At 34.6% G+C, this 57,671-nt stretch carries 54 protein-coding genes and 4 pseudogenes (2 of these 58 cut by a window edge); 23 read left to right on the top strand and 35 right to left on the bottom strand.

Annotated features, from left to right (window positions below; all coding sequences use genetic code 11):
• From BM211_RS06450 to BM211_RS06440, 3 genes are all read right to left on the bottom strand, one after another.
• Nucleotides 1–33: the 5' portion of a DUF3974 domain-containing protein gene (locus BM211_RS06450; RefSeq protein WP_090995866.1), read on the bottom strand. The gene continues 798 nt to the left of window position 1, outside the view; only the first 33 of its 831 coding nucleotides appear in the window; the start codon lies at nt 31–33; its stop codon lies off the left edge, out of view.
• Nucleotides 34–56: 23 nt separating this feature from the next.
• Nucleotides 57–1,163: a toxic anion resistance protein gene (locus BM211_RS06445; RefSeq protein ID WP_035430195.1), complete on the bottom strand. Its 1,107-nt coding sequence runs from the start codon at nt 1,161–1,163 to the stop codon at nt 57–59.
• A gap of 197 nt (nt 1,164–1,360) precedes the next feature.
• Entirely contained in the window at nt 1,361–1,948 is a 588-nt protein-coding gene (locus tag BM211_RS06440) for an O-methyltransferase (RefSeq protein ID WP_035430196.1), read from the bottom strand.
• A gap of 175 nt (nt 1,949–2,123) precedes the next feature.
• Here BM211_RS06440 and BM211_RS06435 point away from each other — a divergent pair, with 175 nt between their 5' ends.
• Nucleotides 2,124–3,527 (top strand): HD domain-containing protein, encoded by a 1,404-nt coding sequence (locus tag BM211_RS06435; protein ID WP_035430424.1) that lies wholly within the window; start codon nt 2,124–2,126, stop codon nt 3,525–3,527.
• A 137-nt stretch (nt 3,528–3,664) separates the two neighbouring features.
• Here BM211_RS06435 and BM211_RS06430 read toward each other — a convergent pair whose 3' ends face one another.
• From BM211_RS06430 to BM211_RS06420, 3 genes are read right to left on the bottom strand one after another with little or no spacing between them, the layout of a single operon-like run.
• Nucleotides 3,665–4,024: a hypothetical protein gene (locus tag BM211_RS06430; protein ID WP_035430197.1), complete on the bottom strand. Its 360-nt coding sequence runs from the start codon at nt 4,022–4,024 to the stop codon at nt 3,665–3,667.
• A gap of 35 nt (nt 4,025–4,059) precedes the next feature.
• Nucleotides 4,060–4,533 carry a GNAT family N-acetyltransferase gene (locus BM211_RS06425; protein WP_090995863.1) on the bottom strand — a complete coding sequence of 158 codons (474 nt, stop codon included), beginning with the start codon at nt 4,531–4,533 and terminating at the stop codon, nt 4,060–4,062.
• 19 nt (nt 4,534–4,552) lie between these two features.
• Nucleotides 4,553–4,933 carry a VOC family protein gene (locus BM211_RS06420; protein WP_035430201.1) on the bottom strand — a complete coding sequence of 127 codons (381 nt, stop codon included), beginning with the start codon at nt 4,931–4,933 and terminating at the stop codon, nt 4,553–4,555.
• A gap of 375 nt (nt 4,934–5,308) precedes the next feature.
• Between BM211_RS06420 and BM211_RS06415 the strand changes: the two genes are divergently transcribed.
• The 6 genes from BM211_RS06415 (at nt 5,309) to BM211_RS06390 (ending at nt 10,784) form a co-directional block, all read left to right on the top strand.
• Nucleotides 5,309–6,061: an alpha/beta hydrolase family protein gene (locus tag BM211_RS06415; protein ID WP_090995860.1), complete on the top strand. Its 753-nt coding sequence runs from the start codon at nt 5,309–5,311 to the stop codon at nt 6,059–6,061.
• Between the two features lie 440 nt (nt 6,062–6,501).
• A complete protein-coding gene (locus tag BM211_RS06410; RefSeq protein WP_090995857.1) occupies nt 6,502–7,254 on the top strand; it encodes a class I SAM-dependent methyltransferase in 753 nt (250 codons plus the stop codon).
• Between the two features lie 275 nt (nt 7,255–7,529).
• Nucleotides 7,530–7,733 (top strand): cold-shock protein CspD, encoded by a 204-nt coding sequence (cspD, locus tag BM211_RS06405; protein WP_000176366.1) that lies wholly within the window; start codon nt 7,530–7,532, stop codon nt 7,731–7,733.
• A gap of 87 nt (nt 7,734–7,820) precedes the next feature.
• Nucleotides 7,821–8,006 (top strand): cold-shock protein, encoded by a 186-nt coding sequence (locus tag BM211_RS06400; RefSeq protein ID WP_020061359.1) that lies wholly within the window; start codon nt 7,821–7,823, stop codon nt 8,004–8,006.
• A 248-nt stretch (nt 8,007–8,254) separates the two neighbouring features.
• A complete protein-coding gene (locus BM211_RS06395) occupies nt 8,255–9,001 on the top strand; it encodes a ZIP family metal transporter (RefSeq protein WP_090995854.1) in 747 nt (248 codons plus the stop codon).
• 82 nt (nt 9,002–9,083) lie between these two features.
• Nucleotides 9,084–10,784, top strand: coding sequence for a pyruvate oxidase (locus tag BM211_RS06390; RefSeq protein ID WP_090995851.1), 1,701 nt, complete (start codon nt 9,084–9,086; stop codon nt 10,782–10,784).
• A gap of 345 nt (nt 10,785–11,129) precedes the next feature.
• Here BM211_RS06390 and BM211_RS06385 read toward each other — a convergent pair whose 3' ends face one another.
• From BM211_RS06385 to BM211_RS06355, 7 genes are all read right to left on the bottom strand, one after another.
• Nucleotides 11,130–11,537, bottom strand: a complete 408-nt coding sequence (locus BM211_RS06385) for an NUDIX hydrolase (RefSeq protein WP_090995849.1) — start codon at nt 11,535–11,537, stop codon at nt 11,130–11,132.
• A 38-nt stretch (nt 11,538–11,575) separates the two neighbouring features.
• Nucleotides 11,576–12,208 carry a YdbC family protein gene (locus BM211_RS06380; protein ID WP_090995846.1) on the bottom strand — a complete coding sequence of 211 codons (633 nt, stop codon included), beginning with the start codon at nt 12,206–12,208 and terminating at the stop codon, nt 11,576–11,578.
• A gap of 634 nt (nt 12,209–12,842) precedes the next feature.
• Nucleotides 12,843–14,837, bottom strand: coding sequence for a serine hydrolase domain-containing protein (locus tag BM211_RS06375; protein ID WP_090995844.1), 1,995 nt, complete (start codon nt 14,835–14,837; stop codon nt 12,843–12,845).
• Between the two features lie 330 nt (nt 14,838–15,167).
• Nucleotides 15,168–15,464 (bottom strand): hypothetical protein, encoded by a 297-nt coding sequence (locus BM211_RS06370; protein WP_256216925.1) that lies wholly within the window; start codon nt 15,462–15,464, stop codon nt 15,168–15,170.
• Entirely contained in the window at nt 15,457–16,026 is a 570-nt protein-coding gene (locus BM211_RS06365; RefSeq protein ID WP_090995843.1) for a MarR family winged helix-turn-helix transcriptional regulator, read from the bottom strand. The genes BM211_RS06370 and BM211_RS06365 overlap by 8 nt, the downstream gene beginning before the upstream one ends.
• Nucleotides 16,027–16,169: 143 nt before the next feature.
• On the bottom strand, nt 16,170–17,222 hold the full coding sequence (locus BM211_RS06360) for a metallophosphoesterase (RefSeq protein ID WP_090996060.1): 1,053 nt from the start codon (nt 17,220–17,222) through the stop codon (nt 16,170–16,172).
• A 250-nt stretch (nt 17,223–17,472) separates the two neighbouring features.
• A complete protein-coding gene (locus BM211_RS06355; protein ID WP_090995840.1) occupies nt 17,473–18,009 on the bottom strand; it encodes a DinB family protein in 537 nt (178 codons plus the stop codon).
• Between the two features lie 738 nt (nt 18,010–18,747).
• On the opposite strand from BM211_RS06355, the gene BM211_RS06350 reads away from it, so the two are divergent.
• The 3 genes and pseudogenes from BM211_RS06350 to BM211_RS06340 all read left to right on the top strand — a co-directional run bounded on the left by BM211_RS06350 (nt 18,748) and on the right by BM211_RS06340 (nt 20,403).
• Nucleotides 18,748–19,212 (top strand): GNAT family N-acetyltransferase, encoded by a 465-nt coding sequence (locus tag BM211_RS06350; RefSeq protein WP_371261858.1) that lies wholly within the window; start codon nt 18,748–18,750, stop codon nt 19,210–19,212.
• A gap of 40 nt (nt 19,213–19,252) precedes the next feature.
• Nucleotides 19,253–19,775, top strand: a pseudogene (locus tag BM211_RS27470) (transposase).
• Nucleotides 19,776–20,100: 325 nt separating this feature from the next.
• Nucleotides 20,101–20,403, top strand: coding sequence for a contact-dependent growth inhibition system immunity protein (locus BM211_RS06340; RefSeq protein ID WP_035430237.1), 303 nt, complete (start codon nt 20,101–20,103; stop codon nt 20,401–20,403).
• Between the two features lie 127 nt (nt 20,404–20,530).
• On the opposite strand, the gene BM211_RS06335 is transcribed toward BM211_RS06340, so the two are convergent.
• Nucleotides 20,531–21,265 carry a MerR family transcriptional regulator gene (locus tag BM211_RS06335; protein WP_090995836.1) on the bottom strand — a complete coding sequence of 245 codons (735 nt, stop codon included), beginning with the start codon at nt 21,263–21,265 and terminating at the stop codon, nt 20,531–20,533.
• 24 nt (nt 21,266–21,289) lie between these two features.
• Between BM211_RS06335 and BM211_RS26680 the strand changes: the two genes are divergently transcribed.
• From BM211_RS26680 to BM211_RS06320, 4 genes are all read left to right on the top strand, one after another.
• Entirely contained in the window at nt 21,290–21,625 is a 336-nt protein-coding gene (locus BM211_RS26680; RefSeq protein ID WP_218160785.1) for a hypothetical protein, read from the top strand.
• Nucleotides 21,626–21,831: 206 nt separating this feature from the next.
• Nucleotides 21,832–22,128: a hypothetical protein gene (locus BM211_RS06330; RefSeq protein ID WP_035430426.1), complete on the top strand. Its 297-nt coding sequence runs from the start codon at nt 21,832–21,834 to the stop codon at nt 22,126–22,128.
• Nucleotides 22,129–22,414: 286 nt separating this feature from the next.
• The gene (locus tag BM211_RS06325; protein WP_035430239.1) at nt 22,415–22,762 is read left to right on the top strand and encodes a hypothetical protein; all 348 of its coding nucleotides are present in this window, start codon (nt 22,415–22,417) and stop codon (nt 22,760–22,762) included.
• Between the two features lie 318 nt (nt 22,763–23,080).
• Complete coding sequence (locus BM211_RS06320; protein WP_035430240.1) at nt 23,081–23,419, top strand: DUF5376 family protein; 339 nt, start codon at nt 23,081–23,083, stop codon at nt 23,417–23,419.
• A gap of 280 nt (nt 23,420–23,699) precedes the next feature.
• On the opposite strand, the gene BM211_RS06315 is transcribed toward BM211_RS06320, so the two are convergent.
• The 5 genes from BM211_RS06315 to BM211_RS06295 form a co-directional block, all read right to left on the bottom strand.
• Complete coding sequence (locus BM211_RS06315) at nt 23,700–24,005, bottom strand: hypothetical protein (RefSeq protein WP_035430243.1); 306 nt, start codon at nt 24,003–24,005, stop codon at nt 23,700–23,702.
• A 211-nt stretch (nt 24,006–24,216) separates the two neighbouring features.
• The gene (locus BM211_RS06310) at nt 24,217–27,306 is read right to left on the bottom strand and encodes an AAA family ATPase (protein ID WP_090995833.1); all 3,090 of its coding nucleotides are present in this window, start codon (nt 27,304–27,306) and stop codon (nt 24,217–24,219) included.
• Nucleotides 27,303–28,460, bottom strand: coding sequence for an exonuclease SbcCD subunit D (locus tag BM211_RS06305; protein WP_090995830.1), 1,158 nt, complete (start codon nt 28,458–28,460; stop codon nt 27,303–27,305). Before BM211_RS06305 ends, BM211_RS06310 begins: the two co-directional genes overlap by 4 nt.
• A 22-nt stretch (nt 28,461–28,482) precedes the next feature.
• Nucleotides 28,483–28,722: a DUF2584 family protein gene (locus tag BM211_RS06300; RefSeq protein WP_090995827.1), complete on the bottom strand. Its 240-nt coding sequence runs from the start codon at nt 28,720–28,722 to the stop codon at nt 28,483–28,485.
• A 278-nt stretch (nt 28,723–29,000) separates the two neighbouring features.
• The gene (locus tag BM211_RS06295) at nt 29,001–29,261 is read right to left on the bottom strand and encodes a hypothetical protein (RefSeq protein WP_035430258.1); all 261 of its coding nucleotides are present in this window, start codon (nt 29,259–29,261) and stop codon (nt 29,001–29,003) included.
• Nucleotides 29,262–29,706: 445 nt separating this feature from the next.
• Between BM211_RS06295 and BM211_RS06290 the strand changes: the two genes are divergently transcribed.
• Nucleotides 29,707–30,762 (top strand): enoyl-CoA hydratase/isomerase family protein, encoded by a 1,056-nt coding sequence (locus BM211_RS06290; protein ID WP_035430260.1) that lies wholly within the window; start codon nt 29,707–29,709, stop codon nt 30,760–30,762.
• Nucleotides 30,763–30,833: 71 nt separating this feature from the next.
• Here the strand turns inward: BM211_RS06290 and BM211_RS06285 are convergent, their stop codons facing one another.
• The 7 genes from BM211_RS06285 to BM211_RS06255 all read right to left on the bottom strand — a co-directional run bounded on the left by BM211_RS06285 (nt 30,834) and on the right by BM211_RS06255 (nt 39,708).
• On the bottom strand, nt 30,834–32,294 hold the full coding sequence (locus BM211_RS06285; protein ID WP_035430262.1) for a CoA-acylating methylmalonate-semialdehyde dehydrogenase: 1,461 nt from the start codon (nt 32,292–32,294) through the stop codon (nt 30,834–30,836).
• 80 nt (nt 32,295–32,374) lie between these two features.
• On the bottom strand, nt 32,375–33,265 hold the full coding sequence (locus tag BM211_RS06280) for an NAD(P)-dependent oxidoreductase (protein ID WP_090995824.1): 891 nt from the start codon (nt 33,263–33,265) through the stop codon (nt 32,375–32,377).
• Nucleotides 33,266–33,282: 17 nt separating this feature from the next.
• Complete coding sequence (locus tag BM211_RS06275; protein WP_035430266.1) at nt 33,283–35,001, bottom strand: acyl-CoA dehydrogenase family protein; 1,719 nt, start codon at nt 34,999–35,001, stop codon at nt 33,283–33,285.
• A 225-nt stretch (nt 35,002–35,226) separates the two neighbouring features.
• Nucleotides 35,227–36,135, bottom strand: coding sequence for a methylisocitrate lyase (gene prpB, locus BM211_RS06270; protein ID WP_090995821.1), 909 nt, complete (start codon nt 36,133–36,135; stop codon nt 35,227–35,229).
• 17 nt (nt 36,136–36,152) lie between these two features.
• Complete coding sequence (prpD, locus tag BM211_RS06265; RefSeq protein ID WP_035430271.1) at nt 36,153–37,589, bottom strand: 2-methylcitrate dehydratase; 1,437 nt, start codon at nt 37,587–37,589, stop codon at nt 36,153–36,155.
• Between the two features lie 98 nt (nt 37,590–37,687).
• The gene (gene mmgD, locus BM211_RS06260) at nt 37,688–38,806 is read right to left on the bottom strand and encodes a citrate synthase (RefSeq protein ID WP_035430272.1); all 1,119 of its coding nucleotides are present in this window, start codon (nt 38,804–38,806) and stop codon (nt 37,688–37,690) included.
• A gap of 593 nt (nt 38,807–39,399) precedes the next feature.
• Entirely contained in the window at nt 39,400–39,708 is a 309-nt protein-coding gene (locus BM211_RS06255; protein ID WP_090995817.1) for a DUF4870 domain-containing protein, read from the bottom strand.
• 273 nt (nt 39,709–39,981) lie between these two features.
• Between BM211_RS06255 and BM211_RS06250 the strand changes: the two are divergent.
• Nucleotides 39,982–40,359 (top strand): annotated as a pseudogene (locus tag BM211_RS06250) (hypothetical protein).
• A gap of 76 nt (nt 40,360–40,435) precedes the next feature.
• Here BM211_RS06250 and BM211_RS06245 read toward each other — a convergent pair.
• The gene (locus tag BM211_RS06245; RefSeq protein WP_090995814.1) at nt 40,436–41,251 is read right to left on the bottom strand and encodes an MBL fold metallo-hydrolase; all 816 of its coding nucleotides are present in this window, start codon (nt 41,249–41,251) and stop codon (nt 40,436–40,438) included.
• 649 nt (nt 41,252–41,900) lie between these two features.
• On the opposite strand from BM211_RS06245, the gene BM211_RS06240 reads away from it, so the two are divergent.
• The 7 genes and pseudogenes from BM211_RS06240 (at nt 41,901) to BM211_RS26950 (ending at nt 46,415) form a co-directional block, all read left to right on the top strand.
• Entirely contained in the window at nt 41,901–42,251 is a 351-nt protein-coding gene (locus BM211_RS06240; RefSeq protein WP_035430278.1) for a hypothetical protein, read from the top strand.
• A gap of 544 nt (nt 42,252–42,795) precedes the next feature.
• Nucleotides 42,796–43,032: pseudogene (locus BM211_RS26955) on the top strand (tyrosine-type recombinase/integrase); the annotation flags it as partial.
• 42 nt (nt 43,033–43,074) lie between these two features.
• On the top strand, nt 43,075–43,389 hold the full coding sequence (locus BM211_RS06230; protein WP_035430280.1) for a thioredoxin family protein: 315 nt from the start codon (nt 43,075–43,077) through the stop codon (nt 43,387–43,389).
• A 190-nt stretch (nt 43,390–43,579) separates the two neighbouring features.
• The gene (locus tag BM211_RS06225) at nt 43,580–44,488 is read left to right on the top strand and encodes a cation diffusion facilitator family transporter (protein WP_051957210.1); all 909 of its coding nucleotides are present in this window, start codon (nt 43,580–43,582) and stop codon (nt 44,486–44,488) included.
• 261 nt (nt 44,489–44,749) lie between these two features.
• A pseudogene (locus BM211_RS06220) lies at nt 44,750–45,238 on the top strand (aminotransferase class I/II-fold pyridoxal phosphate-dependent enzyme); the annotation flags it as partial.
• 541 nt (nt 45,239–45,779) lie between these two features.
• Nucleotides 45,780–46,187: a hypothetical protein gene (locus BM211_RS06215; protein WP_090995807.1), complete on the top strand. Its 408-nt coding sequence runs from the start codon at nt 45,780–45,782 to the stop codon at nt 46,185–46,187.
• A 102-nt stretch (nt 46,188–46,289) separates the two neighbouring features.
• Nucleotides 46,290–46,415, top strand: a complete 126-nt coding sequence (locus BM211_RS26950) for a hypothetical protein (RefSeq protein ID WP_256216903.1) — start codon at nt 46,290–46,292, stop codon at nt 46,413–46,415.
• A 71-nt stretch (nt 46,416–46,486) separates the two neighbouring features.
• Here BM211_RS26950 and BM211_RS06210 read toward each other — a convergent pair whose 3' ends face one another.
• From BM211_RS06210 to BM211_RS06165, 8 genes are all read right to left on the bottom strand, one after another.
• On the bottom strand, nt 46,487–46,879 hold the full coding sequence (locus BM211_RS06210; protein WP_090995804.1) for a RidA family protein: 393 nt from the start codon (nt 46,877–46,879) through the stop codon (nt 46,487–46,489).
• Nucleotides 46,880–47,136: 257 nt separating this feature from the next.
• The gene (locus BM211_RS26675) at nt 47,137–47,295 is read right to left on the bottom strand and encodes a hypothetical protein (RefSeq protein WP_218160784.1); all 159 of its coding nucleotides are present in this window, start codon (nt 47,293–47,295) and stop codon (nt 47,137–47,139) included.
• The gene (locus BM211_RS06205; RefSeq protein WP_218160783.1) at nt 47,292–47,591 is read right to left on the bottom strand and encodes a hypothetical protein; all 300 of its coding nucleotides are present in this window, start codon (nt 47,589–47,591) and stop codon (nt 47,292–47,294) included. The genes BM211_RS26675 and BM211_RS06205 overlap by 4 nt, the downstream gene beginning before the upstream one ends.
• 755 nt (nt 47,592–48,346) lie before the next feature.
• Complete coding sequence (locus tag BM211_RS06195) at nt 48,347–50,851, bottom strand: right-handed parallel beta-helix repeat-containing protein (protein WP_090995799.1); 2,505 nt, start codon at nt 50,849–50,851, stop codon at nt 48,347–48,349.
• Nucleotides 50,852–50,895: 44 nt separating this feature from the next.
• The gene (locus BM211_RS25805) at nt 50,896–51,096 is read right to left on the bottom strand and encodes a hypothetical protein (protein WP_141771596.1); all 201 of its coding nucleotides are present in this window, start codon (nt 51,094–51,096) and stop codon (nt 50,896–50,898) included.
• Nucleotides 51,097–52,842: 1,746 nt separating this feature from the next.
• A complete protein-coding gene (locus BM211_RS06180; RefSeq protein ID WP_177206888.1) occupies nt 52,843–55,161 on the bottom strand; it encodes an isopeptide-forming domain-containing fimbrial protein in 2,319 nt (772 codons plus the stop codon).
• 1,663 nt (nt 55,162–56,824) lie between these two features.
• Nucleotides 56,825–57,478, bottom strand: coding sequence for a phosphatase PAP2 family protein (locus BM211_RS06170; RefSeq protein WP_035430299.1), 654 nt, complete (start codon nt 57,476–57,478; stop codon nt 56,825–56,827).
• A 75-nt stretch (nt 57,479–57,553) separates the two neighbouring features.
• Nucleotides 57,554–57,671, bottom strand: the 3' end of a protein-coding gene (locus BM211_RS06165) for a sporulation protein (protein WP_035430301.1). It continues 638 nt past the right edge of the window; 118 of the gene's 756 nt are visible here — the last part of the coding sequence; its start codon lies off the right edge, out of view — the gene reads right to left on this strand; it ends in the stop codon at nt 57,554–57,556.

Genomic DNA, 57,671 nt, shown 5'->3' with positions numbered 1-57,671 from the left:
TATAATGAGCAAAATAAATTCAAAGAAACCCATATTTTCACCTCCTCTATTGCATTCTATTTAGTTGGACGCTGAATGAGCTTCTTTTTCATTTCATCGTTAAACGTATCTAGTTCTTTTACAAACATTTTACTCGATTCAATAATGCGTTCTGTTGATTTTTCAGACGCTTCAATTGCCGCAAAGACATTTTGGAATGATTCGCGAAGTTTCTCCATGCCAATCGCTGGATTTTCTAACAACTTTGTCGTTTCCTCTGTGTTTTGTTTTAACGCCTGTGAATTACTTAAAATCATCGATTCGATCGCTTCGTTTGTTGCATTTACAGCATCAATTGTCTTCCTTTGATTCGTTAACGCCAATTGAATAGCTGCTGATACTGTGACAACGTTTTGCGTCATTGTAATGGCGTTGCGAATCGCTTCTGTTAACTTTTCATTATTTTTCTTAATAATATCAACAGAGGCAATAGATTGTAGTAACACACTCTTCGCTTGCTGCATGTTACGTGTACGCACAAGAATCTTTTCTAGCGCATCGTTAATTAATGGAACATCTTTTTGACGCTCTGGATTTTGTTTTTCTACTTCTAACATATCCGCAAGCTTCTTTCCTAAATATACTTGTTTATCAAGCGCATGAATCTTTTGCTCGGATTGTTCTTTTAACATTTCTAAGCCGATGCTGTCTTCTCGTAAATTATCACGACCGACTAATAGTGCTTTTATTATCTCTTCAATTTGTTTATCAATGGATTGATATTTATGAACATACGTTTCCATCGGGTTTTTCTTAAATACTTTGAACATAATTCGTTTCATACCAGTTGCCTGCAATGAATTCGGATCTAATTCTGAAACAACTTTACGTAAATCAAGCAATGTTTTAGGAATATCTTCATTTTTCCCATTCATCATCGCCGTTACTGGACGTTTTAATGCCGTTAAGGTCTGTCCTGCATCACGTTGTTCTTTATCTCCTAAATCAGCTAGTTGCGCCAATACTTTCGAAAGGTCTGCATTATGTTCACTATTTAACTTTTGCACATATAGATCTGCTTCTTTATTTAGTTCAACTAATTCCTCATCTTTAATGACTGAATCTACGACCACTTCTATATTGTTCTCTACTGATAAATTTTCCTTCTTTTGCAATTCCGTCAACAAAATCGCTCCTTTATATACATACACTTATAATTATAGTTAGGTGACCATATCTCTAAACGGTCTATATTGCATTCATTCCCCGTTTCATATTATAAGTATACCTATTGTATTTTTAATTGTCCTCAGACTTAAGGCTGAGAAACATCCATTCTTAAGGCGGATTCTACTATTTATATTCTTCTTGTGTGTTCTTTTCAGCTATTTTTCCGCATTACATAGGCACCCATTTTAAAAGGTAATAACACTGTTTCAAAGTTTTTCTCCTCTTCAACTAAATCAAAAAAATTCTGCAATTCTTCCGCATGCGAAGTAGCATTATCAACTACGATAATTCCTTGTGGCATTAAAATGCGTTTTATGTCTTCCCACCACCATAAATATTGTGTTCGTTCTGCATCTAAAAAAATAAAATCATACGACTTGTCTTGTTGTTCGGATAAAAAAGCCCCTGCTTCTTGATTATGGATATGAATATAGTTTGTGAGATTTGCTTTTTGGAAGTTTTCATTTGCCTCCGCCACTCGTTTCGATGAAAGTTCAACTGTTGTAACAGTTCCCTTTGTTTCCTCTGCAGCATTAGCAAGCCATATTGTAGAGAATCCATTCGATGTTCCAATTTCTAATATGTGTTTCGCTTCACGCATTTTCACCAAAATAGATAAAAACTGCCCCATTTCTTTAGACACGTTGCGTAATCTTTCTTCTCTCGTTTCTTTTGTGTAATCATGTTCTAATCCGAATACTTCAAGATCTTGGAGTAACTTTTCTACTTCTAATCTCATACATAATCCCCCTTACATATATCTTTCATTGCTAAACAAAAAATATCGTATTTGGATGATGTCAAAAATATTTATGTAGGTCTACCTACAATTATATGCTATTAGAAAGGCTTTTTCCTGTATGAAGGCGAACTATTATTCCTTAATTAAAAAAATAAAAAATGAAGGTGAATTCGTGAAAGAACAACTAATACAAAAAGCTACTTATTTAACAAAAAATGAGGTAAAGCAGTTTCAATTTGCCATCTCGTTTGCTGAACAAGCACATGAGGGACAGTTTCGCATATCTGGAGAACCTTATATTCTACATCCGTTTGCAGTGACGGACATATTACTTGACTGCAAAGCTGACTATGTAACATTAGTTTCAGCATTGTTACATGACGTCGTAGAAGATACAAATTACACGCTAGAAGATATACAAAAGCACTTTGGAAAGGAAGTTTCCTATATTGTCGATGGATTAACGAAAGTAGATAAGAAGTCTGTACTAAATAAAGAGGAATATGAAGCAATTAATTTTAAAAAGTTACTTATGGCAGCACAAACAGATATTCGAGTGATAATAATAAAAGTGACAGACCGATTGCATAATATGAGAACACTGCAAGTAAAAAATAAGCATAAACAAGTTCCTTACGCAAACGAAACGTTAAAGATATTCGCTCCACTTTGCCATAAGCTACAGTTAAAAACGATACAATATGAATTAGAAGATCTTGCGTTTTTTTATCTTCATAACCAAAAGTACGAAGGCATGAAACAACTTTTACAAAATTATAATCAAAAATTACACCACCTAACAGATACGATTACTACCGACATGCAAAGCTTTCAAGATGAAGTATTCTCATGGCACTTACAGTATGAAATAAGTCCTATTTATACTGCTTATTCTCGTCTGCAAGTCACTCAAGATGCATCTATGGTTTCAAAAATTAATATTACAACTTCATCCATTTTAAATTGTTATAAAATTCTCGGAATGGTACATCAATTATACGAACCAATCCCACATCAATTTGAAGATACGATTGCTATTAATAGCAATTTATTTAATAAATGTTTGAAAACAAAGATCAAAATTGAAAGTCACGAGATGGCTATTTGTATTCAAACTGAAGATAGTAAACGAAGGCATGATGGAGGTATTTTTTCTTTACTTTCAAGCGATATGCCGTATTCTGAAGTAGAACAGATATCTGCACAGCTTATGGATGACACAATTATAAACAATATAAGATTAACAAAAGATGTACGCACTTTTTATGATTTAGTTTCCTACGAACTCTTTCAAGATACAATCGTTGTTTTCACACCACAATTACAGCCTATTCGTTTACCTGAAGGAGCGACAATTATCGATTTTGCATTTGCAGTAAACGCAGAACTAGCAATACATATGACTTCAGCAAAAATAAACGGCGATAAAACGTCAATTATGACAACTCTTTCACACCTAGATATTGTTGAAATGACAATTGATTCTCATACCATTCAGCTTGAAGCAAAATGGTTGAATTTTGCTAATACTTCTAAAGCACAGTTGGCCATTCATAAAGCATTGCATAAGGAATAACCTTTTTTCATACAGTTAAGCCAACATTACACAACCACACGTTTTCTTTAATAAACTACGAAAATTATAGAATGAGTCGCATGTAAAGGGTGATACAATTCCTTAAAATTTGTATCACCCTTTATCTAACACTCATATTAATCTCTCATATGTTTCCTAATATCTGCAGCTACCTTAGTAGGATTATCAATTTCAAAAACAACATACTTATATTTTTCATGACCTTCTAATTCGATCATGACAAGAGGTACCCTATTTTCATAAGAAAGAAAATACCATTCATCAGCATATTTAAAACTTCCCTCAAAAATATTAAGGGCAGAAATAGATATTCCGGGCATGCGAAGCATCCACTGCGGAGCATCAAAATAGTCTACTAACACACTTTTAATTGTACGATATGGCATTTTTAACGATAATTTCACCGCAAATAAACCAGTTACTCCATTCAATTTCAAAACTACACCTTCATCATCAAATTGCACTTCTCTCCCCATGTTATTCCTCCTAGCTTTTATATTCCGTCTATCCTCTATTCTTCCTTATTAAGGATAAAGCGCAATAAATCTTCTTCTTCATCAAATTCGCCCGCTTCCACAAAACCAAACCTTTTATATAACCGACGAGCAGCATCATTTTCTTTATGAACTGTTAAGCGAATTTCTTTACATTGCTGATATTGATTTATAATCCAATTCACCATCTCGCGTAGTGCTGCTCTACCATATCCTTTACCTTGATGCTTTTCATCAATGATAAATCCATTAATCCAATACATATCATCTGTATTTTCTACATAAGCATGCATCACAAAACCAATCATTCCCTGCCCTTCTTCATAAATGGCAAAGGGCAGATAATTCACATTATCACCATCTGGTTTAATGTACACTTTAGCAAGCGATACCGCTACGGTAGGAACGAAATGATTTTGAACATCTTTTACTTTTAATTTTAAAGCCTCTTGCCAATTCTCTCTCGTCACCGCTTTTAATTGCACTTCCATCTCATTCTCCCCTGCTTTTTCAAGATTGCATAACTTCTTCTTTACTAAATTCTAAAAGTTCAATTACATTTCCAAATGGATCCTTGCACGCACTAAAATGACCTGGAGGACATTTTTGCGGAGTATCATAAATCATTTCGATACCTTTTTCTTTATAAGAAGCGATCGTTTTGATTAAATTATCTGTTTCAATACCTAAAACAACTTGAGCTTGTTCTGGATAATTCACATTCGCTATTTTTTCCACTTTATTTAGAATAATAGGAACCCCATTGTGCTTTAGGCCAACAATACAATCACTGTATTCTTTCGAAATTTCAAACCCTAATTTTTCACAATAAAACTCCTTCGCCTGTTCTATATTTGTTACGTTTATAGAAATCACACAAATGTTTGGCATTTATAATACCTCCTTAACATTAATTTAATTTTATAATTCTCTATTTGCTAAGATCTTCCTTCCATTAATGAAGTTGTAAAAATAGCCTCGCATCTTTCTATTTCCTTTACCGGGCTTTCATTTTAATCAAAAGCGACTACCTCATACTTTTTATCAATTAAATCTTTTCCTAAAGTAATTAAACCAATTTTCATGTTCATTTCCGGAAAAATCTTAGATTTATATTCTCGGTATATATGAATTCGTCCTATAATTCCCTCTCACAAATCAAAAAAACAATACTTTCAAAATATATTTTGCACAAATACGTTTTAGCAGATACACTATAACCAATCATTTAAATTTAAATTTTCAAATAATTAACGAGGTGTTACCATGTATAAGAAACAACTCATAAATTCCAATAACATCAATTATTTATTATTTGAGCCTACACATAATAATAAGCATGTTACAATTATTATTTATCATGGTTGGGGTTCGAGTATATACAATCAAACTTTTTTCGCAAGTATTTTAGCAAATTTCGGCTACACTGTTATAATTCCGGAGATTATATACCATGACTCTAGAGAATCCTTGTCAAATTACTTTTCCAAGACTATTATGGAACAATATTTTTGGAAAACGATTATACAATCTGTTGAAGATGTACGAATGTTTATTCAAAGCCTTTCCCTTTCTGATCATAAACTGATTATCCTCGGTAGTTCTATGGGAGGTTTCATTGCTTCTGGTGCTTTTGTTCAAGAACAACAAATAGATGCTTTAATTAATATAAATGGTTCCGGAGCCTGGTTAACTTCTGAAGAGATATTTCAAAAACAAGGTTCCGATGCTTATAGTGATATTGATGCTATTACGCAATTAGACCCTATCAACTTTCTACATAACGTAAAAAATAGACCTATCCTTTTACTTCACGGGCAGGAAGATACAGTTATTTCTCCAATTGGGCAGCAAACTTTTTATGAACTAGCGCTTGCATCTGGAGAAGTCGAAAATTCTCATCTCTCACTTACGCTCTATCCGCACATTAACCACTCTATTAGTTTACCGATGCTAGAAAACATCGTAAATTGGATAGAAGAAAAATTTGCTATAACAGAAAACACTCATCAATTATAAAAAGATGAGTGTTTTTACTTCATTATGCAAAATACTGTTCTAGTGAAACCGTAAGATTTAGCATAGCATACAATATCCATTATTCTAGAAGTGATATTATATTCTGTATTTCCTAGTAATTCCAACCACAGAAATTAAGATGCAGCTAAGATTGGAAACTTAATCTCAGTAAATTCAACAGGAAGTTCTCCTCTTACCATTACATGTTTATTTAATTCATACTCTTTTTCTTGAACGACAAAAAAATCAGAATAACCTATTTTTTCTAAAATATCATTTACTGCCCAGCAATATTTGCTTAAAATAATCTATACAGTACTTAATTTAGAAAGGGAATATGCATATGTATCACTATGTAACAGACATATAGTAACTGCATTACGTGTCGTGGACCTCCTCTTATATTCCAACTATAAAAATATAACTTAGGAGGAATAACCATGATGGATACTTTTTATCAATTTGTTAACCAAGCTAATAAACCTTTTCAAGGATGGAATTTCTCGTTTCTAACAGATACCGGAAGACTAAGTACAGAACCACTTCCGTGGAACTACGCATCAATAGTATTACAATATATGTATGGCGTAGATAGCATGCTTGATATGGGAACTGGCGGCGGCGAGTTTTTATCATTACTAACCCCACTTCCTGCAAGAACTGCAGCAACAGAAGGATACGCTCCCAATATCCCTTTAGCAAAGGAAAGGCTAGAACCTTTAGGTATTTCTGTTCATGCAATCGAGGATGATACACATTTGCCATTTGCAAACGAACAATTTGATTTGATTATTAACAAACATGAATCATTCTGCGAAAAAGAAGTAAAAAGAGTTTTAAAGCCAAACGGTATTTTTATTACTCAACAAGTTGGTGGATTAGATAATTTGGAATTAAACGACCTTCTTCATGCATATACTGGTAGTGAGTATAGTTATTGGAATATGGAATATGCCTCCTCAAGGCTAAAACATTGTGGATTTCAAATCTTGAAACAACAGGAGTGCTTCCCCTATCAACGTTTTTACGACATCGGAAGCATTATATATTATTTAAAAGCAATTCCATGGCAAATTCCCGATTTTTCGGTATCAAAATATGAAGAACAATTACTTCATGTCCATAATCACATTCAACAAAATGGATTTATTGAAGTAAAAGCACATCGTTTTTACATTGTAGCTTCTCTTTAATTCATCGCCTCTCCAAGCTCATTCATTCCGCATGGAGAGGCGCATTATGCTAGCAAAGACAAAAATGTTGCCATCACTTGCAATATTTCTCATTTCATTGTAGAATGAGATCATAGAATGCAATATGCAAGCAAATCCACTTCACATATTATCAAGCATCAATAGGGATGATATGCGTTCCTTATGGGTTTTTGATAATATGTGAATTTTTATTTTTTTAGAAATAAGACGGATCATATTACATTTATTTTTTTTATTTTTAGGAGGCATTTACCATGACATTAACAGGTAAAGTAAAATGGTTTAACAGCGAAAAAGGTTTCGGATTCATCGAAGTTGCAGACGGAAACGACGTATTCGTTCACTTCTCAGCTATCACTGGCGACGGCTTCAAATCTCTTGACGAAGGTCAAGAAGTAAGCTTCGAAGTTGAAGAAGGCAACCGCGGACCTCAAGCTAAAAACGTTGTAAAGCTATAATTTAGACAATAAAAAGGTTGTTAACACGAACGGTTAACAACCTTTTTAATTATATAAACACTTATTTCACATAAAAGGAGTGGTCTCATGTATCGTAATAAAAAGAATGACGTTGCAGAAGTAGCACCGGAAGAAATCCCAGTATGGGAATGTGAGTCAGAAGAATGCTTAGGGTGGATGCGAAAAAACTTCGCATTTGAAGAACACCCAAAATGCCCTTTATGTGGAAGTGAAATGAAAAGCGGAGAACGTTTATTGCCTCGATTGGGATAAAATATTTGTAAGCACCTTGCGGAATATTCTCTGCAAGGTTTTTTTATGCCTTCATGTTTGACCTCAAATCTATATGAATCACTCCTCTCCTTCAATTTTGGGACTAACCTCTTCTTGATGATAATAAGTTGTTATAAAGTAAACTTTTTATAAGTTGAACAGTCAAACACTTTGTCAGAAGCTAGCCTCACATTATTTTTTTAAAACCTTAAATTAAGAGCGATTCTCTTAAAATTTGAGAGATAACAATGGAGTGTGATTTTATGGAGTTATTTCCGATAATTGTTACGTTTTTTTCATTTGGAGGATTGTTATTAGGGGGAATTGTTGGCCTTGCAACTAAACGGATAATTGAAAAACAAACATATCGTTTATATGCTCTTTGCGGCGGTATTCTACTTGGATTATTACTATTAGACATCATTCCAGAAACATTTTCGAGTTATGAAATAACCGGTCCCCTCCTCGGTATTACTATTGGAATTTTAATGATGTGTTTAATAGATCACTCCTGTCATCGTTTTGTGATACATTATAACGATCAGCAAACATGGCAAACTTTTTTATTTCTTTCCTTCGCAATTTTTATTCACAATCTGCCCAGTGGTTTTGCGTTAGGAACTGCTTTTACAACGCATCATGAATCAACTCTTTCTTTTCTACTAGCCATTATTATTCATCATGTTCCCGAGGGCCTTGCCTTAATTATCTCTTTCCTATTTACAGAGCATAAATATATATCTTTTATCTTAATCATCCTCTTTTTATCAATCATTCTTGGTTTAAGCACTGCGTTTGGTATGATTATTAACAGCAAAACGATTCATTTACCAGGCTTAATAATGGGAAGTGCCATCGGTTCTTTAGGCTATGTAACAATCCATGAAATGCTTTGGAAAGCAAAAAAACACTTATCATTATTCTCCTTTCTTTCTTGGATTTTTGTTGGATGTTTACTTATTATCGTGTTTATCCCCTTTATAAGTCATCATTGAAAAAGAACTTCCCTTACGGTTTGTATATTTTACCTTTTTCTCCAAAACATAATCGTATCTCACTATGTAAGGAGGAAGTTCCATGTTTCAAAAAACCGCTGGCGAAACACTGGTAGATTTATTAATCGAATGGGGCGTTGATCATATATATGGCATGCCTGGTGATTCTATAAATTCTATTATCGAGCCGCTCCGTAAAGCGCAGGACAAAATTAAATTTATTCAAGTTCGTCACGAAGAAGCTGGCGCTTTAGCCGCTGCTTCTTATGCAAAGTTAACTGGAAAACTCGGCGTATGTATGGCAATCGCTGGGCCAGGTGCCATACATTTACTTAATGGATTATACGATGCCAAATTAGATCAAGCACCTGTCCTTGCTATTACTGGTCAAATTGAGTCAGATTTAATTGGAACAGGTTTTTTTCAAGAAATAAATTTAGAAAGAATGTTTGATGATGTCGCCGTTTATAACCAACGAATCATGTCAGCGGAACAACTTCCCGCTGTTGTCAATCAAGCAATTCGCATGGCTTATACTAAAAAAGGTGTATCCGTTCTTACCATTCCAGATGATATTCAAAAATTTGAAGTAGATGCCAAAGCACGGATTACAACACCTGCTTTTACGATGCCAGAGTTATTCCCTAGGCAGCATGATTTAGAAAAAGCAATATCTGCATTAAATGAAGCAAAAAAACCTGTTATTCTAGCAGGAAAAGGCGCAAGAGATGCGAAGGAACCTTTACTTGCTTTTGCCGAGCACATAGGAGCGCCTATTGTATTAACACTTCCAGCTAAAGGAGTGATTCCAGATGAGCATCCTCTTTGTATTGGAGGATTAGGTTTAATTGGGACAAAACCGGCATATGAAGCAATGCATAATGCTGATACATTAATTATGGTCGGTACCTCTTACCCATTCACAGGTTTCTTACCAGAAAAGGCCAAAACGCTTCATATCGACACAGATCCAGTACAAATTGGCAAACGTTATCCAACAGATATCGGACTTGCTGGTGATGCAGCTAACACTTTAAAATGGCTCACACAAAATATTGAAAAACATACTGATCACTCATTTTTACAACACCATCAAGAATTAATGAGGAAATGGGAAGAAAAACTGCACAATCAAGAAAACGACACTTCTGTTCCAATTAAACCTCAAAGAGTAATGCACGCACTGCAGCAAGTTGCCCATGATGATGCTATTTTATCTGTAGATGTAGGGAATGTAACGGTTTGGACGGCACGTCATTTTCGTATGACAAATCAACGTTTTATTTTATCAAGCTGGTTAGCAACACTTGGTTGCGGTCTTCCTGGAGCAATCGCTGGACAGATTGCTTACCCAAATAAACAAGTTTTCGCAATTTGCGGCGATGGTGGATTTGGGATGACGATGAACGACTTTGTAACAGCTGTAAAATATAAACTCCCAATTATTGTAGTCGTATTAAATAACCATAAAATCGCTATGATTAAATTTGAACAAGAAGTAATGGGGAATATTGAATTTGGGACAGAACTTACCAATCCAAATTTCGCGAAATACGCTGAAATTTGCGGTGGAGTCGGTTACCGCGTTGAAAAACCCGAAGAATTGATGCCTGCTTTTGAACAAGCTGTAAAACAAAACAGGCCATGTATTATCGACGTTCTCGTTGATGTCAACGAAGCTCCTATGCCTGCAAAAATTACGTTTTCCCAAGCAGCTGGTTACACAAAACACATGCTGAAAGAACTATTTGAAGAAGGAAAAATTGATTTACCGCCTTTATAAAGTGAAACTTTAATCAGTGGGGGTTTTCTTCATCCCCACTGATTATTAGTTGAACCAATCGGGCTTTTACGGGCAGTTTATCTCCCACCTAACTTCTTAAGAAAAGCGGAAGCGGCTCGCTCAGAATCGCAGGGCGTTGGAGCCCCTGACAGAGAGGCGCTTTTTGCCTCGTCCGAGGGGGCGAAACGACCGGAGATTCTAGCCGCTGGAGCTGGACAATGCTTTTGCTGAATTTTGAGGCGGGAGTATTACTGCCCGTTAATGCGGGATAAAAACACAAGGCTACGACAGTAGGTATACTTTAATAGCTACTGTCGTAGCCAAAAATAAAATTTCTCGATTATCTTAAAAAGCCACCATAAACGGTTGATTCTCTTCATCTAAACAATGTAAAATACGCTCTTTGAAATTTTTCCATGTTACCATCTGCAGCGCCTCTTCAATTGAAAAATACCCAACTTCTAAACTTTCACTACTTGTTGTAAATTGTCCTCCGATTGGCTTCCCTAAAAATAAATGACTACAAATACACTGTGAAACATTTTGATACGCTCCGCAGTATTTCACAATTTCAATATCAATGCCAGTCTCCTCTTTCGCTTCTCGAATAGCACCTGTTGGAATCGCTTCTCCCTCTTCCACTTGACCACCGGGAATTTCCCAGCCCCGCTTTGGACTTTTTAAAAGTAAAATTTCGTTTTTATCATTTAACACGACAGTTGCAGCACATACAATATGTTTCGGATAAGGCATACCTACTCTACTCCTCCTTTAAATAAATTGCTAACATTCTACTTACAATGAACAGGCAACACAGACCAAGAACTTACAAGTGTTGTTTGTTTTCCTTCTGTATGTAACACTTGCTGTGATGGATTTGCTGTATGTAGTAATTGTGGTAATATTTCTTTCACATACTGATTATGAGCTGCCGCATCTTTCCATAATGACAATACAATGTAACGATTTGAAGAAAGAGATCTTCCAACAACGCCCCCCATCATTCCGTCAGCATTCGCTACCCCTGGATTCCAAACCGTTTCTTGCATATGTAAAAATTGCTTTTCACTCTCTTGTTTCACATCACAAATTGCGATTCGTAAAAAGGAACTGTGTGCTAATGCTTCAACAAATGGAGTCTCTGACATATCAAATAAAGATTGATATAATTCTGTTTCACATGATGTATACGTACTCTCTTGGCTGTTATCATTAAAAATCTTATCGTGTGATTCATTCATAAAGCTTTGATACATTTTCATATTTTTCCATAAACTAACTATACAAGCCTCTGATTTATCCCATCCGCCGATTTGTCCGTAAAAACCATCCAAAGCCTTCAACTCGCCCCATTGTTCTTGAGCCGCTGAAAATAATTCCTTTTTTTCGTCGCTAACTTTACAAATAATCGATTTAATTAGCATACATATTGCCCCCTTATTTTCCGTTAAAACTTCATTAAAGCCATATACCTTTATTTTAAAGGGAATTAATAGAAATATCAAAATTTCAAGAAAAATAATATTATAAAAGGAAATACATTTCTTTTTTATTTGTTACTTTGAAATAAAGTTTGATTACTTTACTATTTTAGATACAGTATAAACATTTTTATGTAATAAGCCTTCCCACACAGTGAATCCACTATCGATTCATTTTTCAAGCACTTTTGCAGTTATATTTTTTATGATAAACTCTATAACCTAATGAACTTTCTTCTATTTCCACATCATTTCCCATGATTTTAAAAATTTCTTCTAATACAGTCTTTCTTCAAAGCTACACATTGAAAAATGTACTGCAGAACAACTTCACAATATGCAATAGAATATAATGGAATATGCTAAATCTATTGGTGGTTTATCAAAAAAACATTTAGAAATTATCGGAAAAAGAGCCTGGTTATCCCCATTTTATTATGTTTATGAAGTATATTAACATTCTCTTGTAACGCCTACACTTAGCGTTGGAATTTTTCATAAAGAAAAGGCACTTTTTTATAAGTGCCTTTCTCCTAGACTACAGTATTTTAGTTAATCTATATTTGAAGCAAATTAACTAGATAACATAAAATAACAAAGCAGCTGCCTCTTGTCGTTTCATTACTTGTTTCGATAAATAATCTGCTGATCCATCTTCATTATATATAACCTCAGGTCCAACTAAATGATGCCCTACAATGTTTTTGACAGACTCTATTGCCCAATCATCCGTTTCTCCCTTTAGAGTAGCGTCTGCAGGCGGCGCTTCTATCATTTTTAAATAATGCCAAGCAATCCATGCTGCTTCTTGTCTAGTAATAGCGCGATCTGGATAAAATTGTTCCCCTTCTTTTTCGTATAAAATACCAAGTTCATATAACTTTTGAATATGAGATGCATACTGATGGCCCTTTACATCAGAAAATACTGGGTCTTTTTTTGAAGGTGGTGTAAAGTAAGCAATTTGAGATAACCAATATGAAAATTCTCCACGTGTAAGAGGGGCTTCGGGAACAAAATTCCCCTCCTTATTTGCTTTTAATATCTCATATTGGTGTAAAGTATCTATAAATTTAGCATATGGATGATTTGCCTCTACATCTTGAAATCTCTTAGGCTCACTTAATTTCACCGCTGAACTACCAGAGTTCCAGTGTATCATTTCTTTTACAGTGCCATCTGAATGAAGTTTAAACGCCATATAATTACCTTTTTCATCTTCAAATAGTAAAGGATCTATTTGTTTTAATTCCTGTTTACCATATCTTTTATCACTTACAAATAACTTTCCTTCACTTATTTTTACATGTGTAATAAGATGTTTCACCCGCAAATCACGGTAAACGCCTTCAAATTTCTTTAACTCTTCTTCGCTAGGTTTTAAATACTCTGGCTTCGTTCTGTCTGGAAAATAGTGATTCATAAATTCATCAAATAATTCATTAGGAAGTGATGATCCATCTTTATTCGTAACAACAAAAACACCTATTTTATGTTCAGGAATTAACCACATTAAAGAAGAAAACCCTGGTATATTTCCACCTTTTCCAAAAACATATTGACCATTATGACTTTGCGGTGAAAAGAATTCAAATCCATATGCCATATTTGGATATTTTGGGTGTAACGCAAATTTTGTTTTTTGCATATCTTGAACAGTTTCTTTTTTTAGTATTTGTTTATTTTTAAATTTACCACCATTCAATTGAGCAATCATAAAATTGGCCACGTCACTTCCTGTAGAAAACATACTCCCTTGTGGCATGTCCGTCGGTCTTGTTTCATAAAATGGGATGGCATCACCTTTTTTATTGTATCCTGTTGCAAGCTTATCTTTGATAAAATTAGTCATAACAAAACTACTATTTTGCATCTCTAAAGGGTAAAAAATATTCGAAGCCATATATTTATAAAAAGGTGTGTTTGTCAAGTTTTGAACAATATATCCTTGAAGCATAGAAGCAAAATTATCATATGTATACGTATCTCCTGGTTTTCTCACTACTGTGGGCATATTTTCTTCTACATAATCTTTAAGTTTTGTATAGTCATTAATCTGAAAATGAATATCCTCCGGTCTAGGATCCACGTAATCAAAACCTGTTGTATGGGTGAGTAAATGTTTCATTGTAACTGGTTCACCCATGTTATTTTGGTACTTTAATCCTCCCATATAATTTACTATATCACTATTTAAATCGATTTTTCCTTGTTCAACTAACTGCATTACAGCACTGGCAGTAAAAACCTTTGATACTGACGCTAATCGAAAAACTGTTTTTTGGGGATCAATGGGAATATTCTGTTCTTTATTGGAAAAACCGTACCCTTTTTGAAATAGAATTTGATCATCTTTGACAACTACAATCGCTACACCAGGTGCATTTCCAGCTTTCATTTTCTCTGGAATTATTTTATTTGTGAAAGCTTCTACATCTTTAGCATTTAATGCTATAGAAGAAATTGTTTCAGCCTTTACATTATTACTACCCAAAAAGACTAAAAAGAAACATAGACTTAAAACTAATACACTTCGAAAATGATTTATAACTCTATTACTTCTTCTTTCCAAATTAATTCCCCCTTTAAAACTAGATTTATTGATTATTTTCTCAGTATGCTAAACATTGATTCGGACAACACAACCATATTCTACCATTCATTACATTATTTTTCTAATTTTATTTATATTTTGTAATTTTATACTCCTGTAGCTTTATAAAAAAGTTTGATCAAAAACATCTCGAAAAGCGACTATCTTTCATTTTTCTTTCTATAAGAGTTTACTCTTTTTCTCTTAGACAAAAAAATCACCTCTTAAGATAACGATATCTCACTAGGTGATTTTTATCAGTATTTTTTAAATTATCAATCTTTTTCATAAAGCTACATATCCATTAAACTATTTTTTGATATAACTAATACTGAACAATACAGCATTACTTAAAATACTTACTACCCCTATCCAAAATAGCCAATTTGTTGCGGTCAGCCAAGAAGCCGCCATGATGAGTAGCGCAGTAGCAATGGATACACAATAGCCGATCTGGTTTCGTTTCTTGTTACGGTGAAACTTATCTTTAGCCTGAGAAATAGATTGCTGGGCTTTATTCTTTACATAATAGACCTTTTCTTTCATTTTATTTTCAGTCTCTTTTGCTTTCTCATATAAGGCATTACTCAAATAAACTTTATTCATCATTCCGTCCCCCATATCGGCGTCTTGAAAACTTAGCCAAGATTTTTTCTTGATCGTTCAACTGCATCTGCTCATCAACTTCGTGATTTGCCTGTTCTTCAAAACCATCTTGTTCTTCCCCGTCGAAACGATATAGCTTTTGTAATAATCTCCAAAACGTTTCAATTTCATCTGTTGTGAAATCATGAAACATATCCGCTAAGAAATAAGTGGACTTTTCAGAACAAGTAATTAACGCTTTTTTTCCTTCAGGAGTAATCACGATATTAATCGAACGTTTATCTATTTTACTCGGCACGGTTTTAACAAACCCTTTTTTTACAAGACCTGTAATTAACTTATTTGCGGTCTGCTTTGTTGTACCTAGCTTTTTAGCAATATTAATAAGTGTAGTGCTTTCGATTGGCAAATGTGCAATCGCAATAAGAGCCATGTGTTGCCGGGAAGTTAATATCTCTAAATACTCGTCCCCACGCGTTTGAACCTTATTGACAACTGAAAATAAAGTTGCGTAACTTTGCTGCATAACATGCAGTTCTTTCATTAATTGATTTATATCCATATATAGCTCCCCTTTATTTTTCGTCACCATGCTGACAAATACAGAATACCACGTTTCCGAAAAATATGTCAACATGGTGACGAATGAAAACTAATTTACTTATTACATAAAAAAAGTAGCAAAGGTGTCTTACCCCTTGCTACTTAATCAAATGTAAGTTCTATTTGAATAATCTCTGATCGGCTGCCAAGTCTTAACGGTGGTCCCCAAAAACCAAATCCAGAAGAAACAATTGCATGAAATAAATCTTTCTGTACATATCCCCAATCTAATTCATACATTCTTCTTGTAATGATATGATTTGGTGCCATTTGTCCTCTATGCGTATGTCCGGACAATAATACATCAACACCTGATGCTTCAGCTTGCTTTAACTCAAATGGCTGATGATCCATTGCAATGACAGGAAGACTCTTATCCACAGTGCTCATTAATTCCTCAAAACTTTTACGATCTCGGTCCGTCTTATCTTTTCTCCCTACAATAAAAAAACAATCTTCAATTTTCACAACTTCATCTAATAATATATTTACATCAATTTTATTCATTTCTTGCAAAAATTCAGGAATCGCCCCGCCGTAATATTCATGATTTCCTAGCACACCATATACACCAAGCGGAGCATGCATTTGTTTCATCACTTGTCCCATATTCTTTTTTATAAAGTACTCTGGATGATCGTCAATAATATCTCCAGGTAAAAGTATAATATCTGGTTTCATATCATTTACATGATGAACCAATCTTTTCAGATGGGACAAGCCAGACAGATTACCAAAATGCATATCTGAAGCCATCGCAATTCGAAGTGTCTTACGGTTACCATTTTTTTTAGGTACATGAATCTCGTACTTTCTTACAACTGGGCTATACGCATTAAATGTTCCATAAACAAAAATAAAAACAAAAGTAATGAGAACGATTGTACCAGTCCAAAAAATAGATTGTTCTTTCGGAAACGATAACCAATTTAAAATTAACACTACTACATCCGCTAGTGGTAATAGTATGACTGCATATTGGATAACCGCAAACCAATAAGAACCAATTGTTCTAAGCGGTGAATCAAACTTGATTATTCGATCTAGAATATACGCGTATGAAAACAGTCCAACTAGAATCGCATAATATCCCCAAGATTGAATATGAAAAGTCGTATGAATCCAAACCCAACCGTTCCAGCCAATGTAAATCATTAACAGCGTATATAAAGTAAATAGAATAAAAATATTTACTACATTTCTCGTTTTCAAAATATACCCCCTCTTTTATATGATCCACTTACATAATGTTACATATTACACTTAATAAAACAAATATCCCTTAAAAACGTTGAGAATTTAATTTTGCCACAAAAATTGTTATAATTCCACTAATACGCCGCAAAAATAAAAAAAGAGATTGATTCATCATTTTTACGAATCAATCTCTTTTTAATTTCATATTTCAACTAGATGGATGATCAGCAGTACTCATATAACGTTCTTTTATAATTTTACGATGATGAAGCTCATGACCAGCAATAATGTATGCCAATGCCCGAACAGTAACTTCAGAGTTATTTGCAGTCCCTCTTTGTAACCAAGCTTCTGCATCTAGGCTTTTTAGTAAGTGCACAGTAGCTTGACGAACAATCGTTAAGTTCGAAAGAAGGTATTCCATAGATTGCTTATCAAATGCAGCCCTAAGAACATACATATCATCGTTGTATCCAGGAAGTGACGTCGTCTCTCCTCTCGCTATCGAAAGAAGTCGATATGCCATAATCCGTTCAGTATCCGCAATATGCCCGATTACTTCTTTTATGCTCCATTTATTAGGTGCATACCGAAAATGTCCTTCACTATCAGAAATATCCTTCAATAAGAGGTTTGTTTCTTTTATTTGCTCTTCTAAAATTTGTATGATATCTCCCTCATGTAATAAGTTTATGTATGTTGCATAATACGGATTATATTCATTTGCTTCTGGTCTCTTTTGCATGTTTACCATCCTTTTTATTTTAGCTTTATCATAAAATATTATCATATTAATCCGAAAAGTTAAAATTCTAAAACAACTACGTTAACACCTTTTTCTTTTTAGGCGGGCGAGAGCATCTGGCCGTGCATAGAAACGATCAGGGCCTCCTGTCACATGCGAAGTTAAAACAAAAGGAGAAAACGAGAGCAGAGTATGTTTTATTCTACAAAGCAGCAGCTTATATATTGAAATTAAAATAGATTTATAAAGAACAATTACCTTTCTCCTCTTCTAATCTTGAAACGAAGCTCATTCACCCTACAAAAAACTTTCTCAACCTCTAACCTATAGACTGCTCAATTATCAGCTGCTAACATAATAGGTGAGCTCCTAACGAGTTTCATTATCTAACGAAAGGACCTGTTTCGGACGCAGATCCTTTTGTTTTTTATTTGATCTACTGAATGATGTTTTCAACAAAGTAAAGCGATTAGAATTTAAGAACATTTATGAGAGTTATATTCCCCCCTATCAATCGGTATCACTTACCGACAGAAAAACAAATGATTTATTAAACAAAAAATTTAACAATTCGTGTTCAATATACAAATAACTACACAAATGGTATAATTTAACTTAACGATATAACTAGAAAGAGATGTGAAGATAATGAAAATATCATATTGGAGCGGAAAAAAAGTACGATTAAGAGCACCTCAAAAAGAGGATATCCATTTATTCGAAAATCTAGATGATTGAATACTCAAAAATCTTGATTCAATTGCTTTCCCACGTACAAAAGAACAAATCGAAGAGTGGATGGGTGACATATCAAAGGGTTCGTCTACTGACTGTGATGATTTTTATTGGATTGCTGAAGATAACAACAAAAACATAATCGGTACAATCGACGTTGCGAATTGCGATTCTAAAAATGGGACATTTGACTACGGCATATCTGTATTCCCTTCTCATAGAGGGAAAGGATACGCGCAAGATATGATTATAACTATACTAAAACATTACTTCTTCGAGCTTAGATATCAAAAAGCGACTATTCAAATCTACTCATTTAATACGGCTTCTATCAACCTTCATCGAAAACTGCAATTTGTAGAGGAAGGCCGCTTAAGAAATATGATGTATACAAACGGGACATTCTATGATGAAATCTATTTTGGAATTACGAAAGACGAGTTTCAAGCGTTATATTTTCCTAAATGAATTTTACTTAATCCCATTATTTTTTACGGAGAGATGAAATTTGAATAAGTTACAAAAATGCTCTAAAGTGTTTATAATGTTTTTTTATCCTTCATATTATATTTCTTATATTTTCTCCGAATAGAATAGTAGGTAGGACTGCCATTCAAAGAGATGATATAAAATTACACGTATACGCACAAGCTACTACAGGAGCACCTCAAAAAATTAGTGAAAGTGATTTAGCTATACTAAAAGAAAAAGTGAAAAATACATATCCGAATGTAGATTCTAGAGACATTGAATTAAAGGGCGACACCCCGTTCCAGCATGTTGCTGATCCAGCGTACATAGGGGATTTTACTGTATATGGAAAAGTTATAGGCACAACTAGAAACGAAACAAGCGGTGAAAATACCGTGGCAGTTTTAAGAGTTTCTTATAGGGACATGCCTATGTTTTGGTACCTATTTCATTATGACTCATACATAACTAAAGTAACGCTATATGTATTACTACCAATTTTTCTGATTGCATTGGTATTTAATATGATTTCTCTCCTAGCTAAAAATAGCTTTGATTAACGTTAAACATAAGCTACTCTACTGCCTCTATTCACAAATGCCGAAAACTAAAAAAGAACACATATTAAACATTGATAATATGTGTTCTTTTCCTTAAACCCAACTTGTGTCCTTTCCTTAACATCTACTTGTCAGTTTTGTGTGACAATCTATTCAATATTTCTTTATAAGTGACTTTTAATTACATTTAACCGAAATATTGTGAGTAAAAAAATAAAACTATAAAAATTATTGTTTTAACGACCAATCTATTATTATTTTTAAAAAAGAGAACCAAAGATGTTTTATTATTACAGGATATCCAGAAAAATAGAGGAGGACTTATATGGAAGATACATATAGCCCTTATGAAGAATTAGGTGATTTTTTAGCAGGAACATTTCACCAAGACATGGAATCACCTGAGGAAGCTCTTAATGAATTTATAATGGAAGTTACTAAAATCTGTATCGAAAACACTAAAAATGATATACTCTCATTTTTAAGCAGTAATTTAACTGATAGTGAAAAAGAGGAATTTATTAAATATAATGCTTATATTTATTTCCCTGCATTAAACTTAACACCTGTAGAATGGCTAAAGCAGACCCTTAAAATACTAAAAGAAGCTATAAAAAGTAAAGAATAAAATTGTACGAAACAAATCCGACTCATATCACATTGAGTCGGATTTACATTTTAATTTATATACTTTGATAAAGAGTTATCCCCAAAAAAGACAGCAAGTGCACTATTCCTGCTGCCTTAAAAAGTATTTATAAATTTTCTGCAACGGCTAGTAAATAATATGATAATCCGATTTGCTGTTTTTCTAACATCTCTCTATGAAAATCATCTTGAAGGAAAAACTTTGTTTGATTCACGTAATCTTCTTTGCTAATTGTATGACCGTTTTTATTTAAAAACTTGAGATGCTGTTTAACGACATCATGTACACTTGAATCGTTATACTTAGCTCCATTTCTTAAGAATCCAGTCATTCTATCTGTGAAATTTTTTGCTTCAATAGCCATCTTATTCATATCATTCACATTGATGGAGTCAGTATTAAGGTCAAAATTATATTTTTCTTGTAAATGTGTTTTCTGCTTTTCAAGAGCACTTTTCCACTCTTCCTCTGTTTCAAATCCATTAAACATTAACTTATTGTCCATATTCTCACCCTTCTTTGTATATTCTAAAGATAATTTTATAGTTTTAATTAGCTGATGATACTTCTCAATTTTCTTTTCAAAAAGCATCATCTGTTTTTCTAAAGTACCGACCCTATTTGATTCTTCGTCTAACAAATTTTTAATTTCTAACAACGGGATATCCAACTCTTTATAAAAAAGAATTTCCTGTAATCTATTTAGTTCTTCTACACCATAATACCGATAGCCTGTTTCACCAATCTCATTGGGAATAAGCAGGCCAATTTTATGATAGTGGTAAAGAGTCTTGATGGAAACGCCTGCTATATGTGATAAATCTTTAACTGTAACTTTCATTATTTCCTCCTTTCAAAACTAACTATGAAGGATTACCTAAGGTTAGAGTCAAGATTTTTTTTAGAAATTTCTTTATACGATTTACTTAATTGTATTGGATATAATATCACGTCTTGGACATTTGAGAATGCAAGAGATTACAACTATGCATACCAGCACTATACCAATACATTGATTGAGGAAGATCACTACTCTAAAGGAACGATTAGTTTAACATTTCGTTTTATCCGGGCATCATTAAAAAGAGCGAACCCACTTAAACTTATAAGAAAAAAACAAATATTGAAACCACTCGATTATTTTGAAATAGACGATATTAGAGAATTATTCGAGATCGTAAAAGAGAAGGACGCCGAGTAAGCGTTCTTTTTATTGGAGAAATTTACCGTAATATTTGTTATACTTAACGTAGGTAAACTACAGGGAGTTTTTCCGAATTGTAAGCGGAAGCAAATCGTACGTAAAGGTACAGAAAAATCACTTGTAGTATCTGTAAAAAGTTAACTTTGATTGAATCACGATAGTGAATTGTAGCTATAGTATTATAAAGTAGGTGCATTATTATGATGATTTTGGATGACACGAATACAATAGGAGCTCTTGCTTTTCTATTTTTTATGATTTATCTTGCAACCGACCCGAGAGACCTAAGTTTACTAGCAATTCCGGCTTACTTCGGTGGAATGTTAGTCACTCACTGGCTTAGTGAAAATGGATTTCAAGATACATATATTTATACGATTTGGATTGTAATCTACTCCCTTGTAATGATTTATCTTATCATCGCTTCAATTCGTCTAGGTATAAAAAACGTAGTCTATATTAAAGAAAAAATAAGAAAACATAGAGCTTTAAGGAAATAACGTAAAAAGAAGCCGCCCTCACAGGCGGTTTTATTTTACTCTTACAGTAACACGGCGACCATATCGTCTAAGACTGCCTCTTTTAGATGTAAAAACACTGTTACCTCTTCTCTCGTCATACCACGAAATTCATGTATACTGTCCAGGACACGTAACCGATAATACATATAAAAGAGTAGGTCTAGATGGTATAGAAATTCTCATGTATATAGATAACAACGGGAAAATTATCTCTGCTTTCCCAAAAGAATAAATTCTATTTTTAATATAAGGGAGTATAATAGAAATGAAATATAAATATACTTTTGAAGTGCTTGATAATGAAATATTAATCATGAGGGTACCAAAGGAAATTAAACTTGTTGGAACCTTTTTATATGTTGAAGTTTCTGCATTTGGAGATTGGATTTTAGAAGAGATACATAGTGTTTTAAACGGGGAAAAAGATTATGAAGAAGTAAATGGCAACATTTGTGGTTTAGAAATTCGAAGAGATACAACTACTATCCTAGACAATTTAGCTGAAGATGGTAAAGGTGAATTTTGTGAGATAGAAACGATTGAATTAGTACATTTAATTAATATTTGGCTGGACAAACAAAAAGAGTTTAAAAAAGAGAAAACACAGGAATAAAATAATAAATAAGGCTGACTTCTGCATGAAGTCAGCCTTATTTATTACTTCACATACCACCTACTATCTATAGCACGGATTTTCCAGACACCTGGCGAACCAAAATCTCGAAAACCTCCCCCGCCCCTAATAAAAATAGCCGGTATTATTCACCGACTATAATTTAAACGCTCAATTTGTAAAAGGAACTAGAAATACATATATCGGTAAAGCGGCAAACGGAATGCAAATCGAAATGTTTCTTGATAAATCAACTGGTAGGATTATATCAGCATTTCCAATTTATTTATTAATTGACAGAAGAGGTGAAGTTAGTTTATGAAATATGAATATAAAATTTATATATGTTCTTTAAATATCTTAAGAATTGAACTTCCAAAAGAAATTTCTTTAGTTTCGGATTTTTTAGAAGACGATATCCATAGCGAGCATGGTCTACAATATCTTAATAGAGTATTAAATGGCGAAGTTGACCATATTGAAATAGGTGGAAATAGCTGCGATTTGAAAATACAAGCAGATTATACTAAAATTGTTCATCGTTATTATGAAGAAGAAGAGAATACTTGCGAAATTGAAACAATTGAATTAAAGAACTTGATGTTAGTATGGTTAGAAGAGTATGAGAATTACTTACAAAACCTTGATTTCAACTAATGTAAGGTATTTATTAAATCCGACTCAATGTGATACGAGTCGGATTTGTTATTATTTTACACTTGCATACTTCTCACTATTAGTAATATAAAACACATCTCTAGCTAATCTATTCATCATAAGCAACTCAACAACAAACAAAAAACCTTCCTACAAATTAATATGAACTGTACCCCCAATCGTGGACACTTAAGAAAGTCCATGACTCGGGGTACAGTTCACTCGAAAGAGTGTCTTTTTCTTTTGCTTAGACCAAGTTAAAGAATGATATTGATTTTTACTATAATTCTGTATAACCCTTTTCTCCACCTAGAAACTTAAATCTATTCACACCGAATTTTTTAATTATATGTGCTTTCATCGCTTCAAAATCTTCACCAAAAGCAAGAATTGGATTTCTTAAAAAAGACATTTCTTCTTCTCCATCATAAATTCTAGCTTTTATTATTTCTTTGTCAGAGTGAAACAATATATAGATCCCTTTGTAATAATATTCATAGTACCCTTCCTCGTTCTTCTCACTCTTGTCTTCGAACGGAATACATTCAATATAATAAATATTCCCACTAATATTTACCGATTCCATTTGACATTCCTCCCTTTTATAAAATATGTATCATAAATCAGATCAACATCAATATACAGTAAATCCTTTCCATAAAAAAAGACTCTGCAATTTTGCAGAGTCCAAAATTGAAAAATATAAAGATATTTAATATTATCAGAAATCACGGGTGGAATAAGCCTTCTTCCGAAGATACAATACGTGCCGCCCCTGAAAAACCAAACACTTTTATCTATTTCACCACAAACCGCGTCTTACTACATCCATCTTTCTGCTTCATGACTTCAAGCACTGCTGGCATTGCATTCTTCAGTTCTTGTACGTGCGAGATTACACCAATAAATCGCCCTGATTTTTGCAGATCAATTAAAGCATCTACTGCTTTCGTTAATGATTCTTCATCTAATGAACCGAAGCCTTCGTCAATGAACATCGTTTCAATTGAAATACCGCCTTCGTATGATTGGATGATATCGGCCATACCTAGTGCTAGGCAAAGAGATGCGTTAAATTTTTCGCCGCCGGATAATGTTTTTACATCACGTGTTTGCCCTGTATAGGCATCGTAGACATCTAATCCTAAACCGCTTTGTCGATTTCGTTTTTCTACCCGTTCACTTCGTTTTAAGAAAAATTGTCCATTCGATAGTTTTCGAAGTCGTTCATTGGCTACTTGGACAATTTGCTCTAAATATTCTATTAAAATGTAACGTTCAAATGAAATGCGACTTTCATTGTCACCTTTCATCACTTCATATAAATCAACAAGCTCTTGGAATGCTGTTTCTTCTTCATGAATTTGTTCATCGATGCGGCGAATATTTTCATGCAGATCAGAAATATATTCATTCGCACTTTTCGTACGCTGACGTTGTTCTTTTGTAATATCAAGCTGGATTTCTAATTCTTTCAGCTGTTCTTCTATTTGCGTTAACTCTGTCCATTCTTTTCCACGGAGCGTCTCTGTTAATTCTTCAATTTGTTTTGTTAATACTTCAAGCGCCCCGTAATACGATTGAATGTGTTGTTGTAAGTCTGTTCGCTCTGCATCAGATCGTTTAGCTTCTGTGTATGCTTGCTGACTTGCAAAGCCGCTTGCTTCAAGTTCTTTCATGAAACGCTCATATTGTTCGTCTTTTTTTTCTGTTCTTTGTGTAAATTGTTGCTGCGCTGCTTTATATGCTTCTTCCACGCGAATTTTTTCACTCGCACTGCGCTGAAATTCCTCTTGTGCTCTTTGCCACGCTCCTTGCAGGCGGTGCAGTAAAGAAGCTTTTGCTTCATATGCTTGTTGCCACGCTTCTAATGTTTGCATATCTGCTGGAATTTTTTCTTTATCATTTTCATACGCTGTTCGCAATTGAATCAATTCCATTTCAGAGCGATGTAATTTTTCTTCTACATCACGTTTAGCTCCCTGCAATTTCTCTAATTGTTCGTCTAGCTTTTGTAGCTGTGGTGATAATTGTTTCCGTTCTTCTTCAGTTGCTTTTAACTCATTTACTTCGGCAGCTAGTTGTTTTCCTTTCTGGATTAACGTTTGATACACATCTCCAAGCTCTAGTGCAGCGTATCCACGGTTCTGTACTTCTTTACATAATTCTTCATATTGCCCTTTATAAAAGTTACATTTTTCTTCTATTTGAACGAATTGCTTTTCAGCTTGTGTTTTTTGTTCACGAAGACGATTTAACTGCTCTTCATCAACAGACATTTCTTGTTCAGTCGCTTTATTCGGATGAGCAGTACTACCACAAACCGGGCAAGGTTTTCCATCATGTAAATGAATTGCCAATTGACCAGCTTGCTCGCTTAACCATGATTTCTCCAACGTTTCATATGCTTGCTGAGCAGCATTCATCTGGCCTGTGGTACCCTTTCTTTCACTCTCATACTTTTGCAATTCTTGCCACACTTGATAAGTATCTTTTAATACTTTTGCATCTTCACGCATACGGCTTAACTGCTCAGCTTTTGTTAAATATTGCTCAAGTGCTTGTTCCATCTGTTTTAGCTTATTGGCAAGTTGTTGTTTTTGTGCACTACTGAATTCTTGCTGTTCCTCTAATTTACTTATCTCACGTTTAAATTGATCCAATTGTTTTTCTGCCGCCGCTAATTTTAATTTTTTATCAGCAAACGTTGCAATTACTTCTTTTAATTCTTCTAATATTTGAATGTTTCGCTTCGTTTCTTCACGGACAGTTTCATTGTTTTTTTCTTGTTCGTACTGCTGCTCCGCACGTTCATAAGCTAATACTAGTTGTTCTTGTTTGGCAGCCATTTGCTTCATGTATTGCTCAGCATGCTCTGCGCTTTGAACTGCTTCCTCATACCACTGTTCAAACGGTAATAACCGGTGTGCTTGCTCAGCTTGTGTAAATTGTTGTTCTTTCACCTCAATTGAAGAACGTTCCTGCACTAATGAATCATAACGATTTTGTTTTGTTTGTAAATCTTGTAATCTATCATTCAAAGCTTTCGCTTCATGATAACCAGTTTCCGCCTCTTTTAATTGTTTTAACTGCATGGATTCTTGTTGTTCTAATTGCTTTGCTTGTTTTTCATAAAAAGCCATTTCTTGTTGAAGTGCTTCTACTACTTGATGTGTATTCACATGTTCTTGATTTGTTAATATTTCGAGCAGTGTACCACCTCGCACGGGAAGCTTGAAAACATTACGAAAGTACAATTCACGTTCTTTTTGCTTTTCTTGCAAAACATCTTTCCACTCTTTACGCTTTTGATCTAATAACTCTCTCATTAATTTATATCGATCCGTTTTAAAAATACGGCGTAAAATTTCCTCTTTATTTTCTGTTTCAGATGTTAAAAGTTTACGAAATTCACCTTGTGGGAGCATCACAATTTGACTAAATTGATGCTTACTAAGGCCAATTAAATCTTCCACTTTTTTGTTTACATCTGTCACATGGAAGCGATCTACACAAGGGACCTGTTCGTCACCAGCAACTTCATAAAATTCAATCGCGTGGCCCGTAATCGTTTTATTCCCTTGCTTTTTATGACCAAGTTGACGCTTTATACAATAAGTTTTTTCTTTTAATTGAAATAATAATTCAACGCTTGTATAGACGCTATCATCAGCAAACTGACTACGAAGCATACTCGTATCATTGCGTTCTTCTCCACTCGCCTCTCCATACAGTGCATAACAAATTGCATCAAAAATTGTTGTTTTTCCTGCCCCTGTATTCCCAGAAATCGCAAAGATCCGATGTTCGCCTAATTCTTCAAAATCAATCGTTTCTTGCTGTTTATATGGACCAAACGCTGTCATAACAAGTTTAATTGGTCTCATGCTCTCTCCCCCTCTCGTTCATGAACTGTTTTTAATACTTCTATGAAGAGACGTTCTTTTTCTTCTGATAACTCCGTCCCTTTCATTTCTTTATAAAAAGCTTTCACAAGGGAAAGATCATCCATTTTATGGCGTGAAGTAACCGCAATATCTTCATTTACTAATTCTTTTCTTTGTATAACTCGCTCTACATGCATTGCATTTGGATAAACAGAACGAATCTTTTCCATCGGCTGCAATACAGGATTTTCATCTAATAATTTTACAAATACATAGTCTTCGCATACAGGATGTTGCAGCAACTCATCAATTTTCGCCTCAACCGTTCTCATTTTCCGCTTTGGTGTTAACGATCGTTTCTCAAGGGTTACTTGCCCTGCTTCATTTAATTCAACAATGTAATACCCTTTTTTATGATGCTCTTCTGAAATAGAATATGAGAGCGGCGAACCTGCATAGCGAATTGTTTCATTTCGTACGTAATGCGCCTGGTGCAAATGACCAAGCGCTGTGTAATGAAAAGCATCAAAATAATGACTGTTTACATATTCTGCTCCGCCAATAGATAATGGCCTTTCAGCATCACTTGTATTTTCTTCTGCTTCCCCTGCTGATGTTACAAAAGCATGTCCGACAAAAACATGACGCGCCTCTTTATCCATATTTTCCGATAACTCATTCATAAAAATACGCATTGCATCGTCATGACTGCGAATGTCATCATTTTTCATGACATGACGAACGATGCTTGGATCAACATATGGGACTAAATGAAAATGTACTTCTCCATATTCATCATACATAACAACTGGTTCATATGGATATTGAAATTGTCCGACAATGTGCAAGCCTTGTTTCTTCATTAAACTACTTCCAAAATGAATACGATCTGGACTATCATGATTTCCTGCAATCGCTAGTACTGGTGTTTGTAATTCAATTACAATTTTTTGTAATGTTTCATTTAATAAATCAACCGCCTCTGTCGGCGGAATAGCACGGTCGTATAAATCTCCTGCAATAATGACTGCATCTGGTTTTTCTTCTTTCACTGCTTGTATAAATTGTTCTAAAACATAGCGCTGATCTTCTGTCATATAAACACCATGTACAAGCTTTCCTAAATGCCAATCGGCTGTATGAAAAAATTTCATCTTTTCCTTCCTTTCTTTTCTATTAATTCACAGATTGAAGGGAAACAAGTTGATATAAAAGCGTTGTTCTTCCCTCAGCCCATTCCACTTTCTTGACAACGGCACTTCCAACAAGTTCTTGCCTTGTTTTATACACTGGTAATATTTCATCTACGACAAATAAATGATAGCCTTCTAACATTAACTGAAAAATATTATCTTCTGTATGTAATCGTTTCTCGGTTTCATTTGCAATAATCTTTGTATGCATTTCAAACTTCATGCAAAAACACCCCTTTTTTATGTCTCTATTTTATAGTATAGCGGGCATTACTGATTGACAAGAGAATGAGTAAGAATGGTATGACTTCCCTATTAAAAACTCACTCGGCTTCTGTCACTATTCATTTGTAGTATGAGAAAAGTAGCAACAGAATATAAAGTGAAACTTAATTGTTTTAAATCCTAAAGAGATTTTAAACGGTTAAGTTTTTATTTCTTTTTATTACGGTATGTGAAATTAATTATTACTTTAAAATAAAAGTGCCGTTTACAGCACATTTATTTTTGTAAATAATCCTTCATTACAGCGTACAAAATAATGAATAATAGCACTGTCATAAACAGCCACGAAAGAATTGCAACGTAATTATTTTCAGTTAATGCAAAGCCAATTGCAATTGTTAAAATGAAAATTGGAAATACCATTCGTACTTTATCTTGTATCGTATTTTGCTCTGAATCCTCTTGATGGAAATAAAAAGCTAAACCAACCATAATAGAAGACAAAATAATGACCGATAATAGCAAAGGCCCTGGCATCCCAATCTCCCCTTCCTTTACTTTCTTTGGGCACATGAATGAAAACATTCTATAATTAATAATAAATAAAGCTACAATATCGAAAACTCATTATATCTATTTATTAAAGCCTGTATTATGAAAAATTACAAATCATATGTTTTATAACAACCGTTGCAAAACATATCAATTCATCATACGAAGATTAATATTCCTTTTTCTTTTATAGAACCCTTCCAAAATATCTCGCCAAAAAATGCATGATTTGTAAAGATCCTGTCTATTTTCTACAGTATATTCAGTTGCTCTTCATTTTAATACAAAGAAAGACATGCCCTTATGCAGGATTAATGAAAAAAAACAAGAAGTTTATATAAACACGCACTTTCTCTGTCTTATTACAAAACGTATATTTGCACTGACACAACATGTAAAAACAAACAGAGAATGATAAAGGAGGATATACATGACTGATCAAGTTCTATTTTCAGTTAACAAAAATGGCGTAGCTACCATTACGTTGAATCGCCCCAAAGCATTAAACTCCATTTCTTATGAAATGATAGGACCAATGACGCAAAAATTGAAAGAATGGGAAATAGATGATCATATTCATCTTGTTATTATAAAAGGCGCGGGTACGAAGGGACTTTGTGCCGGCGGTGACATTAAGACTCTTTACGAAGCAAGTTTAGATGACTCTGCCTTGCAAAAAGCAGAGCAATTTTTCGAAGATGAGTTCCAATTAGATTTACTCATTTATAAATTCTCCAAACCAATTCTCGCATGTTTAGATGGTATTGTTATGGGCGGAGGAGTTGGACTCACTTACGGAGCTAGTCATAGAATTGTAACTGAGCGAACAAAATGGGCAATGCCAGAAATGAATATCGGTTTTTTCCCAGATGTCGGATCAGCTTATTTCTTAAATAAAGCGCCGGGCAATACCGGACGTTACTTAGCATTAACTGCTTCTGTCATTAAAGCACCAGATGTACTATATATCAATGCTGCTGACTTTTATTTAACAAGTGAGAACTTAAATGCTTTCCTGAATCACATTGAACAAATAGATTGGCATACAAAATATATACATACAGCATTAACAGAGCTAATCAATGATTATTCTGAACTTCCTGTTAACGAAAGTGAACTTTCGTCATTCCAAACAGAGATTAATAAACACTTTTCTTTTCACACTGTCGAAGAAATTATCCATTCTTTAGAGAAAGATGCGAGCCCTTTTGCAACTCAAACAAAAGAAACAATGCTGTCAAAATCACCATTCTCTTTAAAGATTACATTAAAACAATTTATTGATGGGAAAGAAAAAACTGTAGAAGAGTGCTTTGCTACTGACCTTGTACTCGCTAAAAACTTTCTGAAACATAAGGACTTTTTCGAAGGAATACGCTCTGTTGTCATCGATAAGGACCAAAATCCGCAATATGAATATAAACATTTGGAAGAAGTTTCAGACGAAGTTGTAAATAATTTTTTCCACCTTCAAAGAAATTCATAATAGTAAGTGAAATTCCCAGCACAAAACGTATAAAAAAGTGTCCAATGCAATGGACACTTTTTTACATTCCCTTAAAACCAGCGTTCTGTCACTACTTTTTTACGTGTATAAAATTGTACACCATCTTTTCCGTTTGTACCTAGGTCACCGTAGAAAGAAGCTTTATTTCCTGCAAATGCGAAAAATGCCATTGGTGCTGGAACGTTAACATTCACACCAATCATGCCAGCATCAATTTTATCGCGGAAAATTTGAGCATGTTTCCCACTTGAAGTATAAATGACTGCACCATTTGCAAATTTAGACTTATTTGTAAGCTCGATTCCCTCTTCAAGGTCTTTTACTCTCACAATACTTAAAACAGGTGCAAATATTTCATCTTGCCAAATTTTCATATCCGGCTGTACATGATCAAAAATCGTTGCACCTACATAATATCCTTCTTCTACATCTTCTTTTATATTACGTCCGTCTACTAATAATGTAGCACCTTCGGATACACCGCTATTAATATAGCCAATAACGCGCTCTTTATGAACTTCACGAATTAGTGGTCCAACAAAGTTTTCTTCATAACGGCCGTCTCCTACTTTTAACTTGCGTGTTTCAGAAACGAGTACATCAATGAATTGATCAGCAATTTCGTCTACTACCGCAACAACAGAACAAGCCATACAGCGTTCACCGCTGCTAGCAAACGCTGCTCCAACTACGCCTTGAACTGTTTTTTCAAGATCACAATCTGGCATAACAATCGCATGATTTTTCGCACCTGCCAATGCTTGAACTCGTTTTCCGTTAGCTGTACCAGTTTGATATACATATTTAGCAACTGGTTCTGAACCGACAAAAGAAACAGCTTGAATGTCCTTATTCTCAAGCACACTATTTACAACTTCTTTACCACCGTGTACTAAGTTTAGGACACCTTTAGGAAACCCTGCTTCATAAAATAATTCAACAAGCTTTGCTCCTAATAAAGGCGTTCGTTCTGATGTTTTCAAGACGAATGTATTTCCGCAAGCAATCGCAAGTGGGAACATCCAAAGCGGAATCATCATCGGAAAATTAAACGGTGTAATCCCAGCAACTACACCAAGCGGATAACGCCAAATCGAACCATCAATTCCCCCTGCAATATTCGGAAGTGCTTGTCCCATCATTAAGTTCGGTGTAGAAGTAGCTAGTTCCACAGCTTCTATTCCGCGTTGCACTTCTCCACTAGCATCCTTTAATGTTTTCCCGTTCTCTAATGTAATAATTTGAGCTAACTCGTCTTTATGCTCTTGTAAAAGCTGTACATATTTATATAAGAATCTTGTTCGGTTTGGAACCGGCACTTGTGACCATGTTTCATAAGCGCATTTTGCTGCCTCCACCGCTTTATCTACATCGGTTTTTGTGGAGAGTGGAACATAAGCGATTACTTTTCCATTTGCGGGATTGGGTACCGTTTCAATTTCAGTACCAGTAGAATCCACCCATTCTCCATTAATATGATTTTTCATTTTTTTTACGTCTGTTATAATCATTTTATTCTCTCCTTTTCTTGTATAATAGCTATCTCTCGAAAAATAGATTAATTATTCCGAATATTAAAAGTATACCCTTTCTACTCGTTAGTCGAAATTTTTTGTTCGTTCACTTTTTTATACAGAACAGCCATATCTTTCTCTCCAAATCCCTCTTTTCCTGCTTCTTCATATAGATCTAGTAACATTTTACTAACTGGCAATTGTAAGTTGTTATCGTTTGCCAAATCTAATGCAAACCCTAAGTCTTTTTTTAATAGATTAACCGTGAAACCTGGTTCGTAGTTTTCAGTTGCGATAAAACTTTTATAATTACGTTCATAAATACGACTTTGTCCATAGCTAACATTTAATATATCAAATAGTTTTTCTAAATCCATATCGCTATGTTTAGCCAAACTAAGCGCTTCACTAACTCCCGCTGTATAAAAACCAATCAGTAAATTATTTATAAGTTTCACCGTCGTACCACTATCAATTTTTTCACTCACATGAAAGATATTTTCTCCCAATACATCTAATACTGGTAAAGATTTTTCAAATACTTCTTTCGGGCCACCAACCATAAACGTAAGTGTTCGATTTATCGCTCCAATAACTCCTCCGCTAACTGGCGCTGCTAAAAAATCAATTCCTTTACGCTTAGCTGCTTCCGCAATTTTCATATTAAGTTGCGGTGCAACTGTACTTGTATCAATTAAAATTATGCCCGGATGACTATTATTAATAAGTCCGTCTTCTCCTAAGTAAACTGTTTCTACTGCACGAGACGAAGGTAAGCTCGTTAAAATCATTTCACAACTTTCCGCTAATTGAGGAATAGACAGGCCAATAATTCCGCCTGCTTGTTGAAATGAATTTTCAGCTTCTTTATTTAAATCTACTCCGCACACAATGAAGTTTGCAGTGATTAAATTTTCAGACATTGGTAGACCCATGTTTCCTAAACCTATTAAACCAATCTTTTTCATATCGCTTTCCTCCCTATTTAAACGAAATATCGAGAACGCTTCGTAATGGCTTTAGCAATTTCTCGTTTTTTCATAAACAAATTCGTGTAAAGAGGTATTGATTGATGACGAATTTCCTCTAATAAGATTCGTCTCTCATTTTCATCTTGCTGTGCACTTGAAAGAATAGAGATTGCATCAGACTCCATTTGACGATAGCCTTCTTCACAAATTACATCTGTTACTAACTGCTTTATCAATTCTTTTTCTTCGCCATTTCGCACTATAGCTTTTTGAGTACGTAAAAAAGATGACTCCATCACATATAACTCTTTTAGCATGTTAGCTACTATACGTAAATATTCTTGTTCCCTGTCAAGTTTGAGATTAGCAGAATAAGATAGCGTTTTCAAAGATTGGTTCAATAACTGTTTTGACAACTGGATGTATCGGGAATTTCTTTCTGTGCTTACTTCTATTGCTTGTTCGTCCGCCGCAGATTCATTTTGTTTAAATTTCTTTAGTGCCATTTTGGCGATTGTTAAGCGATTGATTTCATTTGTCCCTTCAAAAATACGACTAATCCTCGCATCACGATATAAGCGTTCTACTTCATATTCTTGCATATACCCATATCCACCATGAATTTGCACACCTTCATCGACAATTTCACCGAGTACTTCTGAACAATTTACTTTATTAATCGCACACTCCATCACATAATTTGACATCGTTTTGACAATATCATTATGTTCTTGTTCCGAAAAAAGTGCCCCGTCTAATTCACCTGACGTACGATACGCAGCACTTTCTGCTCCATATGTAGAAATAACCATATTTGCAATTTTTTCTTGAATCATTGTAAAATCAACTAATGCTGTATCAAATTGTTTACGTTCTTTCCCATAATTTACAGCTAATTGAATCGCTTGTTTTGCCGTTCCAATATTAGCAAAAGCTAATTTCAAACGTGCCATATTTAATATATTTAAAGCAACGTGATGTCCTTTTCCGACCTCTCCTAATACATTCGTACTTGGCACCGATACATCTTCTAAAATGAGAGTTGCAGTCGAAGATCCTTTTATCCCCATCTTTTTCTCTTCTAACCCAACAGTAACACCCTTACATGTTCTTTCGATAATAAACGCTGTCATTCCTTTATTTGTTTTTGCAAAAACGACATAAACATCGGCAAGATGCGCATTTGTAATCCATTGTTTTTCTCCATTTAATAACCACGCTGTTCCTTCTTCATTTTGCACAGCACTTGTTTTCGCATTAAGCGCATCTGAACCGGCATTAGGTTCTGTTAACGCATACGCTCCTATCCACTCTCCTGATGCAAGTTTCGGCAAATATTTCTCTTTTTGCTCCTTAGTTCCGAAATAGACATATGGCAATGTCCCTACTCCAGCATGGATATTAAAGGAAACACTAAAAGCTCCCCCAAATCCCATCTTTTCTGCAACAATGCCAGACACTTTTTTTCCTAAATCCAGTCCACCGTATGCTTCTGGAACTTCTATGCTGAGTAAGCCTAGATCTCCCGCTTTCTCAAACAACTTACGTGTAACTTCATAATCATACTGCTCAATAGATTGCATATGTGGAATAACCTCTTGCTTTACAAATTGTTCAGTTGTTTTTGATATAAGCTGATCCTCATCATTAAAATCTTCCGGAGTAGCAATATCCCCACTCGTTTTATTGTATTGTAAAAAGAAATCATTCCATTGCGGTTCCGCCTTATTCATTCTCATCCTCCTAACTATTTCATTAATTAACACTTTCCCATTCCAATATTCGGTAGAAACTATGAAGAATATATAAAATGTTTAATTGAAAACATCTCGATAATGAATATTATATTGTGAGAAATAGAATGTAAAAGCTTGTTAAGATAACAAAAAAGCGATGATTTCTCTTACATCAAGCAGGTATTTTTGCTAAAGATGTGTATCATCGCTTTTTGCTCTCATCTATTGTCCATCAGATAAAATTGTTTTTGCAATTCCCTTATCTAACTCCTCAAAGTCATGATAAGAAATTGTTTCATATAATTCACTTCTTGTTTGCATATCAGCAAGTCCTTCTTTTTGCGATCCCTCTTCTTTTATAAGCTGAAAAATACGCTCATAAGCTTTTGCTGCTACGCGAAGAGAAGTCACTGGATATATGACCATTTGATAACCGATATTAGCAAATTCTTCAGCGGTATAGTACGGTGTTTTCCCAAATTCAGTCATATTAGCAAGTAAAGGTACCGTTACTTTTTTTGAAAATAAACGAAACTCTTCTTCTGACTGCAAAGCTTCAGGGAAAATCGCATCTGCACCCGCTTCTATGTAAGCAATTGCTCGCTCAATCGCTGCTTCTAACCCTTCAACTGCGCGAGCATCCGTACGAGCCACAACAACCATCGATGGTGCTACTTCTTTTATCACTTTTATTTTTTGTTGCATTTCTTCAATAGAAACAAGTTTTTTACCATTTAGATGTCCACATTTTTTAGGAAGTTGCTGATCTTCGATTTGAACAGCTGCTACATTTGCTTCCATCATTTCTACCGCAGTTCTTGCTACATTTAACACGCCACCAAACCCTGTATCAATATCGACAAGCAGAGGTAAATCCGTTGCTCTAACAAGATCTCTTGCTCTTTCAGCCACCTCAGTAGATGTGACAATCCCTAAATCTGGTAAACCCTTACTTGCTGTATAAGCAGCCCCTGATAAATAAAGAGCTGAAAATCCAATGTTTTTTGCAACAAGAGCAACCATCGCATCATGTGCACCAGGAATTTGCAAGATTTCAGGTGCTTCTACTAAAGTCCGGAATCGATTGGCAAGTTCTTCTTGTGTTGACTGTTTATTTACAACCCAAGCCATTCTTATCCCCCCTATGCTTAAATTAAGAAAAGATCTACAAATTCATTTACATTCATATTTTCTAATTTTTCTTCATTCAAACAAGCTTCATGAATTTTTTCTTGTTGTTTATTAGAATAATGAACAGCCATATTTGCAGAGAACTTTTGAACAACCTTTGGAATCGCTTCGTCTCTACGGAAACGGTGACCTAATGGATATTCACATTCTACATTTTCTGTTACAGTACCATCTTTAAAATGTATTTGAACAGCGTTGGCGATTGAGCGCTTGTTCGGATCAAGGTAATCTAAACTGTATTGTTTATTTTCAACAACAACCATCTTATTTCGTAATGTATCTACGCGAAGATCAGACGCTACTTCATCTTCATAATCATCAGCCACAATGTCACCTTTTAATAAACCGATTGCAGTAATATATTGCAAGCAGTGATCGCGGTCAGCTGGGTTATTTAATGGACCCTCTTTATCAATAATACGAACTGCTGATTCATGTGTAGTAATTGTAATACGATCAATTTCATCTAATCGTTCTTTCACTTCCGGATGTAATTTCACAGCACATTCTGCAGCTGTTTGAGCATGAAATTCTGCTGGATATGATACTTTAAACAATACATTTTCCATTACATAAGAATCTAAAGGTCTTGCTAATTTTAGTTCTTGTTTGTTAAACAATACATCTTGGAATCCCCATCCTGGTGCAGATAATGCTGTTGGGTAACCCATTTCACCTTTTAATGCAGTAAGGGCAAGATGAACACCGCGGCTTGTTGCATCCCCAGCTGCCCATGACTTACGTGACCCTGTATTTGGAGCATGACGATATGTACGAAGACTAGAGTTATCAATCCATGCATGAGACAATGCATTAAAGATTTCTTCACGTGTACCACCAAGCATTTTCGTAACAACTGCTGTTGTCGCTACTTTTACGTATAACACATGGTCAAGACCAACGCGGTTTAAACTATTTTCTAATGCAAGTACACCTTGGATTTCATGTGCTTTAATCATCATTTCAAGTACATCTTTTACTTTTAATGGTTCTTTTCCTTCTGAAATACGAACGCGGCTCACATAATCTGCAACAGCTAAAATGCCACCTAAATTATCAGACGGATGTCCCCATTCAGCCGCAAGCCATGTATCGTTATAATCTAGCCAACGAATCATACATCCGATATTAAAGGCACCGCGTACTGGATCCAGCACAAATGATGTTCCTGGCACACGTGTACCATTTGGCACAACAGTTCCTGGTACAACAGGTCCTAGTAATTTCGTACACTCTGGATATTGCAGTGCTAAAATCCCACATCCAAGCGTATCAAGTAATACATAGCGTGCTGTACTGAATGCTTCTGAGCTCGTTATCTCTTTATTTAATACATAATCCGAAATCTCTTCTAAAATTGCATCTTTTTGTTTAATTTCATTTGTTTTAATCACGCTATCCTTCCCTTTCTATCGATAATTCGTTATTATTAAGAGTGAGTGTCGGTCAAACACTCACCTGGCGGGCGGCCTTAACAACTCCCCAGTTGTTTTTATTTGCTAAGCACATGTCGCTCGCCGATATAATTTACACGCGGGCGGAACAAACGATTATTTGTATGTTGCTCAATCACATGCGCACATAAGCCTACCGTTCTTGAACTGAAAAAGATTGGTGTATATAGCTGAATTGGAATACCTAACATCCAATAGACTGGAGCAGCATAATAATCTAGGTTTGGATAGATTCCTTTTTCCTTCTCCATAATCTTTTCTCCAGCTTCACACATTTCATATAATGTATAATCGCCTTTCACATCACACAACTGTTTTAGTGCTTCTTTCATCATAAGCGCCCTTGGATCTATCTTCTTCATGTAGACGCGATGTCCAAATCCCATGATTTTTTCTTTGTTATATAGCTTCTTTTGCAGTAATTCTTCAAATTTCCTAGTAGTACCTGCTTCAAGCAGCATATACATCACTGCCTCATTTGCGCCTCCATGTAAATTACCTTTTAAAGAAGCAACTGCTCCGGTTAAGGCACCATACAAATCTGATTGTGTCGACGCAATAACTCTAGCCGTAAAAGTAGAGTTTGGCATCTCATGTTCACTATACAGAACGAGTGATCGATCAAATATTTTTTCTTCTAATTCTGAAGGCTTCTTACCCGTAAGCATACGGAAGAAGTTCGCACTATAAGATAATTCTTGAGTCGGTTCAATTGGTTCTTCATTATTTAAAATTCGATAGCTATTCGCTACTATATTCGGCACCTTACTTAACAATTTATAAGCACGCTTTTTATTTACATCTAATGAGCGGTCATCAATTTCATTGTCATAACCAGATAGCGCCGAAATCCCTGTACGTAATCCATCCATTGGATGCGTTTGTTTTGGCAGTGCTTTTAAGACATCAAAAACTCCACTCGGAACCTCATATTCAGACTTTAACGTTTCTTCCAACGCTGCTGTCTCATCTGAATTCGGAAGTCTCTCCTCTAATAAAAGATGAACAATATCTAAATAGCTTTTTGTTTTAGATAATTCAATTAGGTCATATCCTTTAATAACGATTTCCCCTTTTATCGTATCAAGAAAAGAAATCTTCGTCTCTGCTGCAACTACCCCATCAAGCCCTGGAAAATATTTTTTTTCAGCTTCCATTTTGTCTTCCTCCAATCCAAATAGATCTTCGTTCACACTCCTGTAAGCCTTTCCAAGATTGCACAAATATATATCCTCAACATTCTCTACTTATAAAGAATTAGAGGCAAGCAGCATACAAGGTTTTTCTAAGTTTAGATTGTTCATAATCGTACTTTGGAAAAAATTGAGAAAGTACGTAAATGTTCCAAACAAAGAATCTCTCATAAGCTTCATTTTGTTAATAATTACGACAATAAAAAATAACTTTCAAAAAAACTGTTCCTACACGAAGAGACACTTACCCTCGTAAATTTAGCACCTCCTCTCTCGCAGACTTGGATATGTATAACAAGCAAGGGTTACAACAAACACCGTTACGAGACAACATTCAGTCTCATCATCCCCTTATTTAGAAGATAAAACAAACAATTTACCTCCGCCCGTTTTACATTCAATTTATTTTCCATTCAAATATATCAGACTGTTTGGAAAATTACAATTTATTTTATTTTCTTTATCTTTGGATATATAAACTAAGTATTTTCTTACTATAATTTCTAATAAAAAAAAGAATAGCAATCCGCTATTCTTTACATACATTTTATAGAAGTTTATTTCAGCCAAGATCCAACAATCGGATATTGAAAATGTCGATCATTCAATGCACGAACAATACCAATAATCGGAGTAATTAATGCCATTAGTCCAAAAATAATTAAAAATGGAATTCCAATTAATACCCAAGAGAAAAATGCTGAAATACCAATTAGTACGCCTATGACAAAGTGAAATATGACTGCTTGTAATGACAAATTTTTAATTTCTCGATCTGAACTCACAAGAAATATAATAAAAGGAACTAATACTGGTGCAAACCAAGTACTAGCATGAATGAATATTTTTAGTCCTTTATGCTCCATTTAAAAATCACTCCCTTTTTCTTTGTTATGTAATATTTTATGTAATATCCAATGCTATGTACATGAGAATCGGGACTGATTTATACTCATTCAAAAGTTCCACTTATATAGCCTAATGTCATTTATTTATTAAACAAAAAATAATGACATCAATAATTTCCCAATATAATTACACTTTCAATACAAACTACTGCACAATAAAAAGAATAGACTCATATCCTATTCCAAATACCTAAACTCACTTCGAATTAGAAAGGTAGGACTTCTCCGACTATCCAATTCAATCAAGATGTAAGTAAAACTAACTTTTTTTACAAAGGATGCACAAAATTTTATTAATGTGTTGGGGATTAATCAGTTAAATACATTAAACAATACATCCCTACTCCAGAAGTTATTTTTGGATCAGATATTTTACGATTAACACCCGCAATTATTATGGCACATACTTATTGCCTTGATGAACAGCAATGGAAACAAGCGATATCTCCAATTCAATCTACTACTGTAACCGGCCCTCCAAAAGGTTGTATTCCAAGTCAAACTCGAAATAAATCGCAATATATACAAAAGCAAAACCAAGAGTACACTGAGCATTCACCTTATTATTACCAACAACATCAAATTCCATTTCAATATTGGGGATATTAAGATAACAATTGCCCCAAATCATACCCTTGATAACTTTTGAGTTTCTTTTTATATGTCTTCGAACGAAAAAATATTTTTAAACTTCTAGCTCTTTTTTTAACAATGTAATGTTATAATCATGAAATTTTTTCATTGATTTTGGATAACTATATTTTTTTATGAGATCGTATGTTTCTTCTTGTTTGTCTTCTAAAAGTAACTGTTTAGTTTGTAAAATATAATGAACTGACTCGGATATTCTCCTTTTCACCTCTAATTTATCTTTTGTAAACTCTCCATGTCCTGGTATTAGGAAGTTAATATTGTATTTCTCTATTATAGATTCGAATTTTTTTAATGTAGATAAATAGTCATCACTGTTATGATAAATATAAGGAAACTCTATATTTGATAAATAGTCACCAGCTATTACAATACCGAATGGCTCAAGAACTGTAATAATGCCATCTTCAGTATGACCTGGAGCTTGATAAAAATGAAATTTCACATCTCCTATTTCTAATTCCTCATATTCTTTGCTAATCGAAATATCTACATTTGGAAACTTTATTTCATATTCTCTTGTTAAGTAATAAGAATCATCGAAATCTTGAATACTATTGATAATTGATTGCTTATCCGGGCAATCTTTTAATTTTTTGCTTGCAATTACTTTCGCATCCGAAAATGCACCATAACCTAAAATATGATCAAAATCAGAATGTGTAAATAATAAGTAAATTTCTTTATCTCTTTTATTTTTATAAACATAGTTCTGAATTTCATTCACTTCGTTCGGTAACCAAGTTGGATCTATTACTATTACTAATTCATCAGTTTCTACAACAACTGCGTTTGTTTGATAAATAGTACTTTGAAAAATCGTTATGTAATTATCTTTATACTGAATCATTACTTTATGCCCCCATTCTAGTTCCCTCCTTACTTTGAAGAGATTTGGTACATATCTCTAAAACAAAAAGGGAATTTTTACAAAAACCATACAAAAAGAATATCATTCTTTTTGTTTGTAGGCTATGAGATTTTTTATCAAAAATACCCTTTTACAATAGTCACCACTTCTATGTAGCCCTATCCTAAAATTGAAAAACTGACTAATAAAAGTCAGCTTTTCTCGTCATACTTGTGAAATTCACATTCCATACTCTGAATAAACTGCTTTTAACTTCACAACAGTCTCTTAAATTTTTTTCAATACATCTGCAGTCCATTCAATAGAATTGAAATTCCCTACATAATTGCAAAAAGGTTCTATGCCTATAAACCATTTTAACTATTAAAAATTGTTCACATTTTATTCAAACATTTGAACGATGAATATTTATTCTTTTTTTGCATAAATTGTTCTCCTTTTCGCGCAGGAAAAACTTTCAATTTTTGACAATTTTCTGAACGACGGTTTATTATACAAAAAAACGAGAAATATGGTGGTTTTTCTCATTTTTTGTCTTTTCATATATATTTACAGTCCGTATACACTACATGTAGACTGTTAGGTGTAAGAACAATATTACCAAAAATTAGAAAAGGGGAGAAAGAAAATGAAAAATTTCGCAAAGGTTACCTTAGCAACATGTATTGGATTTTGTGGTATTGGTGCTTTTTCACAAACGGAGAATGTACAAGCAGCAGGATTAGATATCACTTCTCAAGATTCTATTAATGCAAACACTTCCAATGTCATAACCAAACAATCCATTATATCTGAGCCAAAAACAATTAAGCACCATCATGTAAAGTATGAAAAAGTAAATTATCAATCTGCTGAAAATATCCCTAAAGAAATCTATTACTCCTCAGAAGGCTTTAAAGGACTTATTTCCGCGGTGACTATTATAGATACAGGAGACTATTTTCTAGTTTGTTATTCCGGCACTGTCATCCGCTGTTAAATAGAAAGTAACATATAATATGAAAAATATAAAATTTGTTTACTATAATAAAAAAAGCCAAAAAATCAATTGATTTGATTTCATGGCTTATAATAAGATAACATTAAAAAATAACATTTTAACATTACCTTTCCCATAATCAATTATATAATAGAAAGAATTTTCTTTCAATTAAAAGACACTCATGTAGTGTCTTTTTTTATCAAAATAGCCTCTGCTATATACCCCCCTTTCTATTGAAAAAATAGATTATTTCCTCTATACCAATAGTGAAAAGTATCTATACTAAATCTTCTGGATAATATTTCTCAATTCACTATATATTCCAAAAATGTTACATTTGAATTGAAAAAGGTTTCTTTTTCATTACTTCCCTTTTCAAACCTCAAAAACAATAAGATGGATGGCGACACTCATAAGAGTGTCTTTTTTTTCACATCATCACATTGATTCTAATATGAAATCCTTACAATATTTTTTGTTAGTTTTATACTCCCCCTCTCCCAGACAGCTTCGAGGAACATGCCATGTTCTTTTGTGAATTCCTTGCAATTTCAAAAGTTTGACACAGCTTTGGAAAAAGCTTATAAAGAAAAGTGGGGTTCCTGATATTCGGTTCCACGATCTAAGACATACCCATGCAACATGAATGTTGAAACAAGGTATTCATCCTAAGATTGTCAGTGAACGATTAGGACATAAAAGAGTAGGCATCATATTAGACGCCAACTCACATGTTGTTCCAAACCTACAAGAAAAAGCAGTAGAAGATTTTGCATAAAAATACTAGCAAATTCGTCTAACATTGAAAGGAGTCAAAAACATGAAAGAAATCAAGTCTGAACAAGAATTCCGCGATCTTATCGCAAAAGAAAATCCAGTAGTAGTTAAGTTCTTCACAACATGGTGCCCAGATTGCGTGCGTATGGATAATTTTATTGAGGACGTAATGGAAGAGTTCAATAAATTTGAGTGGTATTCCATTAATAAAGATGAATTCCCAAGCATTGCGGAAGAATATCAAGTAATGGGAATTCCAAGTTTATTAGTGTATCAAAACAGTGAAAAACTTGGTCATTTACATAGTGCAAATGCAAAAACAGAAGAGCAAGTTACTGAGTTTTTAGAGGTATATTAATTTAATATAAACAACTTAAAGCACTTAGAAGTATATCTAAGTGTTTTTTTGTCTTTTTTGCCCTTACGAAACAATGTTCTCCCTTTCTTAAAATGCTAAAAGTACACAACAATGTTTGTATAGACCCACACGACTTTCATTTGATACGCTTATACATAGAGAATCTTTGAGAGAAAGGTGAGTGAGAGATATGGGATCACTTTCTAACAAAGCTGCTGATAAAGGGGCAATCCTAAGTATTGTTGCTTATATATTTTTATCAACTGTTAAAATTGTTATAAGTTACATAGCTGTTTCTAGTGCACTGCGTGCAGATGGTCTTAACAATTTAACCGATATTGGCTCATCATTAGCTGTATTAATTGGGCTGAAAATTTCCCGGAAACCTCGTGATCCAGATCATCCATATGGTCACTTACGCGCGGAACAAATCGCTTCACTCGTTGCATCCTTTATTATGATGACTGTCGGACTTGAAGTTATCGTAAATGCTGTTCAATCCTTTTTCAAGGAGGAACAGACGACCCCTAATTTAATTGGAGCTTGGGTTGCTTTGTTTTGCGCTGCTATTATGTATAGCGTGTACGTATATAATCGTAAAATTGCCAGTGAAACAAAAAGTAAAGCTTTAGAAGCGGCAGCAAAAGATAATTTATCTGATGTTCTCGTAAGTGTTGGAACCGTTATTGGTATTTTCGGTTCACAGTTTCAAATGCCTCTACTTGACCCGATTGTAGCACTTATCGTCGGTATCATTATTTGTAAAACAGCATGGGATATTTTCAAAGAAGCCTCGCATCTGTTAACAGATGGCATTGATCCAAATAAAATGAAGGAATATGCCGAAACAGTTAAAACTATTGCAGGCGTTGAACACATTGTCGATATTCGAGCACGTATGTACGGGAATCAAACATATGTTGATATTACTATTGAGGTAGACGCGCACATGGATGTAAGTGAAAGTCATCGTATTACTGATGAAATTGAAGAAAAGCTACAACAAAAACACAATATTTGGCATACACATATTCATGTGGAACCAATGCAAAAAGAACCTATACATTTTTATCAAGACCTAAATGGCAAAAATTCATAAAAATAAGGGGTGATACATATTAGTCATGTATAATATGTATCACCCTTTTTCAACAATCGCGCCCGATTGTTGAAGAAGAAACAACAAATTACATACTATGGTTTAATATATTCTCCTGTTGAAGCATTAAAGCCCACTGCTTTCATTTTTGTCTGGTCACTATTCCAACCTATTACTAATATTAGGTTGTGGTAATCAATAATTTTCATTTGATTAAGTCCTTGCTGATACAACAGTTCATGGTAGTTATTTTAAGATATAAGTAAAATCTTATCACCGGCCCTTAGAATGGGATATTTAGTTCTTCCCTCACACCTTATTGAAAAATGTCGCAGGTTAAAATGGTTTTCGGATCTACATACCCCTTCTTTAGATCAGCTTGTCCTTGCTAAATTTATTGCCGAAGGTTATTTGGAACGGCATATTATGAAGATGAAGAAAATCTATAAAAATCGAAGAGACTTCCTTATCCATCAATTAAAATCAGCATTCTCGAATAAGATCAATATTTTCGGTTATTCTACAGGGTTACACCTGATTGTTGAATTCAATCAGTTTCAATTCACAAAAGAATTACTTGCGGAAGTCCAACAACTTGGAGTGAAAGTATATCCTGTGGAAGACCACGCCATTGAAAAAGAAAAACATCATAACCGAATTATTTTGGGTTAGAGACATTTAACAAATGAAGAGATAAAAGAAGGCGGGAGCAGGCTACATAGGGCAATACTTTGTATATACTCTTTTTAACGAATAGACTTCTAAACTCAAAATCGGCTCATTTTATGCCGAAATTTGCTTAGCGTATATTTTCGTTAAAATGTGGGCGGGACCCCATCGCCATCAAGCTAAAATTTTATAGTACCCCCAGAACGAAATTTTGTACTAACTTGTAACAAAAAGCTCATTTTTTCGTTTTGGGGTAATTCTAAATTCTTAAGTTGATGGGCATGGGTGGGGTCACGTCACATCCCCATCAACTTAAGAAATATGACTATCCTCAAGTGTAAAAAACGTTATTCTTTTGTAAAAATATACAGAAAGGATGACGTTTTTTATGAAGTGTGTAAAAAAGGATCGTTCCTTCTTCATGAAGTAGGATTTTTGCTTCATTTCGTAATGTTGATATTGTATTCAGTCCTTTCTGTATATTATAATAATATTATATATTGGTATTATTAGGAAATAAGATGAGGGATGTATTTGAATAAAAAGAAGGATTATACTCGTTTTTATTTTCTCTTTTCTAGTAAAACATCTATTATACATTTTAATTAACGGAGTGATAAACATGGGTCTAAAAGAACAAGCAATGAAAGACTTTCAAGAGAAAATATCTTCAACTGAATGTATACAAGGAATGATCACCACTTATTATGAAATACAAAATGGAGTATCTGGTTTAGTAGGAATAGCAAATGCAAATTCTACTCCTGTGAAAGGTATTTTAGCTTACACTGAACAACAGTTGTTATTTTATAGTGAAATACTTGGAAATCTCCCTATTTCATTACAAATACCTTATTATCAAATTAATAAAATAAAAGAAACGAAGCATGTATTTGCGCTTTTTAAAACGTTTCCTGCGATTGCTGTTTTTCATCAAGAACAAGAAATTTTTACAACACTTGGAAATGAAGAAGAATTTATACGCTTACAAGCATTCTTTGAAAAGATTAAACTCATTTCGACAAATTAGGGTTCACTATACACGTTCCTCAACTTAAAAAATTTTAATACTCTCAAATACAAAAAAACGTTATTCTTTTTGTAGAAATATACAGGAAGGATGACGTTTTTTATGAATCTTTCGATTCAAAGTGAACTACAATTATTTGCTGAAGAATTATATGGAGTAGCACCAAGCAAATTTTCACTTAAAAAAGTCGAATTCCCGTCCGCTAAGGATTCGACTTTTTTAGATTGATTTATTCGACTAAAGCTCCCGAAAATACAATAAGATTCATCATATAATTCATTATTTTTTTTCAAAAGACATTAAATAATTTCTTTACATGCACAAGCGTCTATCTCTACTTTAAATACAGGAGCTGCTAATGCCACTACATAAATCATAGTAGTACAAGGAAGATGTTCACCTAGAAAATCTCCAATAATTTTTCTTCTCTTATCTGCATTAAAATCACCTACTAAATAAAATACCATCTTCGTTAAATCTTCTACGTTCATATTAGCAGCCTCAAGATTTCTTCTAATATTATCTAGAGCTAATTGTAACTGCTCCAATGGATCATCTGGAACCATTCCATCTATTTCCATGCCTAATTGACCTGATAATGTGAGCCATTTATTGGGACCTGTTACTTCTATTTGATGTACATATGGTGCTACTGGTTTATGTATTGTTTCGGGATTTTGGGATTTCTTCAACTAGAATCATTCCTTTACTGAAATTTTATAATAATCTAAATTATTATATCAGTTTTCTGAGTATGGTGTTAATCCGCCTTGTTAGTTAAATTATATTTCTTCATAACCTTTTCTGTAACATATGTATCCAATTATTTTTCTCTAGAAGTACCGAAAACGACCGTTTGTGGAACTGTATTTATTTCTACTAAATTAGAATGAAATACAGTTAAAAATCAGTCCCAAAACTCATCACCAAAAATAAGGTACCATAACAATCATTCACAATAATGATCTTTTGTTTTATGCCAATTGTGTAAACCATCTTGTGTTGGTTCGCCCTGCTGCTGACAGTGTTTATCTACAATTATGTTTGTTATTACGAAACCTGCGGCCACGCAAAACGCTATGCCGATGATCACATATTTATTTTTCATATCGTCACCTTACCTTTTTTCAATTCCTGTATTTCCTGCATTAATAACGTTTGGTTGTATAGTAGCGTTGTCAATTGCTTAGAAACGTTGTCCAATTCCTCTAATACACGCTTATATGATGCATTCTGATCAAATAATTCCGGGTTGTCTTCCTCGAAAGCTTGTGCCATTTGTTTTCTGCAAAATTTATAAATGTTGCTGTTAATGTTGACTTCTCGATTTTCTGAAATTTCACCAGTATCGATCATTTTATATTTGAGCCAAACCTGTTTATCCTCGCCTATGTATCTGTCCAATATCTCTAAACGGCCGCTTGCTATTTCGTGAACACTAGAAACATAGTATTTGCGGCTCTTTCTTAGTTCGGCCGGTCTCAATTTATCACTCATACAATCACCTTATCTCTACCATAAAAAGTTATATTCACACGGTTTACTTTAACAATATTCAGCTTTTTATAACCTCCTTAATTAAAAAATATTGATATTATTATTTTATATTTCTTGTTTTTTTATTACGAAGATAGGATAATAGATTTCCTATAAAGATGATAGATCCGCATATTCCTTGAAACCATCTCAACATAAGTGGTTGATCTGAAAAAAAAGCTAAATTTGTCATAATCCCACCCGTAATTATTAGGATTCTATCTAGTACAGGGTCGTTTTTTTGTGTTTTCATTTAGTATCACCATTTATTTCATTTTCTGTATATAAGGATAATTATAAATGAATAACAAAGAAAGTTTATTGGTTTTTATATATGTAATTATGCATATTATATTTGTTTTTTTATTTTTATAGATGTTTTGAACTAAAAAGACAACTTATTTTAAAGGCGTTTTTTTAGGGGTCTCGCTACATCCCCATCAAGCTAAAATTTTATAGTACCCCCAGAACGAAATTTTGTGCTAACTTGTAACAAAAAAGCTCATTTTTTCGTTTTGGGGTAATCCTAAATCCTTAAGTTGATGGGCATGTGGCGGTACCCCAACTTATATATATAGAAGAAACAAAAAAACACGCGGTGTAGGTGCACCACGTGTTTTCAATTAATTCGGATGCTCCTGATTCCCGTTTACAATATCCTTTGGCTTTACCTTCAAAAATGCCTTGTGTAAGATGTTGTTTTGAACGCGATAAGCTGGTGCATTGACGCCACCGTAAATCGTGCTAATGCCTTCAACCGCTGCACCTGTTGTGATGGTATTGCCAGTGATGTTTGCTTGCCCAACCTGGAACGGTTTGTCTTTATTCCAATAGTCTCCCACTTTGATAACCGCTTTGTTCATCCCTGGCAGTAAGCCAGAGGTAATCGTGTTATTGACAACATTGATTTGTTTCCCCATTGGGATATTGAGTACAGTTGTATCACCATTGATATCAAATCGAGAGTTTTGAATCGTAACATTTGCGTCTTTGCTTCCGACGTTAAATGTCCCTTTTGCTGCCTTAAATGTACAATTTTGAAAGGTGTAAGTGCCGTTATAGTCGACATGTGTACCACCAGTCGCAGTGGGACTGGATTCAAACATGCAATTGTTATAGGTCCCTCGTACGAATGAAGTGCCAGGGTGATTGAGCACTTTCAAGTTGTCAAAAGTACTTCCGTCTGGTGCTTGGCCGCCCACTCTTCCTCCGTTTATGGTTACATTACTTACATGAACAGGGTTGACCCACACATTTAAATCCATATTGTTTAATGTAAGGTTTTTCGCTTCGATTCCAAACGGGACACGACTTGAAAGACTGAACATCGTTTTATCAAATGTCATGCCGTCTACCACCGCGCGAGGTCCTGTGATGCTCATCAGTCCATCCTTTATGCTGTTTCCTTCAAACGTGATATCGTGATAGGCGTAAATACTATTGGCATCAAATGTATTATTCTTAATATATGCATTTGTGAATGGTTCGGAAACAGCTAAACCGATTTTCCCTCTTGATCCGAAGTGATTCCCTTCAACAACTCCATCATGTCCATCATATAAAATGACATCGTATTTGTTATTGTTGTAGAATTTGTTGTTTTTGATGAAGATGTTTTTGTTCATCATCCCGTTTTCACCGTATCCACCCTCTACGTCAATGCCAGATTCAGGCGCAACACCTTTAATATCATGGAAGACACTGTCTGTGATGGTTACATGGTCCGCGCCTCCCACTGTGATGCCTTGACGCCGATTAAAGGAAAAGTCAGAATGTTTTACGGTCACATTCGTTGCTAATGCCTTGCTCCAAAACTCCCCGTATACACCGCTCGTATTTGCTTTTTTAAACACCGCTTTAAAGGACGCTGCAGATTTTGGAATTTGAACCACTTCTTTTCTGGTATTGACACTGTAGCTAGATAAGAAGGAACCATTTGCTTGATAAAAATAGACATCATAGAGATACGGCAAATTTTTTGCATTTGGCATTTCAAAATAAGGTTCTGTTTTAAGGATGTCCTTTGTGAATGGGATCGGTGCTTTCAATCTAATTTTCGTGGGATCTGCCACTTTGTTTCCATTTGTATCAAGAGAACCCGATTCAAAATGATCTGGATAGATGTCTTGCAATAACGTTCCTTTCCCACCAATACCCGCACCATCACCTGTGAAGTTTGTTGCTTTAACGCCGTCAATTGTCAAGTTTTTGGCCGCATATACAGAAATGCCGATTCCATTTTCATGCGTACCAGGAAAACTCGGTCCTTGTTTTTTCGAATAGTCATGCGTATCTTTATCACCTTTGTACGTCCCGCCTTTTAATGTGACGTTGTCGGCGCCGTACCCAACACATACAGTTGAATATACTTCACTTGCGTTTGTTTCTTTTTGAATCACAGCATTTTCATCTAACCAGAATGTGATATTCGGAACCATATTGATACACGCGGAAGGGTCATTCCACAAAGCAGGATTTTCTTTTTTTACCATGTACGTTCCTGCTGGAACCTTGAATGTTTTGAGGGCATTTGCTTTTGCGAATTGGAGTGCATCGTTCATTCCTTTTGTCGATTCAATCGGATGCGTGCCATCGTTTGAAATATGCCATTTTTCTTGCTCTTTTTTGTTTAATTCATAGAAAGTACCATCTTTTTCTACCGTTTTGAGGGCAGCTTGTTCACCTGCCGCCGCCTTTACTTGCACGTTCCCATTTTTCAACCTGCTTCCGTTGATCGAAGTTTGAAATAGTCCCTCTTTATTTGCTGTAACGTCTGCAGAAACTTGTTTTCCATCTGCATCTGTCACTTCAATGTGAACAGGCGTATTTGCTTCTGCCGTGCCTTCTACTCCGTAAGAAGATTGATTGTTGTAAATCATATGTTGTAAATTCCCGAGTGCTACGTTTGTTTTTTTTGTTTCTTTTGTTTCTTTTGCCGCTACTTGGGTAACAGGATTACTTGTGGATACCCCATTTGTTTGCACGAAACGGTTTCGCTCTGCACCGTCCCATTTTTCGTATTTATTTGCAACATGCACCGCGGTAATCGGAATCGGTTTCATGGTATTCCCATTTTCTGTGTGCAAACTATTTTGAAGCAATAACAATAGAGCTGTCATCACCATCATCGATACTTCACCTCTTTCTATATAACCATTTCAACTCAATCGTTTTAAGATTGTTTGTTGGGATCTGATTTCTCCCTTTCTTTTAATTTTTTCTCTACATTGTAAACGATTGTAATCATACATAGAATCATAAGCGTCACGATTCCAATTGTTGTATAAGGACTTCTCCATAACAAGCTACCGACGCTTCCGATTACAATTATAAAATAGCCGCTTCTTTTCAAAACATTGATTCCACACGACATCTACCGTTTGCGACCAGTCACACCGTTTCCCTTTTGCTTGATGAAGAAAAGGATTTTATCGTTTATTTAGATTATTTTTATTATCAGATATAAAGGAATCAGGAAAGGCGAGAGTTTCACCGTTTTTATTTTATTCACGAAAAAATATGATACCATTAAGAAAAGCAATTTGGCAAGGGGGAACATTATGAAACACGTAATCAAATCGAAAAAGCAAAGAGACCATTTAAAAAGAAAAGAAACCATATGATTATTCCTTAGCTTGGTACTTACTGGTTCGTTGCACAAAACCAACATCTTTAGCAAGATCTCGTAAGATATTTTGGGATAAGAAGCTTTAAATTTCTTGAGCAAATAGTTGCAATTCATCAGATACAGAAATAGACATACAAAGACGCCATCCTTTCTTATGATTCTACAGAAAGAATAGCGTATTTTTTCATTTTAGGGGGGATTTTGTTTTCTTAGCTTGATAGTGATGGGGCGGGACCCCAATGTCCAATTATCGGGTACTTATTTTGGAACATATACCTTAAATCCTACTTTCTCTTTAATTTCAGATACAGTAATACTGTTGTGATTATATTTAATTTCCTTGGTTTGAATTAAAATTGGATTGATATGAGAATGGACGTAACTAGCAAACGCATCGGAAAATTCATGTTATCACCTCTACAGAATTTGTATTTGGATAGATAGTTTTTCCTGTCAAGATTGTGTTTATTAAGCCACTTCAATTTGTCTTTTCAACATGAAATCAATATATTTTATTTACTGTTTTGAATATAGTACGTCTCGTGACAATGAGTTTCATTGTGATTTTTTCATGTGTTTGGAGAATACCAATAATATTTACTATGTAACAAGGTCGTAGAGTAGAAAACTGAAACAGATTTCTTTAGAGATGGCTTCCCCTCATCAAACCGTACGTGAGGTTTTCCCTCATACGGCTTTCCGATGTTCTTCTTTCTTTGGCACAAAGATATAAAGTTTTCCAAAGTTCTCGAGCTTTTACATCGGTGTAGTTAGCTAGTTTTCCAGCATTCACTCACCCTTACCTCCTTCCAACCTATGAACAAAGTAGAGGTCCTTCCCTACATAACGTTGTGTTGTCATTATGGTGTTCAGTACTATGACCTCCTCCGACTCCCTCTTTGCAGTCCACTCTTTCGCATTTGCTTATAGGTTTCCTCTTTCCTTACTTATGTAAGGGCAAAGGAGGGTCTCCCCAGTTCCAGACACTGCTTTCTCAACATACCGTCCTCCGTACCCCGAGGGATTCTTCGATGCTGCTTTTCCAAGTTCTTCACATCTTCCATGGTCTTCGCCTATATACACCAGGCTCGACTTCCCTTTGTCCTATTACTAGGTTGCTTTTAACGAGGCCGCAAGGTTCACTTTATGTTACGGTCTGCTGATTCGCTCGCACTTCTATTTGTAGTTACTTTGTCACAGGGCTTCAACCTTAGGATTTCTCCACTAGCTGCCTGTCAGCTACTAGGCGACTTGGTTCTTACCTAGACCGGACTTTCTCCAGCTTAGCTGGGCACGCCATATAAAAAGAATTCTGGAAGCCAGAACTCTACTGTTTAAAATATTTACTTTGCCCCTGTTTACAATAATGCTGGTACTGGGCCTAGATGCTAAAAAAAGATGGTTTCGGTGCACTACCGAAACCATCTGCTTAAATTCTAAAGTCTTTCTATGAAACCTTCCGTTGTATAATGGGTATAGTTTAACTACTTCTTAGTTATATTTTCTTTTACTTCTCATTAAGAACAGTAAACCAATTACAAGAAGTAATCCACCTGCATATGGTGCTATTGAAAATTGACCACCTGTACTTGGTAACAGTTTCATCGGATCTATCGGTTTTGTTGGATCCACTGTTTTCTCTTCACTTGTAACTACTGTTTTTGCTGGTTCGCTTTCTTTCTCGCTTCCAGGTTTCTTCGCTACAGCGGTGATTTCATCACCTTTGGTTAATTTTGTTCCTTCCGGAACATCTAACTTCCATTTTCCATCTTTATCTACAGTTGTTTTACCGATCTCTTTTCCTGTTGAATCTTTGACAATAATTTCGTCTCCAGGAGTTCCTGTACCCGTAATCTCTTTATCTGTATCTTTGATTGGATCAATCGCTGGCTTGTCATCTGTTTTTTCTGGATCCACTGATACGTCCGTTTTCGGAGTTTGTATTGATATACCCTCTCCTGTTACTTCCGCTGTGTTCGTAATCGTTTTTCCAAATTGACCTGACTTGATTTTCGCGTGAAATACCACTGTATGCCACTCTGTATCTGTCACATCTCCCAGTTTTCCAGTTACTTTTCCTGTTTCAAATTGACCTTTGTCTGTGTCAGCTGCATCTGTCACATCTTTTCCATCTACTTGTAATGTACCTGGTACATATTCCAATCCTTCTGGTAATGTATCCGCAATTACTAGATTTTTTACTAGGCTATCGGAAACCGTATTACGTGTTTTGATCGTATACTCGATTTCATCGCCTACTTCTGTATTTTTATTTTGGAGGTTTTTCGCTGTTTTTTCTGATTCTAACTTCGAATCTCTTGGATATACTTTCACTTTTACCTGTGGCTCTTGTGACGTTACATTCTCTCCTATTACTTTCGCTTTGTTTTGAATGTCTTTACCCGCTTGGCCCGTTTTTACTTTTGCGTGGAACTTTACCGCATGCCACTCAGTATCTGTCACATCTCCCAGTTTTCCAGTTACTTTTCCTGTTTCAAATTGACCTTTGTCTGTGTCAGTTGCATCTGTTACAGCTTTTCCGTCTACTTGTAATGTGCCTGGCACATAATCTAAGCCTTCCGGTAATGTATCTTCAATCACTACATTTTTAGCTAAGCTATCCGAAATTGTACTACGTGTTCGAATCGTATACTCGATTTCGTCTCCAACTTCTGTACTTTTATTTTGGAGGTTTTTCGCTATTTTTTCCGATTCTAATTTTGAATCTCTTAGGGTAACATCATTAACAACTTTGTTCGTTTCAGTTTGTTTTTGTTGTTTTACTAATAAATCTTGATATTGTATCTGCGCCTTATTCGTTATTGTTTTACCAATATTACTTGATTTAACTTTCACCTTAAATTGTACGGTAAATCCTTCTGGCGTATCTTTTATGTTAGGTAAATTTCCTAATTTAACAGTAACTTTATTATTTTGGAAATCTCCTTCATCACCATCTATCGCATCCGTTATACCTGTTATTGTTCCATTTTTCGTCACTTTGATTGACCCCGGAACATATTCCGTTCCATCAGGAATCGTATCTATGAAAACAGAGTCAGAAGCAATGTCACCACCATAGTTTTTGGCATTCACTTTATATGTTAATTCATCTCCTAAATATACGGCTCCGTCTTTATCAACAGATTTGGTCGCTGAGACACAAGGTCCTGAACCAAGAAAAATATCATCTAAGAAATTCCCTATTCCTATGTCCCCACCGGCAGCAGACACAGACTCAAAACCAAATCGTGTTACCGTTTGTTCTGGTGGAACAATGTATGTTCCCTCATAGTGTCCCCATGTTTCGTCTCCATCAGTCATTTGTTGCACTTCTGGAGTCTCTAGAGGATTTGCAGTTACTGCACCAATTCGAAGTCTCATAGTGTCAGTCCCTAGTCTTCCCTTATGGGCTAGTCTCCAATGTATTGTTTGTCCTGGTGTTGTCTCTACATCTTGATACAGCATTCCAACGCTCGATGCATTTAATTCTGCATGTTGATGTCCAGATGCTGGATTCTGATCTCTCCAAATCTCTATTTGTCCAAATACATCCGTAGTATTCCATCCCGGAACATCTTTAGCATCAAAAAATGAAACTGGTTCTCCTGCAGTTGGAGTTTCAAAATCACCATTAATCAACACTACTTGCTTCTGTTGTTGTGAGCACGTACCTGCTGTATTAGTATTATCTTCAGCTTTCACTTTTAGCATCGGCAAACCGCTAGGCAGCATGCCGCTAAATGCTAATAAAAACATCATGAAGAATACTACAATTTGTTTAAAACGTTCCCTAGTTTTTTTGTACAATAGGCTCCTCCGCGCCATTTTATCGCCTCGTTTCTTGAAATCATTTAAAACTCGACATTAATCGCATACATTCCCTCATTTCGGAAAGATAGTTCAAATCATACCTTTCTCTTCACAAAAGAATAATTCTTAACAAGTCAATTTAATTTAATTGAATAAAATACAATAGTTAAAGAAATTTAGAGTGGTATGAATAAAGTAGAAGATAAACAAATATGTAATTCTTATAAACTTTATCAATAACAATCTTCACTTTAAGAATTTTAGGTTAAATCATTTTTTAAACACGATACCACATCTCTAATTAAACATGACAAATCTGAAAACTGTGTCTATCTTCACCAATAATTCTATAGTTGGGCATTTCTTTCCATACATCCCTCCTTATTTTTACAAATTAATATTTTACATAAGATGGTTATTGAGAAATATTGGGGATATTTGAGGTATTGCCACATCTCTATCAAGCTAAAGTGAATTTGTATTCACAAAATGAAAAAAAGTCGTAGAGTAGAAAACTGAAACAGACTAGAATGGTTATCTTTCTTTTCATAATTTAATCTCCAATCAAATTTATTTTCACCAGCTGCTACTTTAGAACTAGCACAATTTTAATGTATCTAGAGGTATTTTTTACGTCTTGTTAGTGAAGCATACATTCATTTGCAAACACTACACGTTTCAAGATTTTTACCGCAACAAATTATCATATGTTATTCCACTGAGCTCCTCATTAGTTGAATATGTCGCTTTTAAATAAAGTCACGGTGTTTATAAAAAAGTCGCGACGTTTTTCCCTTTGGATCTGTTTATCTAAAGGGGTGTTTTTATAGTGAAAAGAAAATCTGAACTGAAAGGCAGATTAAGGAACTGTTGAGTAGCAATAAAGTTACTTCACTAACGGGCCATTTTATGGAATAACACCTTTAAAATCTGGATATTTGTGTTAAAATTTCTCTGTAGTGTTTTCCATCTAAACTGGACAAGAGAGGTATTTGAGGTTTATGGGAGTAGCTTGTAATTTGAACTGCGGACATTGCTCTTACAATCAAAATGTTTTTTTAGGAATTGGATTTAGGTATATAAACTTGAGTTCGATTTTAGAATGGTATGAGGAAAAAGAAGGTCGGCAATACATCAGAGAGTTTATTAATAACAAGGAAACGTCTTTTGAATGCTACGACGGTCTATATGTTTGTCAGAAGTGTTGTTACCTATTAAATAAAGTACATTTACATATGAAGTCAGGAACCCAATATTACACGAACACTCATACTTGTCCTCGATGTAATACTCAAATGCCGTCAAAGCCTTTAGTCGATATTAATCAAAGTGATGTTCTAGATTGTCCAGATTGTGGGCAAGAAAAGCTAAAGGTGAGTTTTTATATGGATTGGGACTAGGAAATTGGTTCTTAAAATTTCCTTATTAAACTAAAAGGGGCTTTAGCAAAATGACTGTGGAGTTATTTTACAGTCATCGTATTTTTCAATATTCTACAATCGGACGCTTTAATTGAATAAAAGAAGGGCGCATATTATACATGACTAATATGTGCTCTTCTTTATTTTAAAGGATTTTTATAATTTAGATCTTGATAAAGGTCTATAGGTTCTTTTTATATAATAAAATGGATCGAAGTCATCCTATAACAAATCATTGTTTAACTTGATACAGAAGATTTATTGTCGGCTGCATGCGAGAGAAATGTTTGATGAAACATGATACATAAAATAAGCCAACTTCCACCAGCAGCCCAGCCCGCTAAAATATCAGACGGATAATGTACCCCTAAATATATACGACTAATAGAAATGGAAAAGATGAGAAAGCAGGCAATTACAATTAGCAATAATTTTTGATACAATTGCAGGCGATGTTCGGTAATTGTAATATATGCAATAAACCCAAGAAATGCAACAGCATTCATCGCATGCCCGCTCGGAAAACTGTAACCTGTCGCAGTAACAAGTTGTGATATATCGGGCCTTGTTCGTTCATACCATGCCTTTAATATGTAGTTCAAATAGCGCGAACCATAAAAATTTATCATTAACAAAATCGCTGTCATATATCGTCTTCGAATCAAGAAATACGTAAACAGGATAAACATTACAGGAAAATATACCTTTTTTGAGCCAATGTAAGACATCCATACAAAATAAGCAGTAAAATATTCGTTACGAAAACTTTGTATATAATTACTTATTACATGATCAAATTGATCGATACAAGATGTTTCATAAGAAAAAGATAGTACGACAAAACAAACGAGTAAAACAATAAGTAGCATATATAAATGTCGATATCTCTTCATCTGCATAACCTCACTATACAAAAATGGAGCGGGTGTTTTATTTTCCCTCTCCATTTCTTTTTTATGCATGAATCATCAAGAAATATAACTGCTAATTTTTTGCTGCATTGTTGGAATGTCTTCACGTTTCACTGTGAAACGTGAAATTCTCTCATCCATATCTAAAGCTTCCGATAATAGTCCAGCAATTCCT

This window comes from Bacillus sp. 491mf (assembly GCF_900112415.1).
Lineage (GTDB): Bacteria > Bacillota > Bacilli > Bacillales > Bacillaceae_G > Bacillus_A.
This window is presented reverse-complemented; position numbering and strand designations above follow the sequence as displayed.

What these genes read in the sequence shown, in the direction of transcription:
- BM211_RS06440 (WP_035430196.1), bottom strand. Translation starts at nt 1,948, where the DNA reads ATGAGATTAGAAGTAGAAAAGTTACTCCAAGATCTTGAAGTATTCGGA.
- BM211_RS06430 (WP_035430197.1), bottom strand. Translation starts at nt 4,024, where the DNA reads ATGGGGAGAGAAGTGCAATTTGATGATGAAGGTGTAGTTTTGAAATTG.
- BM211_RS06425 (WP_090995863.1), bottom strand. Translation starts at nt 4,533, where the DNA reads ATGGAAGTGCAATTAAAAGCGGTGACGAGAGAGAATTGGCAAGAGGCT.
- BM211_RS06420 (WP_035430201.1), bottom strand. Translation starts at nt 4,933, where the DNA reads ATGCCAAACATTTGTGTGATTTCTATAAACGTAACAAATATAGAACAG.
- BM211_RS06415 (WP_090995860.1), top strand. Translation starts at nt 5,309, where the DNA reads ATGTATAAGAAACAACTCATAAATTCCAATAACATCAATTATTTATTA.
- BM211_RS06410 (WP_090995857.1), top strand. Translation starts at nt 6,502, where the DNA reads ATGATGGATACTTTTTATCAATTTGTTAACCAAGCTAATAAACCTTTT.
- cspD (WP_000176366.1), top strand. Translation starts at nt 7,530, where the DNA reads ATGACATTAACAGGTAAAGTAAAATGGTTTAACAGCGAAAAAGGTTTC.
- BM211_RS06400 (WP_020061359.1), top strand. Translation starts at nt 7,821, where the DNA reads ATGTATCGTAATAAAAAGAATGACGTTGCAGAAGTAGCACCGGAAGAA.
- BM211_RS06395 (WP_090995854.1), top strand. Translation starts at nt 8,255, where the DNA reads ATGGAGTGTGATTTTATGGAGTTATTTCCGATAATTGTTACGTTTTTT.
- BM211_RS06390 (WP_090995851.1), top strand. Translation starts at nt 9,084, where the DNA reads ATGTTTCAAAAAACCGCTGGCGAAACACTGGTAGATTTATTAATCGAA.
- BM211_RS06385 (WP_090995849.1), bottom strand. Translation starts at nt 11,537, where the DNA reads ATGCCTTATCCGAAACATATTGTATGTGCTGCAACTGTCGTGTTAAAT.
- BM211_RS06380 (WP_090995846.1), bottom strand. Translation starts at nt 12,208, where the DNA reads ATGCTAATTAAATCGATTATTTGTAAAGTTAGCGACGAAAAAAAGGAA.
- BM211_RS06370 (WP_256216925.1), bottom strand. Translation starts at nt 15,464, where the DNA reads ATGAATAAAGTTTATTTGAGTAATGCCTTATATGAGAAAGCAAAAGAG.
- BM211_RS06365 (WP_090995843.1), bottom strand. Translation starts at nt 16,026, where the DNA reads ATGGATATAAATCAATTAATGAAAGAACTGCATGTTATGCAGCAAAGT.
- BM211_RS06360 (WP_090996060.1), bottom strand. Translation starts at nt 17,222, where the DNA reads ATGATTTACATTGGCTGGAACGGTTGGGTTTGGATTCATACGACTTTT.
- BM211_RS06355 (WP_090995840.1), bottom strand. Translation starts at nt 18,009, where the DNA reads ATGCAAAAGAGACCAGAAGCAAATGAATATAATCCGTATTATGCAACA.
- BM211_RS06340 (WP_035430237.1), top strand. Translation starts at nt 20,101, where the DNA reads ATGGAAGATACATATAGCCCTTATGAAGAATTAGGTGATTTTTTAGCA.
- BM211_RS06335 (WP_090995836.1), bottom strand. Translation starts at nt 21,265, where the DNA reads ATGAAAGTTACAGTTAAAGATTTATCACATATAGCAGGCGTTTCCATC.
- BM211_RS26680 (WP_218160785.1), top strand. Translation starts at nt 21,290, where the DNA reads ATGAAGGATTACCTAAGGTTAGAGTCAAGATTTTTTTTAGAAATTTCT.
- BM211_RS06330 (WP_035430426.1), top strand. Translation starts at nt 21,832, where the DNA reads ATGATTTTGGATGACACGAATACAATAGGAGCTCTTGCTTTTCTATTT.
- BM211_RS06325 (WP_035430239.1), top strand. Translation starts at nt 22,415, where the DNA reads ATGAAATATAAATATACTTTTGAAGTGCTTGATAATGAAATATTAATC.
- BM211_RS06320 (WP_035430240.1), top strand. Translation starts at nt 23,081, where the DNA reads ATGAAATATGAATATAAAATTTATATATGTTCTTTAAATATCTTAAGA.
- BM211_RS06315 (WP_035430243.1), bottom strand. Translation starts at nt 24,005, where the DNA reads ATGGAATCGGTAAATATTAGTGGGAATATTTATTATATTGAATGTATT.
- BM211_RS06310 (WP_090995833.1), bottom strand. Translation starts at nt 27,306, where the DNA reads ATGAGACCAATTAAACTTGTTATGACAGCGTTTGGTCCATATAAACAG.
- BM211_RS06305 (WP_090995830.1), bottom strand. Translation starts at nt 28,460, where the DNA reads ATGAAATTTTTTCATACAGCCGATTGGCATTTAGGAAAGCTTGTACAT.
- BM211_RS06300 (WP_090995827.1), bottom strand. Translation starts at nt 28,722, where the DNA reads ATGAAGTTTGAAATGCATACAAAGATTATTGCAAATGAAACCGAGAAA.
- BM211_RS06295 (WP_035430258.1), bottom strand. Translation starts at nt 29,261, where the DNA reads ATGCCAGGGCCTTTGCTATTATCGGTCATTATTTTGTCTTCTATTATG.
- BM211_RS06290 (WP_035430260.1), top strand. Translation starts at nt 29,707, where the DNA reads ATGACTGATCAAGTTCTATTTTCAGTTAACAAAAATGGCGTAGCTACC.
- BM211_RS06285 (WP_035430262.1), bottom strand. Translation starts at nt 32,294, where the DNA reads ATGATTATAACAGACGTAAAAAAAATGAAAAATCATATTAATGGAGAA.
- BM211_RS06280 (WP_090995824.1), bottom strand. Translation starts at nt 33,265, where the DNA reads ATGAAAAAGATTGGTTTAATAGGTTTAGGAAACATGGGTCTACCAATG.
- BM211_RS06275 (WP_035430266.1), bottom strand. Translation starts at nt 35,001, where the DNA reads ATGAATAAGGCGGAACCGCAATGGAATGATTTCTTTTTACAATACAAT.
- prpB (WP_090995821.1), bottom strand. Translation starts at nt 36,135, where the DNA reads ATGGCTTGGGTTGTAAATAAACAGTCAACACAAGAAGAACTTGCCAAT.
- mmgD (WP_035430272.1), bottom strand. Translation starts at nt 38,806, where the DNA reads ATGGAAGCTGAAAAAAAATATTTTCCAGGGCTTGATGGGGTAGTTGCA.
- BM211_RS06255 (WP_090995817.1), bottom strand. Translation starts at nt 39,708, where the DNA reads ATGGAGCATAAAGGACTAAAAATATTCATTCATGCTAGTACTTGGTTT.
- BM211_RS06245 (WP_090995814.1), bottom strand. Translation starts at nt 41,251, where the DNA reads ATGATTCAGTATAAAGATAATTACATAACGATTTTTCAAAGTACTATT.
- BM211_RS06240 (WP_035430278.1), top strand. Translation starts at nt 41,901, where the DNA reads ATGAAAAATTTCGCAAAGGTTACCTTAGCAACATGTATTGGATTTTGT.
- BM211_RS06230 (WP_035430280.1), top strand. Translation starts at nt 43,075, where the DNA reads ATGAAAGAAATCAAGTCTGAACAAGAATTCCGCGATCTTATCGCAAAA.
- BM211_RS06225 (WP_051957210.1), top strand. Translation starts at nt 43,580, where the DNA reads ATGGGATCACTTTCTAACAAAGCTGCTGATAAAGGGGCAATCCTAAGT.
- BM211_RS06215 (WP_090995807.1), top strand. Translation starts at nt 45,780, where the DNA reads ATGGGTCTAAAAGAACAAGCAATGAAAGACTTTCAAGAGAAAATATCT.
- BM211_RS26950 (WP_256216903.1), top strand. Translation starts at nt 46,290, where the DNA reads ATGAATCTTTCGATTCAAAGTGAACTACAATTATTTGCTGAAGAATTA.
- BM211_RS26675 (WP_218160784.1), bottom strand. Translation starts at nt 47,295, where the DNA reads ATGAAAAATAAATATGTGATCATCGGCATAGCGTTTTGCGTGGCCGCA.
- BM211_RS06195 (WP_090995799.1), bottom strand. Translation starts at nt 50,851, where the DNA reads ATGATGGTGATGACAGCTCTATTGTTATTGCTTCAAAATAGTTTGCAC.
- BM211_RS25805 (WP_141771596.1), bottom strand. Translation starts at nt 51,096, where the DNA reads ATGTCGTGTGGAATCAATGTTTTGAAAAGAAGCGGCTATTTTATAATT.
- BM211_RS06170 (WP_035430299.1), bottom strand. Translation starts at nt 57,478, where the DNA reads ATGAAGAGATATCGACATTTATATATGCTACTTATTGTTTTACTCGTT.